This window comes from Candidatus Margulisiibacteriota bacterium, from assembly GCA_041650635.1.
GTDB lineage: Bacteria > Margulisbacteria > WOR-1 > JAKLHX01 > JBAZKV01 > JBAZKV01.
The window spans coordinates 1-55,348 of the sequence record JBAZKV010000009.1; the positions used below are offsets into that span (position 1 = coordinate 1).

General features: G+C 48.8%; 63 protein-coding genes and 1 tRNA gene. 10 read left to right on the forward strand and 54 right to left on the reverse strand.

The window, feature by feature from the left end; translation table 11 throughout:
• The 3 genes from WC490_03575 to WC490_03585 all read left to right on the forward strand — a co-directional run.
• On the forward strand, positions 1-578 hold a 578-nt coding region (locus WC490_03575), incomplete at its 5' end, for a DNA gyrase C-terminal beta-propeller domain-containing protein (GenBank protein MFA5097689.1).
• Complete coding sequence (locus tag WC490_03580; GenBank protein MFA5097690.1) at positions 575-1,072, forward strand: GerMN domain-containing protein; 498 nt, start codon at positions 575-577, stop codon at positions 1,070-1,072. The genes WC490_03575 and WC490_03580, both read left to right, overlap by 4 nt.
• A gap of 34 nt (positions 1,073-1,106) precedes the next feature.
• On the forward strand, positions 1,107-1,448 hold the full coding sequence (locus WC490_03585) for a VanZ family protein (protein MFA5097691.1): 342 nt from the start codon (positions 1,107-1,109) through the stop codon (positions 1,446-1,448).
• On the opposite strand, the gene nadA is transcribed toward WC490_03585, so the two are convergent.
• The 5 genes from nadA to WC490_03610 are packed head-to-tail and all read right to left on the reverse strand — an operon-like array spanning position 1,445 to position 5,481.
• The gene (nadA, locus tag WC490_03590) at positions 1,445-2,365 is read right to left on the reverse strand and encodes a quinolinate synthase NadA (protein ID MFA5097692.1); all 921 of its coding nucleotides are present in this window, start codon (positions 2,363-2,365) and stop codon (positions 1,445-1,447) included. The two genes, WC490_03585 and nadA, sit on opposite strands and share 4 nt — an antisense overlap.
• Positions 2,362-3,471 (reverse strand): tRNA 2-thiouridine(34) synthase MnmA, encoded by a 1,110-nt coding sequence (gene mnmA, locus WC490_03595; GenBank protein MFA5097693.1) that lies wholly within the window; start codon positions 3,469-3,471, stop codon positions 2,362-2,364. Before mnmA ends, nadA begins: the two co-directional genes overlap by 4 nt.
• Positions 3,452-3,874, reverse strand: a complete 423-nt coding sequence (nifU, locus tag WC490_03600) for a Fe-S cluster assembly scaffold protein NifU (protein ID MFA5097694.1) — start codon at positions 3,872-3,874, stop codon at positions 3,452-3,454. Before nifU ends, mnmA begins: the two co-directional genes overlap by 20 nt.
• Positions 3,875-3,933: 59 nt before the next feature.
• Positions 3,934-5,091, reverse strand: a complete 1,158-nt coding sequence (gene nifS, locus WC490_03605; protein ID MFA5097695.1) for a cysteine desulfurase NifS — start codon at positions 5,089-5,091, stop codon at positions 3,934-3,936.
• Positions 5,092-5,481, reverse strand: coding sequence for an Rrf2 family transcriptional regulator (locus WC490_03610; GenBank protein MFA5097696.1), 390 nt, complete (start codon positions 5,479-5,481; stop codon positions 5,092-5,094).
• Positions 5,482-5,554: 73 nt separating this feature from the next.
• Between WC490_03610 and gpmI the strand changes: the two genes are divergently transcribed.
• The 3 genes from gpmI (at position 5,555) to WC490_03625 (ending at position 10,158) form a co-directional block, all read left to right on the forward strand.
• Positions 5,555-7,195, forward strand: a complete 1,641-nt coding sequence (gene gpmI / locus WC490_03615) for a 2,3-bisphosphoglycerate-independent phosphoglycerate mutase (protein MFA5097697.1) — start codon at positions 5,555-5,557, stop codon at positions 7,193-7,195.
• Positions 7,196-7,252: 57 nt separating this feature from the next.
• Positions 7,253-8,662 carry a hypothetical protein gene (locus tag WC490_03620; protein MFA5097698.1) on the forward strand — a complete coding sequence of 470 codons (1,410 nt, stop codon included), beginning with the start codon at positions 7,253-7,255 and terminating at the stop codon, positions 8,660-8,662.
• A gap of 77 nt (positions 8,663-8,739) precedes the next feature.
• Positions 8,740-10,158, forward strand: coding sequence for a hypothetical protein (locus WC490_03625; GenBank protein ID MFA5097699.1), 1,419 nt, complete (start codon positions 8,740-8,742; stop codon positions 10,156-10,158).
• Between the two features lie 5 nt (positions 10,159-10,163).
• On the opposite strand, the gene WC490_03630 is transcribed toward WC490_03625, so the two are convergent.
• A complete protein-coding gene (locus tag WC490_03630; protein MFA5097700.1) occupies positions 10,164-11,345 on the reverse strand; it encodes a hypothetical protein in 1,182 nt (393 codons plus the stop codon).
• Between the two features lie 33 nt (positions 11,346-11,378).
• Here WC490_03630 and typA point away from each other — a divergent pair, with 33 nt between their 5' ends.
• Positions 11,379-13,181 (forward strand): translational GTPase TypA, encoded by a 1,803-nt coding sequence (typA, locus tag WC490_03635; protein ID MFA5097701.1) that lies wholly within the window; start codon positions 11,379-11,381, stop codon positions 13,179-13,181.
• Here typA and WC490_03640 read toward each other — a convergent pair.
• The 11 genes from WC490_03640 to WC490_03690 form a co-directional block, all read right to left on the reverse strand.
• Complete coding sequence (locus WC490_03640) at positions 13,178-14,953, reverse strand: phosphoenolpyruvate carboxykinase (GTP) (GenBank protein MFA5097702.1); 1,776 nt, start codon at positions 14,951-14,953, stop codon at positions 13,178-13,180. The two genes, typA and WC490_03640, sit on opposite strands and share 4 nt — an antisense overlap.
• A gap of 32 nt (positions 14,954-14,985) precedes the next feature.
• Positions 14,986-15,396, reverse strand: a complete 411-nt coding sequence (locus WC490_03645) for an NIL domain-containing protein (protein MFA5097703.1) — start codon at positions 15,394-15,396, stop codon at positions 14,986-14,988.
• Between the two features lies 1 nt (position 15,397).
• Positions 15,398-16,618: a homocysteine biosynthesis protein gene (locus WC490_03650; protein ID MFA5097704.1), complete on the reverse strand. Its 1,221-nt coding sequence runs from the start codon at positions 16,616-16,618 to the stop codon at positions 15,398-15,400.
• A 33-nt stretch (positions 16,619-16,651) separates the two neighbouring features.
• On the reverse strand, positions 16,652-17,731 hold the full coding sequence (gene ychF, locus WC490_03655) for a redox-regulated ATPase YchF (protein ID MFA5097705.1): 1,080 nt from the start codon (positions 17,729-17,731) through the stop codon (positions 16,652-16,654).
• 1 nt (position 17,732) lies between these two features.
• The gene (nadC, locus tag WC490_03660; protein MFA5097706.1) at positions 17,733-18,572 is read right to left on the reverse strand and encodes a carboxylating nicotinate-nucleotide diphosphorylase; all 840 of its coding nucleotides are present in this window, start codon (positions 18,570-18,572) and stop codon (positions 17,733-17,735) included.
• 3 nt (positions 18,573-18,575) lie between these two features.
• The gene (locus WC490_03665; GenBank protein MFA5097707.1) at positions 18,576-19,394 is read right to left on the reverse strand and encodes a phosphatidate cytidylyltransferase; all 819 of its coding nucleotides are present in this window, start codon (positions 19,392-19,394) and stop codon (positions 18,576-18,578) included.
• Between the two features lie 20 nt (positions 19,395-19,414).
• On the reverse strand, positions 19,415-20,158 hold the full coding sequence (locus tag WC490_03670; protein ID MFA5097708.1) for an isoprenyl transferase: 744 nt from the start codon (positions 20,156-20,158) through the stop codon (positions 19,415-19,417).
• Positions 20,159-20,161: 3 nt separating this feature from the next.
• Positions 20,162-20,326, reverse strand: a complete 165-nt coding sequence (locus WC490_03675; GenBank protein ID MFA5097709.1) for a 4Fe-4S binding protein — start codon at positions 20,324-20,326, stop codon at positions 20,162-20,164.
• A gap of 4 nt (positions 20,327-20,330) precedes the next feature.
• On the reverse strand, positions 20,331-20,888 hold the full coding sequence (frr, locus tag WC490_03680) for a ribosome recycling factor (GenBank protein MFA5097710.1): 558 nt from the start codon (positions 20,886-20,888) through the stop codon (positions 20,331-20,333).
• Entirely contained in the window at positions 20,888-21,607 is a 720-nt protein-coding gene (gene pyrH, locus WC490_03685; GenBank protein ID MFA5097711.1) for a UMP kinase, read from the reverse strand. The genes frr and pyrH overlap by 1 nt, the downstream gene beginning before the upstream one ends.
• Positions 21,608-21,859: 252 nt before the next feature.
• Positions 21,860-21,942: transfer RNA gene (locus WC490_03690), tRNA-Tyr, on the reverse strand.
• Between the two features lie 145 nt (positions 21,943-22,087).
• On the opposite strand from WC490_03690, the gene WC490_03695 reads away from it, so the two are divergent.
• Entirely contained in the window at positions 22,088-22,345 is a 258-nt protein-coding gene (locus tag WC490_03695) for a SemiSWEET family transporter (GenBank protein ID MFA5097712.1), read from the forward strand.
• Between the two features lie 4 nt (positions 22,346-22,349).
• On the opposite strand, the gene rlmB is transcribed toward WC490_03695, so the two are convergent.
• The 7 genes from rlmB to WC490_03730 all read right to left on the reverse strand — a co-directional run bounded on the left by rlmB (position 22,350) and on the right by WC490_03730 (position 27,637).
• Positions 22,350-23,090 carry a 23S rRNA (guanosine(2251)-2'-O)-methyltransferase RlmB gene (gene rlmB, locus WC490_03700; GenBank protein ID MFA5097713.1) on the reverse strand — a complete coding sequence of 247 codons (741 nt, stop codon included), beginning with the start codon at positions 23,088-23,090 and terminating at the stop codon, positions 22,350-22,352.
• 4 nt (positions 23,091-23,094) lie between these two features.
• Positions 23,095-24,378 carry an aminotransferase class III-fold pyridoxal phosphate-dependent enzyme gene (locus WC490_03705; protein MFA5097714.1) on the reverse strand — a complete coding sequence of 428 codons (1,284 nt, stop codon included), beginning with the start codon at positions 24,376-24,378 and terminating at the stop codon, positions 23,095-23,097.
• A 34-nt stretch (positions 24,379-24,412) separates the two neighbouring features.
• Positions 24,413-24,631, reverse strand: a complete 219-nt coding sequence (locus WC490_03710; GenBank protein ID MFA5097715.1) for a NifU family protein — start codon at positions 24,629-24,631, stop codon at positions 24,413-24,415.
• The gene (gene larE, locus WC490_03715) at positions 24,616-25,440 is read right to left on the reverse strand and encodes an ATP-dependent sacrificial sulfur transferase LarE (GenBank protein ID MFA5097716.1); all 825 of its coding nucleotides are present in this window, start codon (positions 25,438-25,440) and stop codon (positions 24,616-24,618) included. Before larE ends, WC490_03710 begins: the two co-directional genes overlap by 16 nt.
• A 112-nt stretch (positions 25,441-25,552) precedes the next feature.
• Positions 25,553-26,725, reverse strand: a complete 1,173-nt coding sequence (locus tag WC490_03720) for an aminotransferase class V-fold PLP-dependent enzyme (protein MFA5097717.1) — start codon at positions 26,723-26,725, stop codon at positions 25,553-25,555.
• The gene (gene trxA, locus WC490_03725; protein MFA5097718.1) at positions 26,703-27,035 is read right to left on the reverse strand and encodes a thioredoxin; all 333 of its coding nucleotides are present in this window, start codon (positions 27,033-27,035) and stop codon (positions 26,703-26,705) included. The genes WC490_03720 and trxA overlap by 23 nt, the downstream gene beginning before the upstream one ends.
• 77 nt (positions 27,036-27,112) lie before the next feature.
• The gene (locus WC490_03730; protein ID MFA5097719.1) at positions 27,113-27,637 is read right to left on the reverse strand and encodes a Fe-S-containing hydro-lyase; all 525 of its coding nucleotides are present in this window, start codon (positions 27,635-27,637) and stop codon (positions 27,113-27,115) included.
• 91 nt (positions 27,638-27,728) lie between these two features.
• Here WC490_03730 and WC490_03735 point away from each other — a divergent pair, with 91 nt between their 5' ends.
• Complete coding sequence (locus WC490_03735) at positions 27,729-28,520, forward strand: hypothetical protein (protein MFA5097720.1); 792 nt, start codon at positions 27,729-27,731, stop codon at positions 28,518-28,520.
• Between the two features lie 165 nt (positions 28,521-28,685).
• On the opposite strand, the gene WC490_03740 is transcribed toward WC490_03735, so the two are convergent.
• From WC490_03740 to WC490_03750, 3 genes are read right to left on the reverse strand one after another with little or no spacing between them, the layout of a single operon-like run.
• A complete protein-coding gene (locus WC490_03740) occupies positions 28,686-29,522 on the reverse strand; it encodes a fumarate hydratase (protein ID MFA5097721.1) in 837 nt (278 codons plus the stop codon).
• On the reverse strand, positions 29,510-30,433 hold the full coding sequence (gene mdh, locus WC490_03745; GenBank protein ID MFA5097722.1) for a malate dehydrogenase: 924 nt from the start codon (positions 30,431-30,433) through the stop codon (positions 29,510-29,512). The genes WC490_03740 and mdh overlap by 13 nt, the downstream gene beginning before the upstream one ends.
• Complete coding sequence (locus tag WC490_03750; GenBank protein MFA5097723.1) at positions 30,430-31,509, reverse strand: isocitrate/isopropylmalate dehydrogenase family protein; 1,080 nt, start codon at positions 31,507-31,509, stop codon at positions 30,430-30,432. The genes mdh and WC490_03750 overlap by 4 nt, the downstream gene beginning before the upstream one ends.
• A 61-nt stretch (positions 31,510-31,570) precedes the next feature.
• Between WC490_03750 and WC490_03755 the strand changes: the two genes are divergently transcribed.
• Complete coding sequence (locus tag WC490_03755) at positions 31,571-32,173, forward strand: transposase (GenBank protein MFA5097724.1); 603 nt, start codon at positions 31,571-31,573, stop codon at positions 32,171-32,173.
• 5 nt (positions 32,174-32,178) lie between these two features.
• Here WC490_03755 and hypE read toward each other — a convergent pair whose 3' ends face one another.
• The 27 genes from hypE to thiS all read right to left on the reverse strand — a co-directional run bounded on the left by hypE (position 32,179) and on the right by thiS (position 55,308).
• Positions 32,179-33,177 (reverse strand): hydrogenase expression/formation protein HypE, encoded by a 999-nt coding sequence (gene hypE / locus WC490_03760; protein MFA5097725.1) that lies wholly within the window; start codon positions 33,175-33,177, stop codon positions 32,179-32,181.
• The gene (hypD, locus tag WC490_03765; GenBank protein MFA5097726.1) at positions 33,164-34,207 is read right to left on the reverse strand and encodes a hydrogenase formation protein HypD; all 1,044 of its coding nucleotides are present in this window, start codon (positions 34,205-34,207) and stop codon (positions 33,164-33,166) included. The genes hypE and hypD overlap by 14 nt, the downstream gene beginning before the upstream one ends.
• Positions 34,167-34,373, reverse strand: coding sequence for a HypC/HybG/HupF family hydrogenase formation chaperone (locus WC490_03770; GenBank protein MFA5097727.1), 207 nt, complete (start codon positions 34,371-34,373; stop codon positions 34,167-34,169). The genes hypD and WC490_03770 overlap by 41 nt, the downstream gene beginning before the upstream one ends.
• Positions 34,345-36,627, reverse strand: coding sequence for a carbamoyltransferase HypF (gene hypF / locus WC490_03775; GenBank protein ID MFA5097728.1), 2,283 nt, complete (start codon positions 36,625-36,627; stop codon positions 34,345-34,347). The genes WC490_03770 and hypF overlap by 29 nt, the downstream gene beginning before the upstream one ends.
• 159 nt (positions 36,628-36,786) lie before the next feature.
• Positions 36,787-37,395 (reverse strand): sugar transferase, encoded by a 609-nt coding sequence (locus tag WC490_03780; GenBank protein ID MFA5097729.1) that lies wholly within the window; start codon positions 37,393-37,395, stop codon positions 36,787-36,789.
• Between the two features lie 8 nt (positions 37,396-37,403).
• A complete protein-coding gene (locus WC490_03785) occupies positions 37,404-38,456 on the reverse strand; it encodes a glycosyltransferase family 2 protein (GenBank protein MFA5097730.1) in 1,053 nt (350 codons plus the stop codon).
• Positions 38,446-39,552, reverse strand: a complete 1,107-nt coding sequence (locus tag WC490_03790; protein MFA5097731.1) for a glycosyltransferase family 4 protein — start codon at positions 39,550-39,552, stop codon at positions 38,446-38,448. The genes WC490_03785 and WC490_03790 overlap by 11 nt, the downstream gene beginning before the upstream one ends.
• Complete coding sequence (locus WC490_03795; GenBank protein MFA5097732.1) at positions 39,549-40,787, reverse strand: glycosyltransferase family 4 protein; 1,239 nt, start codon at positions 40,785-40,787, stop codon at positions 39,549-39,551. Before WC490_03795 ends, WC490_03790 begins: the two co-directional genes overlap by 4 nt.
• A 6-nt stretch (positions 40,788-40,793) precedes the next feature.
• Positions 40,794-41,948, reverse strand: coding sequence for an O-antigen ligase family protein (locus WC490_03800; GenBank protein MFA5097733.1), 1,155 nt, complete (start codon positions 41,946-41,948; stop codon positions 40,794-40,796).
• A complete protein-coding gene (locus WC490_03805; GenBank protein MFA5097734.1) occupies positions 41,942-43,273 on the reverse strand; it encodes an oligosaccharide flippase family protein in 1,332 nt (443 codons plus the stop codon). The genes WC490_03800 and WC490_03805 overlap by 7 nt, the downstream gene beginning before the upstream one ends.
• A 1-nt stretch (position 43,274) precedes the next feature.
• Positions 43,275-44,411, reverse strand: coding sequence for a DegT/DnrJ/EryC1/StrS family aminotransferase (locus WC490_03810; GenBank protein MFA5097735.1), 1,137 nt, complete (start codon positions 44,409-44,411; stop codon positions 43,275-43,277).
• The gene (locus WC490_03815; protein ID MFA5097736.1) at positions 44,411-44,998 is read right to left on the reverse strand and encodes an acyltransferase; all 588 of its coding nucleotides are present in this window, start codon (positions 44,996-44,998) and stop codon (positions 44,411-44,413) included. The genes WC490_03810 and WC490_03815 overlap by 1 nt, the downstream gene beginning before the upstream one ends.
• Before the next feature lie 2 nt (positions 44,999-45,000).
• The gene (locus WC490_03820; GenBank protein ID MFA5097737.1) at positions 45,001-45,993 is read right to left on the reverse strand and encodes a Gfo/Idh/MocA family oxidoreductase; all 993 of its coding nucleotides are present in this window, start codon (positions 45,991-45,993) and stop codon (positions 45,001-45,003) included.
• Entirely contained in the window at positions 45,990-47,084 is a 1,095-nt protein-coding gene (wecB, locus tag WC490_03825; protein MFA5097738.1) for a UDP-N-acetylglucosamine 2-epimerase (non-hydrolyzing), read from the reverse strand. Before wecB ends, WC490_03820 begins: the two co-directional genes overlap by 4 nt.
• A gap of 10 nt (positions 47,085-47,094) precedes the next feature.
• A complete protein-coding gene (locus WC490_03830; GenBank protein MFA5097739.1) occupies positions 47,095-47,862 on the reverse strand; it encodes a hypothetical protein in 768 nt (255 codons plus the stop codon).
• 25 nt (positions 47,863-47,887) lie between these two features.
• The gene (locus WC490_03835) at positions 47,888-48,712 is read right to left on the reverse strand and encodes a hypothetical protein (protein MFA5097740.1); all 825 of its coding nucleotides are present in this window, start codon (positions 48,710-48,712) and stop codon (positions 47,888-47,890) included.
• Between the two features lie 12 nt (positions 48,713-48,724).
• Complete coding sequence (locus WC490_03840; GenBank protein ID MFA5097741.1) at positions 48,725-49,369, reverse strand: hypothetical protein; 645 nt, start codon at positions 49,367-49,369, stop codon at positions 48,725-48,727.
• A 28-nt stretch (positions 49,370-49,397) separates the two neighbouring features.
• Positions 49,398-50,663: an excinuclease ABC subunit UvrC gene (locus WC490_03845; GenBank protein MFA5097742.1), complete on the reverse strand. Its 1,266-nt coding sequence runs from the start codon at positions 50,661-50,663 to the stop codon at positions 49,398-49,400.
• 2 nt (positions 50,664-50,665) lie between these two features.
• Positions 50,666-51,112 carry a 50S ribosomal protein L9 gene (rplI, locus tag WC490_03850; GenBank protein MFA5097743.1) on the reverse strand — a complete coding sequence of 149 codons (447 nt, stop codon included), beginning with the start codon at positions 51,110-51,112 and terminating at the stop codon, positions 50,666-50,668.
• Between the two features lie 4 nt (positions 51,113-51,116).
• The gene (gene rpsR / locus WC490_03855) at positions 51,117-51,389 is read right to left on the reverse strand and encodes a 30S ribosomal protein S18 (protein MFA5097744.1); all 273 of its coding nucleotides are present in this window, start codon (positions 51,387-51,389) and stop codon (positions 51,117-51,119) included.
• The gene (ssb, locus tag WC490_03860; protein ID MFA5097745.1) at positions 51,389-51,805 is read right to left on the reverse strand and encodes a single-stranded DNA-binding protein; all 417 of its coding nucleotides are present in this window, start codon (positions 51,803-51,805) and stop codon (positions 51,389-51,391) included. The genes rpsR and ssb (WC490_03860) overlap by 1 nt, the downstream gene beginning before the upstream one ends.
• Before the next feature lie 10 nt (positions 51,806-51,815).
• Positions 51,816-52,220: a single-stranded DNA-binding protein gene (ssb, locus tag WC490_03865; GenBank protein ID MFA5097746.1), complete on the reverse strand. Its 405-nt coding sequence runs from the start codon at positions 52,218-52,220 to the stop codon at positions 51,816-51,818.
• On the reverse strand, positions 52,204-52,581 hold the full coding sequence (gene rpsF, locus WC490_03870; GenBank protein ID MFA5097747.1) for a 30S ribosomal protein S6: 378 nt from the start codon (positions 52,579-52,581) through the stop codon (positions 52,204-52,206). Before rpsF ends, ssb (WC490_03865) begins: the two co-directional genes overlap by 17 nt.
• Before the next feature lie 45 nt (positions 52,582-52,626).
• Positions 52,627-53,325, reverse strand: coding sequence for a cytochrome c biogenesis protein CcdA (locus WC490_03875; GenBank protein MFA5097748.1), 699 nt, complete (start codon positions 53,323-53,325; stop codon positions 52,627-52,629).
• Positions 53,326-53,348: 23 nt separating this feature from the next.
• Positions 53,349-54,281, reverse strand: coding sequence for a cysteine synthase A (gene cysK, locus WC490_03880; GenBank protein MFA5097749.1), 933 nt, complete (start codon positions 54,279-54,281; stop codon positions 53,349-53,351).
• Between the two features lie 89 nt (positions 54,282-54,370).
• The gene (locus WC490_03885) at positions 54,371-55,108 is read right to left on the reverse strand and encodes a HesA/MoeB/ThiF family protein (protein ID MFA5097750.1); all 738 of its coding nucleotides are present in this window, start codon (positions 55,106-55,108) and stop codon (positions 54,371-54,373) included.
• Positions 55,108-55,308: a sulfur carrier protein ThiS gene (gene thiS, locus WC490_03890; protein ID MFA5097751.1), complete on the reverse strand. Its 201-nt coding sequence runs from the start codon at positions 55,306-55,308 to the stop codon at positions 55,108-55,110. The genes WC490_03885 and thiS overlap by 1 nt, the downstream gene beginning before the upstream one ends.
• Positions 55,309-55,348 lie beyond the last annotated feature (40 nt).

Genomic DNA, 55,348 nt, shown 5'->3' on the forward strand with positions numbered 1-55,348 from the left:
AGACCGAGGGTTCCAGTCAGATAGTGCTTGCCACCATTCAGGGTAAGGCTATCAGGTTCAAAGAAAAGGATGTTAGGCCGATGGGCCGCTCCGCCGCCGGAGTAAGGGGCATGAACCTTTCAAAGGGCGACAGCGTGGTGTCAATGGGGGACATCGAGGAGAACTCAAGCCTTCTTGCCATTACAGAGAACGGGTTCGGGAAAAGATGCCTCGAAAAACACTTCAGGACCCAGAAAAGGGGAGGCAAAGGCATCAAACTGATAAAACTGCGCAAAGAGGATGCAGTTACAAGGCTACTTATTGTTAAGCCCGGGGACGAGATATTGATAATGACAAAGAGCGGGACCTTAAGCCGCCAGAAAACGGATGCAATCTCCTGCCAGGGGAGGGGCGCTAGCGGAGTAAGGGTCCAAAGGCTGGACGAAAAGGATAAGGTGGTTGATGTGGCAAGGGTCATAAAGCAGGAGGATATAGAAGAACAAAAAGCCGAAATTCAGGAAAAAGGCGACAAAACAAAAGAACAAAAACAAAAAGAGAAAAAAAAGGCAGGAAAAAATAAAGGAGCGCAGAAGAAATGAGAAAACTCATTTACTTCCTTTTGCTGATAACGGCGATAATTCTGCTGGGCTTTTGGGCAGCCGACAGAAAAGAAGAGCAGCCGGGGAAGATATCGGTGTTTTTTCCTAAGAACGGGCAGATACTTCCTGTTGAACGGGCGCTTCCCGCAGACAAACTCCCCGAAGAGCAGGCGCTTGAAAGCCTCTTGAAGGGGCCCAGCGCGCAGGAAAAGGCGGAAGGCTTTTTTACGGAGATACCGTCCGGGACCAGGGGGAAAGTAGTGTTAAATGAAGGAGGGGTCATTACAATAGATTTTTCCAAAGAACTGGGCCAGTATGGCGGCGGGACCGCCAGGGTCCAGGCGCTTCTTTCACAGATAGTGTTAACCTTTAGCGACATAAAAGGGATAGACAGCGTCAAGCTTTTGATCTCCGGGAAAGAAGGTCCTGCTCTTGGCAGCGAGGGATTTGTAATTGAAAAACCGCTTTCAAAAAGGGATGTCCAGGGCAATTAGCAGAGCTTTGTACTGGATGCCGGCAGTCCTTTACATGGCGCTAATATTTTATCTGTCCTCGGCGCCGCCTCCCCAGGCGGCAAGACTTGCCCCGCAGCTGCTGGACATAAAGTTCACCCACATAGTAGAGTACTTTGTCCTTGCCAGTCTTATTTACTATGCCATGGCAAATACCGCGGAGATCCCTTTCAAATGGAAGGCCGCTTATACGGTGATGCTGACATATGTCTATGGCCTGACGGACGAGCTTCATCAGGCTTTTGTGCAGGGCAGGGGAGCCTCGCTCATCGATCCTTTTACAAATCTGGCGGCAGCCTGCCTGGCGGTTGGGGCGGTATACTATTTCAAAAAGAGGGCCGAAAGTGAGAAGCCCTAGGCTTTTGAGCCGAGATCGAGCATCTTTCTTATGCAAACAACGGCTTTTTCTGCTGTCCCTGGATCCACCTTTATCTCCCCGTTTTCTTCCTCAAGGCACCAGAGCACCTTTTCAAGCGTTGTCAGCTTCATATTGGGGCAGATAGAGTTCTCGTAGGCGGGGTAGAAACTTAGTCCGGGGTAATTTTTCTTCAACTGATGCAGGATCCCGACTTCCGTTCCGACGATATATTGTAAGGGCAAACGGACGTTTGCCCTTACTGAATCCCCAGGATACTCGATCATCTTTGATGTGCTGGCAACTACATCCGCAAGCGCTCTGACGGCAGGAGTGCATTCGGGATGGCACATTACAAGCGCTTCGGGGTGACTCCTTTTGGCCTCATTTATGTGTTCGGGAAGTATCTTCACATGTATATTGCAAAACCCTGGCCAGAGCACCATCTTTGTCCCCAGTTTTTCCTTTACCCAGCTGCCGAGATACTGGTCCGGGACAAAAAGGACCTCTTCATTCCCCAGCGAACGCACTACTTCGACCGCATTTCCGGAGGTGCAGCAGATATCGGACAGCGCCTTTACTTTTGCGGTCGAATTTATGTAGCAGACTATCTTTGCTTTTGGATGTTTCAGCGCCGCAGCCTTAAGGGCCGCTGCATCTGCCATATTGGCCATAGGACAGCCGGCAAGCGGTTCAGGCATCAGCACTTTTTTTAGCGGGTTAAGAAGCTTGGCGGTCTCTGCCATAAAATGAACCCCGCAAAATACTATGATATCCGCTTTTGTCTTTGATGCTTCAATGCTCAATCCAAGAGAATCGCCCACAAAATCCGCAATGTCCTGTACCTCGGGGAGCTGGTAGTTGTGCGCAAGGATAACCGCATTCTTTTTTTTCTTAAGGTCCAGGATCTTGGATATCATTTTCTTTCCTTTATTATAGCCCCGCCAAGAACAACATTGTTCTTATAGAATACGACCGACTGGCCGGGAGTAATGGCTTTTACCGGAGACTTGAAGACAACCCGGCATTCATTGTTTGGCAGAGGAACCACTTTTGCCTCGGTTTCTTCGCTATTGTATCTGATCTTTGCTTTTACCTGCAGATCGTCTTTTGGAGCGGGGATAGACAGCCATTTTACATTATCAGCGATCAGTTCTTTCCCCATCAGATATTTTTCTTCGCCCACAACTATGGAATTAGAGTCCGGGTCGATATGCAGAACATAGCAGGGTTTTCCGAACTGTACCCCCAGACCCTTTCGCTGTCCGATCGTGTAAAATATGATACCTTTGTGCATCCCAACGCGAACGCCTTCGGTATTGTAAATTGGCCCGGGGGAAATGGCCCCGGGGATATTATCGGACAAAAAGCGTCCGTAGTTATTATCTTCAATAAAGCAAATTTCCTGGCTGTCCTTCTTGTCATGTATGGAAAGGCCGAGCTGTTTTGCGATCTGCCGGGTCTTTGTCTTGGTTGTATCCCCAACAGGGAAGAGCACTCTTGGCAGCGCTTCCTTTCCCATCGAATACAGAAAGTAGGACTGATCCTTTTTCTTGTCAGAGCCTTTTTTCAGCTCAAAGCTTTTTCCGTTCTTTACGATCGAAGCGTAATGCCCTGTTGCCACATGATCCGCGCCCAGTTCGTCAGCTTTGTTGATCAGCAGGTCGAATTTAATTTTTTGATTGCAGATAACACAGGGGTTAGGCGTCCTGCCGCGGCGGTACTCGGATATAAAGTCATCGACAACCTCTTTTTTGAATTCTTCCCTGAAATTCAGGACATAGTGAGGGATCTTCAATGATTTCGCCACTTTTTTCGCGTCTTCAACGGCAGATATCCCGCAGCAACCGCCAAAATTAGGGGCTAGACCCGAGCCCCTCGACTCCGCTCGGGATCTAAGGGGCCAGATCTGCATGGTTATGCCTATAACGTCATAACCCTTCTTTTTTAGCAGAGCAGCCGCTACGGAGGAATCCACCCCGCCGCTCATTGCGGCAAGGACTTTTTTACGCCGGCGGGTGGTCATCATGTGGCTTAAAACCCGGAAGGCCCTTTCCTGTGGTTTTCTTAAGATAATCGTCCACGGCCGACTTGAAAGCTTCTTCGGCAAGTACGGAGCAATGAAGTTTTACCGGAGGAAGGCCGCCAAGGGCGTCTACCACTGCTTTATTTGAAATGTTTAAGGCCTCCTCGATCGACTTTCCCTTTACTAGTTCGGTCATTATAGAGCTTGTAGCGATCGCCGCCCCGCAGCCAAAGGTCTTGAACTTAGCGTCCTGTATGATGTTGTCCTTTACTTTTATATAAAGCTCCATTATATCCCCGCAGACGGGGTTCCCCACATGTCCTATTCCATCAGCACTCTCAATTACTCCGACATTTCTCGGGTTCTTAAAATGGTCCATCACTTTTTCGGAATAATTCGGCATTGCGTTTCTCCTTTCGATTTGTTTCCCAGAGGGCGCGTCGCGACGCGCCCCTACAACAATTACCCCTTGTACAACGGGGACATTTTTCGTAATTTTGCAACAATTTTCGGGAACACATCCAATACATAATCGATATCTTCTGCCGTTGTTAATCTCCCCAATGTGAACCTAATAGACCCATGTGCTATCTCATGCGGACGTCCAATCGCTAAAAGGACGTGTGAGGGCTCAAGCGTAGCCGAAGAACAGGCCGAGCCTGTTGAGGCGGCGATGCCTTCCATGTCAAGATTAAGCAGCATAGATTCGCCCTCGACATATTCAAAACAAAAACTGACATTGTTAGGTAGTCTCTTTTCCGGGTGCCCGTTAAAATAGATATGGTCTATCTTTGAAAGCCCTTTGATCAATTTGTCCCTCAAAGGTATAAGATGAGCAGTCCTTTGCGGCATTTCAGCTACGGCCAGCTCCGCGGCTTTTCCAAAGCCGACTATCCCTGGGACATTCTCTGTTGAACCTCTGCGGTTCTTTTCCTGGCCGCCTCCGTGCATGAACGGGACCATTTTTGTGCCTTTTCTAATGTACAGGGCGCCAACACCTTTTGGCCCGTACAATTTGTGCGCTGACATGGAAAGCAGGTCAACATTCAATTTATTCACATCAATGGGAAGGGCCCCTGCGGTCTGGACAGCGTCGGTGTGAAAATAAATGTTTTTTTCTTTTGCGATCCTTCCGATCTCTTCAATAGGCTGTATAGTTCCTATTTCATTGTTCGCGTGCATGACAGATATCAGAATAGTCTTAGGCGTGATAGCTTTTCTGACATCCTCGCAAGAGACCAGGCCTTCCCCGTCTACGGGAAGGATTGTTACTCCAAAACCTCTTTTCTTTAAGAATTCACAAGGGGCTTCGACGGCATGATGCTCTATAGCTGTGGTTATTATGTGATCGCCTTTACTTTCGTTTGCGAAGGCAACACCCTTTACGGCAAAATTGTCGGATTCTGTACCTCCGGAGGTAAAAACGACCTCGCCGGTATCGGCCTTTATTAATTCAGCAACCCTTTCACGAGCGGCCTCTACGGCCCCCTTGGCTTCCTGGCCGAATGAATGAATGGATGACGGGTTGCCGAATATCTCACTGTAATAAGGCTTCATTGCCGCAACAACATCTGGATGGGCAGGGGTGGTTGCAGCGTAATCAAGATATATTTGTCTCATTTACAGATCCCCCAATTTGACCGAATCAAGCACGGCCTCTATCTTTTTATTGATCTTCTTCCAGACCGGGTAAGACCTGCAGCCGGACATGCGGGAGCAGGGCTTTCCCGATGAGCAAAGTGCCAAATGGACAGGGCCTTCAACACATCTGATAATATCCCCGATAGATATTTTTTTTGGGCTTCTGGCAAAAACATAGCCACCGGACGGGCCCCTCAAGCTCTTCAATATGCCACCTTTGCGCAGGCCCATGAAAATCTGTTCAATATAATTCTTTGATATGCCTTCATTTACGGATATATTCCTTATCTGCACCGGACCGGCCGCCGAATTGTGCAACAGGTATATGAGAGTCCTGACCGCATATTCTCCCTTTGTTGTCAGCTTCATGAATACATGATAGTATACTTGAGCAAATTTGTCAAGTATGATGAGGCCCTCGGCCATAAGGTATAATGGCTTCGTGGAAAACAAAAAAGTCTATCTCTGCATCCTTGACGGCTTTGCCATCGGCAAAGAAGACGATTCAAATGCGATTTACCGCGCCATCAAACTTGGCAAAGCTCCTTTTATAGCGGACCTTTTCAAAAAGCCATATGCAAAACTTGAGTGTTCAGGTCTTGCTGTAGGCCTTCCCGCGGGAACGATGGGGAATTCCGAGGTCAACCATCTTAACATGGGAGCGGGAAGGGTTGTTTATCAGTCAATTGAACGGATCAATGTTGCAATCGAGGACGGAAGCTTTTTCAAGAACGAAGCCCTTCTTAAAGCTGTAGAAAAAGCCAAAAATAATTATTCCGCTATCCATCTTATGGGAATATTGCAGGGTCACGGAGGCACGGTCCACGGAAGCATAAAACATCTTTTTGCGCTCCTTGAGCTGATAAAGAAGAACTCCCTGACAAGATGCTTTATACATTTGTTCACTGACGGCAGGGATACGAACCCAAAGGCCGCCGGCGAGATCTATCTTAAAATGTTTGAGGACAAAATAAACGAACTCGGCCTTGAAAAAATTGTGCAAATAGCAACTGTCATGGGGCGGGAACTTGCAATGGACAGGGATACTGCCTGGGACAAAACGCTTAAAGCTCTGAAAGCGGTAGCGCTTGGGATAGGTGAGCACAAAGCGCAAAACGCAAGACAGGCGATAGAGGAATCGTACAAAAGAGGGGATACGGATGAATTCATAAGACCGACGATAATCGCCAACTATCAGGGAATGAAGCCCGAGGATTCCGTAATATACTTTAATTTTCGCCAGGACCGCACCATTCAGCTGACAACGGCGTTCTGCGAAAAGGACGAAAAATTTTTCAATTACAAAAAGGGGACAAAACCCATTCAACCGGCGCTCTTTAAGGAAATACTGGAGCTGCAAAAGATCATTAACGGCATAACCTTTGTCGCCATGACAGAATATTACCCGGGGCTGCACTGCCTGACAGCTTTTCCGGAAAAAGAGATCCCGGATACAGTGGGGGAGGTCGTATCAAAAGCCGGCTTGAAGCAGCTGCGGCTTGCCGGGCCCGAAAAATTTGCCCATGTTACCGCCTGGTTCTCCGGCAGAAGGGCTGAACCTTTCCCCGGAGAGGACCGGCATCTGGCACAGGACCTGACGCTAAAAGAAAGGACCCAGGAGGGCAAGCATTATGACTGGGTCCCGGAAATGACCTGTTACCTCGAAACGGATTATTCCCTTAAAGCGATAGAAAGCGGCGAGTATTCACTTGTTGTCCATAATTTTCAGAACGGGGATATGGTCGGGCACACAGGAAATCTTGATGCGGCCACAGAAGCAATAGGGCATGTTTCAAAATGCCTCGAAAAGCTTGTTCCCGCATGGACCTCAAAGGGCGGCGTTTTCATAATCACCGCAGATCACGGCAACGCGGACGAAATGGCCTTCCATTCAAAAAAAGAAGACATAGTCAGCACCCAGCATTCTTTGAACAAAGTGCCTTTCTGGGCAGTAGGGCTTGCCGCTGGGCTGAATCTTAAGGATAAAGGCATCATTCCCGACATAGGCCCCACTGTCACAGAACTGATGGGTCTAAAGAAACCGCAGGATATGAAGGCATCTTCTCTTATTTCTAACGGTTAGATATTCCCCGGCCTGAAATTGTGCGGCGGATTTTTCGAAACACCTTTGTAGACTGATATGACAGCAGGAATAATAGATATTGTTGCCCACAACAACAAGCCCCACATGCTCCTTAGCGGGACAGGCTATCGCCCGTTAGGAGAGATCCTCGATGTGAGGAACAAGGTGTTTTACGGTTTGCCGAGAAATGCTCTGCCTTTCGAAACAACGGATTCGAGAGATCTCCTAACGATCTCTGCTGATGCCGGAAGGTTTTACCAGAGGATATCGGGTCCGGATGGCCCCTTTTTGGGCCAGGAGGGAATAACGGCCCATTTTTGGGGGATAGGTTATGCCGGCGCCCACAGGCATTTTTGGGAGCTATTGGCCGCAAAAGATCGGTCCCTTGGAGCCGATCATCTTTCGAGGACATCTATTATAGCGGGAGATTTTTCTCGGGAGGTTCTAAGCACCGACCTTGAAAGGAACCCTTTTGCACTGCAAGTGCTTTTTGATGCGGCAAAGCGGCTGCCTTTTGCATCAGAAAGCGCCGACTATATTAGATTCAACGAACTCTACGACGACCTTCCGGGTTCCGAATTCATTGTCAAAATGGGCCGGCATTATTATATGCTCATGGGCCGCCTATTGCTTGATCCTGAATATCCTATAGAGACGCTGTATGGAACTCCTGTTGGTCCGCATGAGTTCATTATTAAGCGATGGCCGAAAGGTCTCGAAGGCTTAATTGACCTGGACCCGTCCTTTCTTAATGCAATAACTCATCAAGCTGCTCCCGCAAAGATAGGCAGCATCGGCGAACATCCGGCTTTTGAATTCATCCGCGATGCATATAAAGACTGGGAAGAGATCGCGTTCCCCCTGAATTGGGGAGCGAAAATTAATCTTGAAGAAGCGCTTCGCATCTTGAAGCCGGGAGGCTGTATTGACTTCTTTGACTACGGATTCTTCGACCCGCAGTTCATAATCGACTATCGGTCAAGCATAGTGAGAACGATAACGGGACAGCCTACGGTTCTGGTGAATTATCCGTTCCTGTTTTGTGATCTGGACGAAAACTGCTTTGTTGTTACTGCGGAGCCCCAGGCGCACTATCTTAGCAGGAATTACGGCTTAAGGTTCTTGTCTAACGTATTTTTGAAAGAGAACGAGGAAGCCGTAAAGGCCATGCTGCCAAAACTTGATGAGCTTGAAGGTTATCCCCATATAAGCGGCCTGGCGCAGGAGCTCTGCGGCAGCGCCCAGGATACCGGCAGCAGAGAAGAAAAGCTGCATTCACATGTAATAGGCATTCTGAGCTCTCTAGCCAAAGACAGATACTGGCTTTCAAGCCAAGACATTGTATCGGCCCTCTGTGCCGCGGGCTTTTGTCTGCCGGCAGCCCAAAAGGCGGCCCACAACATCGCTTTTGCTTCTTACAGTGTGCCGGATGGAGGGCTTTATCACATTTTTATAGAAAAAAGATAAAGAGCCTTTTATGTTTGAAATCCGGCAAATAAATCACCGATGTATCCCTGTAACAATCTTATCAGAGGAGAAACATAATGCCGTTCCAATCCGGGCTTGATCATGTGCGGCTGGCCAGAGGCTTTTTCCCCAACCCGGACAGTTACAGGGCTGCGCGGCCTTACCTTGAAAGGATGATGAGAGATAGCCACTGGGAAAGGATCAGTGCGGTAGCTCAGGCCAGAGATGCCCTGGCCCGGGGAGAGTTCGGACCCGCTCCCTCAGTGCAAACCATGGGGAACCACTATCACGGTCCGGATTCCTGGAGCATGAAAGGCTTCCGGGTGTTCCCGGCCGCTTCAGCTTTTATATCCAAGCTGAACGGCGAGGTTGTAACAGGAAAGGTCGACCACTATACGATGAATGGCACGAGAGAATTCCAGTATGCCTGCCGGGCTTTTTCTCTCCCATGCACCTGCGGATTCGAGATCAGGGCGTGGATAAGAGAACCCCTGGTGATCAACGGCCAGGACCTTTCGGGTGGGATAATAAATGCTCCCGGATTTCCCGGGATGGTGTACAACGTTTTCCACGGAGAAACAAGAACAGCCGTTCCTTTTCTTATGGAGGCAGCCCACGCAAAACTGGAAAGATATGAGAGGACAACGGAGCTCATAAACAGTGCCTTTGTGCCAAAAGGAGCCGGCCCGCTTAATTTTGAAAGGATAAGAGAAAGCGCGTCTTTGCGTTCCAATGTCCTTGACAAGCATGTGCTTGGGGAAGCCTTTGATGTTCTGTATGATGCGTTCGGTCCCCGGGCCTCTTTTGACGGTAGGATAGACAGGATGCTGAGCTTTGTCGAGGATGTATCGGATAGGCCCATAGACAGGAAAAAGCTGGACAAGCCCAGGAGCATTGCTGATGACCGGGACAGGGAATATGCGGTCTTTTCAACGGTCATTGATATTATGCGCGCCAATCTGCTTTCTTCCGGAGCTTTAGGGTTCATAATGCCCTCAATAGAAGAATGCCCGCCCTTGGAGGCTCTGGCAGGGATAAAGGAGAACAGCCTGCTTACATATGCGATACTGCTTAAATCTGCAGGGGGAGGGGAAGACCCGTATTTTGAGCCTTTTCTGGAAATTCTGTTTGATGAATACGGTTTTGACGCGGCATCCTGGATGCCCAACAGGAACCCCGCTGAAGAGTCGGACATGGTAAGGGTAACGGTGTCTGCCAGAGAAAGGCTGCCGATAAGCGGAATGGATGTGAACAAATACCTCCAAAACTGGGTCGAAGCAGCATCTTCGGACCCGGTCCTTATCAGGAATACTTTTATACTTGTTGGTCACGAAGCCGCAATTAGGAGCGGTCTTCCCGGATTAACTTCCGAAAAATCCGCGGGAATGCCTTTTGGAGAAAGAAGCGAGATATATTATAGGATAGGGATCATGAGTGACCCTGCCACAGGACTCATTAGCCCGGAGAATTACGAAAGAGCCCGTATGCTGGACTGAAAGGCCTAGAATTTCCAGGTCACGCCAAGCATTTGAGTTTTGTTGAATACCCCGCCCAAATAGGCGTAATCGGCTATAAGATTTCCAAGGCCGATAGATGCCCCCGCCGTCTTATTGCCGTCAAAAAGGCCGGCTCTTAAGGCAAGACCCCTAACCGGTCGGAACTCGGCACCATAGTGAAGCGTCTGCTTTTCCCCGGCCGCAGCGCTTTGCGAAAAGATGTTCTGAACATCAGCAGCCAGTGTCAATTCCTCTATAGGATCTATAGCTATCCCCCCATTGACCAACATGGGATATCTGGTTCGTACCCCGTTCTGCCAGTTGATGTCCGTAGTAAGGATCTCTTTTACCGCAAGGCCCACCGCTACATTGGGAAGAGGTTTTGCAATCGCTCCAAGATCAATGCCGGCGCCAAACCCTTTCACTCCTGTGCTCAGCACCTTAAGATCATAAAGATTGACGCTTCCTCCTACCGCGACCCTTTCTTCCCAGGCAGAAGCCAGGGACAGCATATACCAGTTGCGCTGTTCGTCCAGTGGGAAATTGGTGTCGTTTAGCCAGGTTATGCCTCCGGCAAACTGGGCCTTGTTCCTCGGAGAATAGTCTGAATATCCCCATCTGTTGTCCCAGTAGGTGGTCCGTTGCGGAGCAAAGTTAAAAGTAAGGTTTTGTATCGGGCCGAACAGGCTGGTCTTTTTCTGCGCTCCAGGTTTGGGAACGGCCGTTTTAATAGGATTTCTTGAGTGGTCGGTACTGTCCCCGCCGGCTTTTACCTGTGAGGCCATGGAATCCTGGCGGCTTGTCTTGGGCACATCCCTTCCCCAGTTCTTTTTTAGGATGCCCTGGTCTCCCAGATACTGCGCTGTATCAATGGCCATAGCCGACAAAAACCCCACTCCGAAGATCCAATCAAAAGGAGAGTTCATTTCGGCTTCGTAGCAGAACTTGGCAGCGGCCATGTTATCGCCCATTATCTGGTTGCGGTTGGTTAGGCGGGTGGAGCCGGTCACATCGACCCCCGGATTAAGAGCAAAGCCCGCAGGGTTCCAGTAAGCCGCGTTGGCGTCATCGGCTATTGCGGTAAAAGCCCCTCCCATTCCCATAGGCCTGGTCCCGTAATAAGCAAAAGAAGATGCGGACAGTGCCAGCATGAGCCCCAGACATAAAAGAACGGCTTTTAACCTCATTTTTGGCTCTCCTCTCCTGATATAATAAAATATATGACAAGAATAATCAATATAGCAATAATTGCGCATGTTGACCATGGGAAAACCACCCTTACCGATCACATCCTTCGCCAGGGCGGAGCTTTTTCCGAAAGGGAAGAAGTTCCGGAGTTGGTCATGGACAGCAATGACCTTGAGAGGGAAAGAGGCATAACCATCTTTTCCAAGAACTGCTCTATCAGATACAAAGACCACAAGATAAACATTGTGGACACACCGGGACATGCTGACTTTGGCTCCGAGGTCGAACGAGTACTTAAAATGGTGGACAGCGTGCTTTTGCTGGTAGATGCAAAAGAAGGCCCGATGCCACAGACCAAATTCGTCCTTTCAAAATCGCTTAAGCTCGGATTAAAGCCGATAGTTGTCATAAACAAGATAGACAAAAAAGGTCAGAGGGCAAATAAGGTCATGGACATGATCTTTGATCTGTTCGTCAAGCTCGACGCAACTGATGAGCAGCTCGATTTTCCGGTGGTGTATACGATCTCGAAGCTGGGCGTGGCCAAGTATGGTCTGGAAGATGACAATAAAGACCTTACGCCCCTGTTCGAGACCATTCTAAAGCACATAAAACCTTATCCGGACAAAAGCCAAAGCCCCCTCCAGCTCCAGGTGGCCAATCTTTCCTATAACGAGTACCTTGGCAGGGTCGCCATAGGCAGGATAAGCAGCGGCAAACTTGAAAAAGCCGCGAACATAGCCGTCAGCAGAAGGAACGGCTCTCTTGAGAATGCGAAAATAACCAAGATCTCCGTCTTTGAGGGATTGCACGAAGTTGAGGTGGAAAGCGCGGAATGCGGGGATATTGTTGCGGTTGCCGGTATCCCGGAAATAACCATTGGGGAAACCATCTGCAATATCGAGGACCCAAGGCCTCTTCCTCTGCTGCAAATAGACGAGCCCACCCTTACCATGGAGTTTTTGGTCAATGATTCTCCCTTTTCGGGAAAAGAAGGCAAATATGTCACGACCAGACACCTAAAGGAAAGGCTGGAGAGGGAGCTTCAGACAAATGTCGGACTTAAGGTAGAAGATATCGGAGGAGCCGACGGCTTTAAGGTGTCCGGAAGGGGAGAGCTGCACCTTTCCATCCTTCTGGAGCAGATGAGGAGAGAAGGCTATGAGATAGCGGTTTCCCAGCCGGAAGTCATCTTTAAGACTGTTCACGGCGAAAAAATGGAGCCTATAGAGCAGGCGGTCATAAGCGTTCCCGAAGAATTTGCGGGGGTTGTAATAGAAAAGCTCGGGAAGAGAAAAGGCGAAATGCAGGACATGAACGTCAGGAATTCGGTGACGACCATGACCTATCTTGTCCCAACAAGGGGACTGCTGGGGTTCAGGGCCGAATTTATTATGGATACAAAAGGAGAGGGGATACTGAACCACGCCTTTTTTCGGTACGAACGATTTAAGGGAGAGATATCCCGCAGGCAGAATGGGGTCCTGATATCCGGAGAGAACGGGCGTTCCGTTGCCTATGCCCTGGACAACCTGCAGGACAGAGGAAGGCTTTTTATCGGAGCCGGGGTAAATGTATACGAAGGAATGATAATCGGGGAGAACTCGAGGTCTCAGGACATGTCGGTAAATCCCTGCAAAGAAAAGAAACTGACCAATATGAGAGCGGCGGGTTCCGACGATCTTGTAAAACTGACCCCTCCGATCAAACTGACGCTGGAGCAGGCGCTGGAATTTATCAACAATGATGAGCTGGTGGAGATAACCCCGGCAAGCATCAGGCTTAGGAAAAAACTTCTGAAAGAGAACGAAAGAAAAAGAGGCAAGAAGGATTAAGCTTTGGCAAGCCTCTTTTTGAGCCCCTCGTGTTCTCTCCACAATTCTTTAGGCAGGCCTCTTCCAAACGATCTGAGGAATTCCTTCTGGCTTTCCAACTCGACAGCCCATTCGCTCTTGTCTATGGAAAGAAGCTTTTTCATCTTTTCCAGCGAAATATCCAGTCCGGTAAGGTCAATATCTTCTGGGTCCGGGAGATAACCTATAGGAGATTCCACTGCTTTTACTTTTTGTCTGCACCTGTCGATTATCCACTCAAGCACCCGCAGATTTTCGCCGAAACCGGGCCACATAAAATCGCCGTTCTCATCCTGTCTGAACCAGTTCACATGGAAGATCTTGGGGCTGGATACCATTTTCTTTCCCATTTTCAGCCAGTGGGAAAAATATTTGTCCATGTTGTATCCGCAAAACGGAAGCATAGCCATGGGGTCGCGCCTTACCTCCCCCTGCTTGCCGTACTGTGCCGCTGTGCGCTCTGATGCCATGGTCGCCCCAACATAAACACCGTGCTGCCAGTGAAAGGCCTCATACACAAGCGGCGCTACCCGGGCCCTTCTTCCCCCGAACACTATGGCAGAGATCGGGACCCCGTGATGCTGCTCAAGCCGGTTGGTTATGGACGGACACTGGCTTGCCGGCACCGTGAATCTTGCGTTAGGATGAGCCCCGAACACTTTCTTTCCGTTCCCGTCCGTCATCCCGGGTTTCCAGGTCTTTCCTTCCCAGTTGATGCCTTCGTCGGGCACCGGAGGGTCCCCGTCCTCCCACCAGACCGTGAGATCCGGCTTAAGAAGAACATTTGTGAAAATAGTATTCTTCCTTATAGTTGCCATCGCATTGGGATTTGTTTTTGTGTTGGTTCCCGGGGCAACCCCAAAAAATCCGGCTTCCGGGTTCACTGCCCAGAGAGTGCCGTCGGAATCAATTCTCATCCAGGCTATATCATCTCCCACGGTCCAGATCCTGTACCCTTTGCAGCGCAGTCCCTCGGGAGGAACAAGCATGGCCAGATTGGTCTTTCCGCAGGCGCTGGGGAAAGCGGCGGCAATATAGGTAATATAACCGTCCGGAGATTCTACTCCCATTATCAGCATATGCTCGGCCATCCAGCCTTCTTTTTGGGCAAGATAGCTGCCGATCCTAAGAGAGAGACATTTTTTGCCCAGCAAAACATTGCCGCCATAACCTGAGCCAACGCTCCAGATGGTATTGTCCTGTGGAAAGTGAAGTATCAGCCTGCGGTCGATATTCAGATCGGCCTTGCTGTGAAGACACTTAGTAAAACTCCCTCTGGCGCCGAGTTTCTCGAGCACCTTCTTGCCTATTCTTGTCATTATCCTCATGTTAAGGACAACATAGATACTGTCTGTTATCTCCACCCCTATCTTGGAAAACTCCGAACCGACCGGACCCATGCTGAAAGGTATCACATACATGGTACGGCCTTTCATTGAGCCTTTGAATATTTCGGAAGCTTTTTTATAGGCCTTTTTAGGCGCCATCCAGTTATTGTTGGGGCCGGCCTCGCCTCTGGTTTTTGTGCAGATATAAGTAAGATGTTCTGTCCTGGCCACATCGTTAACTGCCGTCCTGTGATAGACGCAGCCCGGAAGCTTTTCCTGGTCAAGCATAAGCAGTTCCCCGGTCTTAAAAGCCTCGGCTTCGAGCCGGGCTTTTTCTTCTTCGCCGCCGTCAATCCAGACTATCTTGTCCGGAGAGCACATGGCAGCCATCTGTTTTATCCAGGCCTGGAGTTTTTTGTGCTTCATATGATAACGGGCGCACTCTTGCGCACCTATAACTACAATATTACCTCAAACGCCCTTACGGGACAAGGCTTGACGCAGAGTTCGCAGGAGATGCATTTTTCCTTGTCAAAGGACACTTTCATCATGACGCGGTCAATTGTTATGGCGCCGGCCGGGCATATGGTCACACAGGCGCCGCAATGCGTGCACCTGTTCTCCTCCCACCTTATCTCTGTCTTGAGCGGTTTTACGCTTACGCCGTTCTCTTTTAAGAAAGCCAGCCCTTTGTTGATAAGGTCCTGTTTCCCGGAAACTTCAAGGGTCATGAGGCCTTCTTCTTCCGGCGTGATATCAGCATCAAGTATATTAAAGACCAGATCAAAATCCTTTATAAGCCTGTATACTATCGGCTTGTTGACCTGTTCCCGCGGAAAGGTCAGCACTATTCTTTTTGTCAAATCCATTTTATTTGTCCCCGTTCCTAAAAGGCCTCTCGTTGAGGGCCTTGAATTTTATTCCGGAGCTTTCTCCCGGAAGGGGCTCTACCGGTTTGCCAAGGGTGAACCGTCCTTTTTGTATCCAGGATTTGAGTATTTGGGAGATCTCGGCCGCTTTGGAATAACTTGATAAGGAGGCAGCGGCTATTTCTCTGCCTCGCACTTTTATCTTCCCGCTTTTAAGCTCGGCATAAGACACCTCTCCGATGACATCAGGCTTTGCGGCCGGGTATACTTCAGAATAATCCACCACGGGGGCAAGAATCTCGCTGTCCTTGACCGCAGCCCACCTTAAGATGTCCTCATCAAGCACCGGGATGGGGACGCCTATTCCAACATACATGGAAACCCCGTAGCCAAGAAAACTGGCGCCTTTTATCCAATCGGCGCTCATCTGTTTCAGATCGCCTATCAGGGAAAGAGTGCCACCGCCCCTTTTTGGCACGCCTTTTTCGGTCCTGGGAGGGCAGGGGCTGTGCTGTGTACCGTTCCAGGCCACATAGCCCGTGCCTCCGCCTAAAAATATCCTGGTCCCGATCCCTATGGTCCTAAAATATGGATCCTTGAGCAGAGGGCTTAATTGTCCCGCGCTACAGTAATTGGCATTGGCAAGATTAGGCCTCAGGACGCCCATATAAGTGTATATGGTCCTGTCCGAAAGGTTCACCCCAACATTGTAGTTCTGATAAGCGTTCCTGGGATTGAACAGGAAAGCCTCGTTAAGGTCTTTTATGTTGAGCAGGGTGGAAACCTTTTTTCTGGGGTAGCAGTCCGTGCCATAGCCGGATGCTTCGAACTTAATGTCTTTTCCCCTGAGCAGGTCCTCTATAACATGTCCTCCGCCGTATTTGAACTCCCCCGGGTAGACTTTGTTAGCAGGGTCGTCCTCCGGGATCTCGGTGGCGCCAAGATATAGGTCTACCGCGGCAAGCCCTGCATAGGCGCTGACGCCGTTAAGTGTGGCCTTATGTATCTTGATCTTAGGTTTTGTATGGCCCACATTCAAAAATACGCCGGAAGAGCACATCGGGCCGAAGGTCGCCGTTGTTACCACATCCACTTTTTGAGCGGCCTTTTCCGCGCCCTCTTTTTCAACAAGATCGATCAGTTCATCCGCCGAGACCACTACAGCCTGGCCTTTTTTTATCTTTTCGTTTATTTCCTCGTATGTTCTCAGCTGTTTTGCCACGCCTCATCCCTCCAATAGTATAATAATAGCACTTTATGGCTGGAATCTGATATGCAAAATATCGCCGTCCCTTACCTCATAATTTTTCCCCTCGAGCCGCAAAAGGCCCAACTCTCTTGCCTTTGACAGCGAAGAGGCCCTTTCAAGGTCTTCAAAAGAGATCACCTCGGCGCTGATAAAACCTTTCTCCATGTCAGAGTGCACTTTTGCCGCGGCAGCGGGCGCTTTGGCGCCCTTTTTGACCGTCCAGGCCCTGGCCTCTTTCTCGTTGGCGGTAAAAAAAGTGATCAGGTCAAGAAGCCTGTAGCAGGCGCTTATAAAACAGGGCAGGGCGGGCTCTTTTTGCCCAGCGGCTTCAAGGTACTGCTTTGCATCTTCCAAAGAAAGCTCTTTTACATCCGCCTCTAATTTTGCGCACATGTATATAAGGCGGCAGCCGGTTTTTTCGCTGTAGGCATCCAGAGCGTTGTTTCTCGGCAGAGTTTCGTCGCAGTTGGCAAGGAGCAGCCGTGGCTTAGAGGTCAGAAGGGAAAGGCCTTTTACGGCTTCGAGCTCATCTTCCCTCAACGACAAGCTTCTTGCGGGGATCCCCTTTGAAAGGCCATCCCCCAGCTTCTCTAGTGCCGACAGCTCTTCAAGGACTTTTTTGTCCCGGCTTTTGGCCGATGTACGGACCGCCGAGGTCCTTTTTTCTACGGAGGCAAGGTCAGCCAGCAGAAGCTCGGCATCTATTATTTCTATATCCCTTACGCTGTCAAGGCTGCCGTCAACATGGGCGATGCTGCCGTCTGTGAACACCCGAACGACATGGACCACTGCGTCCACTTCCCTGATATTAGAGAGGAATTTATTTCCCAGCCCTTCTCCGCGGCTGGCGCCTTTTACAAGCCCGGCAATATCCACGAACTCGATTATCGTTCCGACAGCCTTTAAAGAGCCGACGATCCGGGCGATAGTCCCGGTCCTTTTATCGGGGACCTCAACTATCCCTATATTGGGGTCTATAGTGGTAAAAGGATAATTTGAAACATCCGCTTTTGCTCCTGATAAAGCGTTAAAAACGGTCGATTTCCCCACATTGGGAAGGCCAATTATACCGAGTTTAAAGCCCACTTTACCGCCTCTTTGAGATCTTTAAGCAGATGTCAAGCGATCTTGGGGAGTGTGTCAGAGCTCCTGCCGAAATAAAATCAACTCCGGTCTTTGCGACTGAACGGATATTCTTAAGAGTGATGCCGCCGGAAGCCTCGGTCTTTACAGCCCTTTTGTTCTTTTTGTCCCATTCCCTTACTATTTTTACCGCTCTTTTAAGCATTGGAGGGACCATATTGTCCAGCAGTATCCTGTCCGCTCCCGAGGACAGACAGCTCTTAACTTCCGACAGGTTTTTTGCTTCTATTTCCACCTTGCCGAATTTTTTTGCCTTTGCAACCGCTGATTTTAGGTCTTTAATAAAGGGCAAATGGTTGTCCTTTATAAGGATAGAATCGTAAAGCCCCATCCTGTGGTTTGTACCGCCGCCCACAGCAACAGCCTCTTTTTCCAGCTCCCTCAAAAGCGGTGTGGTTTTTCTGGTGTCAAGAAGCACGGCCTTAGTGCCTTTAAGTTCTTTTTTGTAAAGGGCGGAAAGGGTGGCTATCCCCGACAGCCTTTGCAGAAAATTCAGCGCGAGCCTTTCTCCGGAAAGGACCTTCGACGCCGGCCCGCTCACTTCGGCTATCAGAGCCCCTTTTGTTAACTTATGCCCGTTCTTCATCCTCGGGATAAAGCGAATGGACCTGTCCAGCTGTTCGAACACTTCCTTGGCAATGTTGAGACCGGAAAGAATGCCGTAATCCTTACTGATGATCTTGGCCAGGCATTTTGATCCCGGAGCAATTACCGATGCTGAAGTGATGTCGCCTTTCCCAAGGTCTTCCTTAAGTGCCAGTCTTACCAGTTTTTTGCGGTCCATATGCTATTTTAGGATGAACCAGGTCAAATAGTAATAAACTATGGGAGCAGTAAATATAAAGCTGTCCATTCTGTCGAGAATCCCCCCGTGCCCCGGGACAAGCCGGCTCGAATCCTTGGCGCCAGCGTCCCTTTTTATGAGCGATTCGGAAAGGTCGCTCAGCTGTGAAAAAACACCTATCAGGGAGCCCAGAATAAGATAATGCGCCCAGTTTACAGGGACAAGCATCCCTTCTGCAAGCACCCCAAAAATATAGGCGCCTGCCAGAGCAAAGGTAAAGCCGGCCGCAGAACCGACAACGGTCTTTTTGGGGCTTATATAAGGGCTCAGTTGTTTAACTCCAAACCTTCCGCCTATAAAATATGATGCAGTATCTCCGGCCCAGACAGTGAGAAGAAGAAAGAAAAGACAGGCCCCGTGCGGCGTGAGGTCCCTAAGAAGGACAAGATAACTGAAAAGCCACCCCACATAGAGTGTGCCGAGCAGGGTTATCGCGATGTTAACAGAGGCCATAGCGGTCCTTCTGATGAAGATAGCCGCGCAGAAGATCGAGATTATGGAAGCGGTCAAAATAACGGAAAAAGCGGATTCCCAGGAGGGATGCTTAAGCGTCAGCTGAATGAACACGATGAAGAACAGCGTGAACAGGTTCCCCAGAGTGTAATAAGGACTCAGTCCCTTGGAGCGCATCAAATTGAAGAATTCGTTCAGGGAGATCACGGCAAGGGAGGTTACCATAAAAAAGAACCACAGGCCACCAAAATAAGTGCAAAAAACAACGATCGGAACGCCTATCAAGACAGTCAAGATCCTTTGAAGCATAACTACCTCCCGCTTATTATTTACAGGCCGCCGAACCTGCGGCTCCTTGAGGAATAGTCCTCAAGAGCTTTTTGCATTTCCTTTTCTCTAAAATCGGGCCAAAGGGTTTTTGTAACATAGATCTCGCTGTAGGCTATCTGCCACAGCATAAAATTGCTAACCCTTAGGTCCCCTCCGGTCCTGATCAGAAGGTCGGGGTCCGGGACGCCATCCGTATACAGATGGCTGCCGATATCGGTTTCGCTAACCTTTTGCAGGGGCTGCTTTTCGCTGATAAGACGGTTTATCGCATCTGTTATCTCGGCCCTGCCGCCGTAATTGAGCATTATCTGAAGGCACAGGCCATCATTCTTCCCGGTCTTTTTCATCGCCGCATGTACCTTTTCCCTGATCTTGGCGTCCATCTCAGATATCCTGCCTAAAAACCTTATCCTAACGCCCTTTGCCGAAAGCTCTTCGATCTCTCTGTCGAGGGATTCCAGTACCAGGTTCATTAAAAAGGAGACCTCTTCCTTGGGCCTTGACCAGTTCTCTGTAGAGAACGCGTAGACGGTCAGATATTTTATGCCAAGACAAGCGCAGGTCTTTATTGCTGACCTGATAGACTCCAGCCCGACCCTGTGGCCCGCTATCCTGGGCAGCCCTCTTTTTTGCGCCCAGCGGCCGTTCCCGTCCATGATGATGGCAATATGCCCAGGCAAATTGGGAAGAGTTTTGGGCTTAATACCGGGGCCGAAAAGGCGTTTTATGAGCCGCTGTATCATCAATTATTCTTCACTTATGGCGTCAACAGGGCAGGCCTCAACGCATTCCTCGCAGTCGGTGCACTCAGGGCCTATTACATAGACATCTCCCTGGGGGTGGATGGCCTTGTAAGTGCAGACCTCTACGCAGGCGCCGCAGCCTGTGCAGTCGGAAGAGATCTTATGCATGATATCAAACCTCCATTACTTCCTTTTCTTTTGAGACAACCAGCCGGTCGATCTCCTGGGAATGCCTTTCGACCGTCTTTTGTATCTCGGTCTCAATATGTTTTTCCTGGTCCTCCGTCAGTTCCTTCTTTGCTTTTTTTGCCTTGGCCTCTTCTATCGCGTCCCGCCTGATGTTCCTTATGGAGATCTTGGAATCTTCCGAATGCTTTTTTATCAGTTTTACCAGGTCCCTTCTTCTTTCTTCCGTCAGCGGGGGAAGTATTATCCTTATGATGCCCCCGTCAACCTTTGGCATTGCTCCAAGGTCGGCCTTCTGCAGCGCTTTATCTATCTCTGCCACCGAACCCTTATCGTAAGGCTGTATCGCGATCTGTTTTGGGTCCGGGGTGGACAGATTGGCCAGCTGCTTTATAGGGGTTTGTGTGCCGTAATACTCAACAAGTATATTTTCCACAAGGGCCGCAGAAGCCCTGCCGGTCCTGATAGAAGAGAGCTCTTTTCTGAAAGCCTCTATGGTCTTTTTCATCCTGTCGTCCGCTTTTTTCAGTATTTCAGCCGCCATTATTCTTTGACCACCAGTGTCCCCGCCGGTTTTCCGGAAAGGGCCCTTTCTATATTTCCGCGTTTTGTAAGGTCAAGGACTATGATGGGGATCTCATTGTCCATGCAAAGCGAGACCGCGGTAGAATCCATGACCTTAAGCCTTTTGTTGAGTATCTGCAGGTATTTGACCTTTTTGTACCTGCGCGCCTTGGAGTTCTTTACCGGGTCTTCCGTGTATATCCCGTCAACTTTTGTGGCTTTTAGCACCAGGTCGGCATTTATCTCGGCAGCCCTTAGTGCTGCTGTGGTGTCTGTGGTGAAATAGGGATTTCCGGTGCCTCCGGCAAAAACAACGACCCTTCCTTTTTCCATATGGCGGATCGCCCTTCGTCTGATATATGGCTCCGCAATGGCGAACATCTCTATTGCAGACAGCACCCTGCAGAACAGGCCGGCTTTTTCCAGCGCGTCCTGAATGGCAAGAGCGTTAATGACGGTGGCAAGCATTCCCATATAGTCCCCGGTCGAGCGGTCCATACCGCCCTGACTGGCAGGGACGCCCCTGAATATGTTCCCTCCCCCCACAACAATAGCAAGTTCGACCTTGTGTTTTTTTATCCCTTTAATTTCCTCGGCCAGCGAGGTCAAAACATCGTGGTCTATGCCGTATCTTTGCTTTCCGCCGATAAATTCGCCGCTCAACTTGAGGAGGACCCGTTTATATTTCAGCTTCATTATTTTAGGGAATTATAACAAAGAATGAGAGAGAGTGTCAAACTAGCAGGCCCACCGCCAGTGCCATGGCTCGAACGAAAAGCCGTTAGGATTGTCCTTTGGATAAGAAAGGTAAAAGTCGAACTTTATTTTTCATGGGATATTTGGAATTCCTCGTCCTGGTCCTTGTCCTACGAGCAGATGAAAGGACGAGAACAAGGACAACTCGGAAAATTGAGGAAGATAGTTATAATTACAGAACAGCTTTGCGAGTTCTGGAGAGGGGAGGATTCGAACCTCCGAAGACTTGCGTCGACAGATTTACAGTCTGTTGCCATTAGCCGCTCGGCCACCTCTCCGCTACAGTCTTGAGCGATAGTTTGAGTCTTGAGTACTGAGCGCTCAAGACTAAAGACTCACACTCAAACTCACACTAAGCCACAAGACTAATCTTACCAAAAACGGGCCGGCATATCAAACACACTCTCATGCTATAATCTGCGTATGCTGATAAAAATAATCGCGCTTTTGGCGGCTCTGCTGACCTCCACGGGATTTGTTCCTCAAATAATCAAAGGATTTAAAACCGGGCATGTAAAAGATGTGTCGCTGATGACGCTTATTTTTACGGCAGCCGGGACATTCTGCTGGGCGATCTACGGATTTTCACTGGGGGATACCATAATAGTGCTCGCCAATATTTTTACATGCTCGACGGTTATAATTTTGATGATAATGAAAGTCGTATACAGGCAGGCATGACCTCTCAGAACTTCCCCGGTTTTCTCTTTCTGTAGGCCTCATACATGATAAGCGCGGCGGCAACAGAGGCGTTCAAGGAAGGGATCTTTCCTCGCATCGGGATCCTGACCATATAATCGCACCTGGAGCGCACCAGAGGCGTTATGCCTTTATTTTCTCCTCCGATCACGATGGCCAGCGGCATGGTGTAATCAACCTCGCTTAATTTACAGCCGCCAAGGGCGTCTATCCCCACTATCCAGAGCCCGTTCTCCTTCAGTTCGTTTATGGTAGAGCTCAGATTGGCCACGCGCGCAACTTTAACATGTTCTATGGCCCCGGCCGAGGTCTTGCTGATGGTGGTGGTTACTCCCACCGCTCTGTTCTTGGGGATTATTATCCCGTGGACCCCTGAGGCATCCGCCGTCCTTATTATGGCGCCAAAATTCTGGGGGTCTTCAAGGCTGTCCAGTATCAGGATAAAAGGGGGCTCGTTTTTGGACTTCGCGTCCTCGAGAAATTCCCAAAAGTCGCTGTAGCCTTTTGCCGATGCTATTGCCACTACCCCCTGATTGAACTTGGCGTATTTTTGAAGGGTGTAATTGTCCGCCCAGCTGTAAGGGATACCGGCAGACTTTGCCAGCTCGATAATTCTGTCGATGGCCGCGTCCTTGCCCTTATATTTGCCTATAAAGATCTTGTTAATGGGCCTCTTGGCCTTTAACGCTTCTTTTACGGGGTTTTTGCCGCAGATGACTTCCTGCATTTTACTAAAGGGCCTTTTCGAATATTGCCAGAGCCTCGTCTATCTGGGCTTTCTTGATCGTTAATGGCGGGATGAACCGTATGACCTGGTCGTGGCTGCCGCAGCTGATCAAAAGAAGCCCGTTCTCAAGACAGGCCGAGATGACTTTTTTTGTCTTTTCCGGGTCCGGATCCCCGTTCTCTTTTATGAATTCAACGCCGACCATCAATCCCATCCCCCTCACATCTCCGATCTCTTTATTCGTTTTTTGAAGAGCTTTCAGCTTTTTAACAAGATACTTGCCGGTTTTTTCGGCCTTCTCGGCAAGTTTTCCGCTCTCTATCACTGCGATCGTGGCAAGTGAAGCCGCGCAGCAGACCGGATTTCCTCCGAACGTGCCACCGTGAGCACTGACAGTCCATGACTGCATCAGTTCTTTTCGCGCGATTATCCCGCCAAGCGGGAGCCCGTTCGCAATTGCTTTTGCCATTACCATAATGTCGGGAGTTACTCCCAAAGACTGGCAGGCGAACATCTTTCCCGTCCGGCCAAAGCCGCTTTGGACTTCGTCAAATATTAGAAGTATCCCGTTCTCTTTGCAGATGCGCGAGAGCTCTTTCAGATACCAATCGGGAGGAACAACATATCCCCCCTCTCCAAGTATCGGCTCGATTATCATTGCGGCAACCTTATCCGCGCCCTCATTCACTATAATATTTTCAACTGCTTTGAGGCAGTGTTTTGAACAACCCTTCGGATCCTGAGGACGGCCGTTCTCATCTTTGCACCGGTAGCAGTAAGGGTAGGGGGCCTCAAAGACATTGGCCATCAAAGGCTCATACCCCTTTTTATATTTTTCCTTGGAGTTAGTGACCGTCATTGCCGCAAAGGTCCGTCCGTGGAAGCTGCCTGAAAAAGAGATTATTCCCTGTTTTTTAGAAGTGTATTTTGCAAGCTTAATGGCAGCCTCAACTGCACCGGAGCCGTCCTGGCAGAAAAAGCACATATCAAGACCGTCCGGAGTGATCTCCTTTATCTTTTCGGCCAGCTGCACATATTTTTCGTAGTATGCAACGCCTATGCAGATATGCATTAGGTTTTTGGCCTGCTCTTTTATGGCCGAAACCACCTTCGGATGGCAGTGCCCCAGCGCTGTTACTGCTATGCCGCAGGAAAAATCAAGGACCTTTTTGCCGTCATGGGCAAATAGATAAGGTCCCTTTCCTTGTGTTATAACCAGGTCATTGTAATGGCCAAGGACAGGGGAAACGACCTCTTTGTACCGCGAGATTAATTTTTGTTTATCCATTTGTTTCCTGTGCGCGTCACGCCGCGCACCTACATCACACCGATTCGACCCCGGTCACTTCCGGGACATCCTCTTTTATCATCTGCTCAACAACATTTTTTAATGTCATCGTCGCCATCGGGCAACCCCCGCAGGCTCCCGTCAACCTGACTTCTACGATGCCGTCTTTATACGAAACAAATTCAACATCGCCTCCATCGCCTTGCAGCGACGGGCGGACCTTGTCCAACGAAGCCTTTATTTTTTCTTCCATTTTTTTATCCCTTCGTTCATGCTTCCCGACCTGAATCCTTGCAAATCCAATGTAACATATGCAAACCCCAAATCCTTCAATTTTCGGGCTATTTTACTCATTATATCACCTTTGAAAATCCTTTGAATTTGAGAGGGATCTATCTCTATGCGGGCGATATTGTTGTGTGCGCGAACGCGTATGGGCAAACGGCCGTTTGCCCATATTATTCTCTTCAATATTTTCTCCGCTTCCTCGATCCTGCGCAATTTCTCTTTGGATAATTTTTCCCCATACGGTATCCTTGATGCCAAACACGCGCAGGCGGGCTTGTTCCAGGTCGTAAGGTTCAATTGCCTGCTGAATTTTCTGATGTCGGCCTTTGTCATCTTTGATTCCTGCAGAGGACTGCGGACCCCCAATTCTTTTTTTGCCCTTGAACCAGGCCTAAAATCCTTCAGATCATCATAGTTTGATGCATCAAGAACGGTTTTGACCCCCTGTTCCTTTGCGACCGCCTTTAACTGTTCAAACAGTTCCTTTTTGCAGAAATAGCACCTTTGCGGAGGGTTTGATATGAACTTTTTATCATCGAATTCCTTTGTCTTGATGATCTTATGTCTTATCTTCAGAAGTTTTGCGAGCTTTTTGGCGTCTTTGAGCTCGCTTTTTGGGTAGGTTTCTGATACAGCGGTCACCGCAATAACATTGTCCCCAAGGACCTCTTTTGCTACCGCGCAAAGGAACGAGCTGTCCACTCCTCCGGAAAAGGCGATCAGAGAAGGCCCCATCTTCTTAAGGGTCTTTTTTAGTGCAAGAAGTTTGTTCATTTTTATAAATGTGACCCGACCTTAATAGGACCACCTGCCAAAGCATGGCGGGCAGGTCGGCTCCGAGGTTGAGCCCATAAGGAGCCGACGCTTCAGCGTCGGGACTATAAACTCATTTAAAAACTATTTCTTTCACCGCTTTTATGGCGGCTTCTATGTCTTTTTCCGTATTGTAATAGCCGGCAGATATTCTGACAGTGCCTTTTGGAAAAGTCCCGATGGTCCTGTGGCACAGGGGGGAACAGTGAAGCCCGGTCCGGACTATGATGCCGAACTTCTTTTCCAGAATCTCTCCCACTGCAGAAGGGTCCATCCCCTTTATGTTAAAAGACACAACGGCAGCCTGTTTTTCGGGATCATTTGGCCCATAGACTTCAACGCCTTTGATCTTGCTCAGCCCTTCAATCAGTTTTGCTGTCAGCTGTTTTGTATGGTTTCTTATGTTCTTAGTCCCATTTTTCAGTATGAACTTTGTTGATGCCAGCAGTCCGGCTATCCCGGGGGTGTTGGGGGTGCCTGTTTCAAACCTGTCCGGCAAAGAATCAGGCTGTGTCTCTGATTCTGATATGGTCCCGGTGCCACCATGTCTCAGCGGCTCTATACCCTTGACCCTTGCCCCTATGTACAGTCCCCCTGTTCCCATGGGCCCCATAAGACCCTTGTGGCCCGCAAATGCCAGAAGGTCAATGTTCATCTTTTGCACATCAATATCATAGATCCCCGCTGTCTGTGCTGCATCAACAAGAAAGGCAAGACCCTTCTCTTTTGCAAGCAAACCTATCTCTTTAAGCGGCTGGAGGGACCCGATGACATTGGAAGCGTGCAATACTGCTATCATCCGTGTGTTGTTTTTTATTCGTTCTCTTAGAGCTTCGGCTGTGATAGCATAGTCTGGGGTCATTACCGGCACTGTTTCCGTCTCAACTCCTATCCGCTCAAGAAAGCGAAGAGGCCTTGCTATTGAATTATGTTCTATGGAAGAGATCAGAACATGGTCCCCGTCCTTAAGAAACCCTTTTAAGGCCGTATTGATGGCATCCGAGCAGTTGAGCGTGAAAACAATGTTGTCAGCAGGCTTAGCATTGAAAAGTTCTGAAAGAGAGGTCCTGCACTGCGTAAGGATCTCGTCTGCTTCAAGGGATAAGGCGTCCGCACCGCGTCCGGGGCTAACATCGTTCTCTTTAAGAAAGCTGTGGACTGCCTCAAGGACTTCCGGCGGCTTGGCTTTGGAAGTAGCCGCGTTATTAAGATAGATCAGAAGATCACTTCCTTGCCAGGATAGAATTTATCTTTTGAGCAAGAGCCTCTTTTGTCAAAAAGCCAACTACCCGGTCAACTTCTTTTCCGGCCGAAAAGAAAATAAGGCAGGGGATGCCCATTATCTGGAATTTCCCGGCCAGGTCCGGGCTTTGATCGGTATTGAGTTTGACGAACTTCATTTTTCCCTTGAATTCTTCCGCGGCCGCCTCAACAACGGGGGCTACCATCCTGCAGGGACCGCACCACGGCGCCCAAAAGTCCACCAAGACAGGCACATTTGCTTTTACGACCTCGGCTTCAAAATTTGCTGTGCTAACCTCAGGTAATGTTGACATTCATGATCTCCTTTTCTGTGTTGTACGGGCAGGACTTCGGCGAGCTCAGTCGATTCGCGGCCGCCTGCCCCTGCATTTCAAAAATTTGGAATTGATTTTCCCCGGGAATCAATTGCGACCACCACGGGAAAATCCTCAACCTTTATCCGCCTTATTGCCTCTGTCCCCAGCTCAGGATACGCGACCACTTTTGAGGCTTTGATCCTTTTTGACAGATAGGCTCCGGCCCCGCCAATAGCGGCAAAATAAACCGCCTTCTTCTTAATTATAGCATCAACAACTTCTTTGCTGCGTTTGCCTTTGCCTATCATTCCAATTAATCCGGCACTTAAAAGCGCCGGAGTATAACGGTCCATTCTTGCGGAGGTTGTAGGTCCCGCAGAGCCGATTGCTTTGCCGGGGCGGGCAGGGGTGGGGCCGACATAGTATACTATTTGCCCTTTAAGCTCTGCCGGCAGCTTTTTGCCTTTCTGCAAAAGCTCGAACAGTATTTTGTGCGCGGCATCGCGGGCGGTCAGTAATATCCCGGATAAAAGCACCCTATCGCCGGCTTTTAAAGCGGTGAGCGAGCCTTTTTCCGCAGGCAGGCCTATTTTTTTCATTTTGATAGTACAATTATACAATCATTTGTAGAAAATACATACAGTGAAATTATTAAAAAACCGTATCGACATATCATCAAGAGGATCGATAATGCCAACAATTATTAATGCTGCGCAACAAGTAAAGAATCCGAATCTTGTTCCCGTAAAAAGTCCGATAGCCAGATCTTCTTATGACAGGATAATTGGGGTAGAGGCCTGCCTTATGAGACCCTTTGCCCATGGATATCTTAAAGCAGCTCTGAATTCACCGGAGTTTAGAAACAGCTGTTATCCCGCTTGGCATAGGGCTGAACCTCTGACGATTGCTCAAAATATAGAGCCCGCAGAAGGCTTGATCCGCCAATCAGGGCACTATATCGAGCACAAATCACCTTTTTCGGAATTTAATTTTGTGCTTAATCTGGCAAGCTTATTGCCTGTCTTTAAAGACCATGAAGCCGAAGTCCAGGCATTTTTTGATGAGGGCGTCCCAAGAGCTCTTGATACCATGTCGTTGACGCTTTCTGATGACGGACCTTTTTGGGGGATAGATCCGTCAACGGTACGGCAAACAGGTCTGCCCAGTTATCAGATAACAGAATCTATAAAAAGGACAGGGCCTTCTCTGGACCTTCTGTTCAACAGGTTAAGCGCCCTTATGGGAAAAGCGGTAAAGACCGGAGAATATGAGTTCACTCCATGGTCTTTTGAGATGCACCTGCCGATCGTGCCGGAGAGAAGAGTTAAGGTGAATCTGTACGACATATTTGAAAGGGAAGACGGGGGAGAGGTTGAGCTTGCTAGCGAGGGATTTGTTGATGCCAGAATAGCCGTATATGATCAGATCAGGGACGGGCTTTGGAAGACGGGTTTCCATATGAAGAATTCCCGGCCTATATAGAAATGCTGCCGGTATCAAAGCAAAGCAGGGACGGGCGTTGGAATGTTTATCCCCAGAACACCGACTGCCTATATTTCCCTTCCTATTTTTCTTCCGGAGGGGAAATGATCTCCATCAGCAATCTTGGGATAAGAAAGAACTTTATTCACATCAATCCAAGCAGGACTAGATAATTGCTTCCCCGTGTCTGTGCGCGTGGCATTCGATATTAACGGCGACCGGCAGACTGGCAATATGACATGGGGCTGATTCAATGTTTACCGCAAGACAGGTTGTTTTTCCTCCGAATCCCGAAGGCCCGATACCCAATTTGTTGATACGGTGTAATAGATCAATTTCCAAATTACCTAGATGCGCAACGCGACGCGCATCTACACGCAATAACGCCTTTTTTGCCAGATAGGCGCATTTTTCAAAATTGCCGCCTATACCAACCCCCACGATCATCGGGGGACAGGCGCTGGGGCCGGCCTTTTTTACTGTCTCGATCACAAAGGCCTTTACCCCTTCTATGCCGTCGGACGGCTTCAGCATCTTAAGCGCGCTCATGTTTTCTGCTCCGCCGCCTTTCGCAAGCAAATAAAGCTTTATTTTATTGCCGGGAACGATCTCTGTGTGAAGTATCGCGGGAGCGTTGTCCCCGGTGTTCTTTCTTATTAACGGGTCATTAACCACCGACGCTCTCAAATACCCTTTCTTAACAGCCTGCTTGACCCCTTGGTCCACCGAACTTTTGAGGTCGCCGCCGGAAATGTGAACATCCTGTCCTATTTGCGCAAATACTACCGCAAGGCCGGTATCCTGGCAAATCGGAATTCTTTCTTTTTTTGCGATCGAGGCGTTCTCAAGAAGGACCTTAAGCACGGACCTTGCGGAGCTGTTTTTTTCTGTTTTATTGGCCTTTTTTAGGGAGGATAACACATCCGGGGCAAGTTCAAGATTGATCTTGATAAATAGATCTTCCACTGCCTTTGTTATTAAAGCGGCCTTTATTTGCCGCATAGCTTAAAAGTATCCTTTACGACCTGTGCAGAGGCGTTAAGAGCGTTCTCTTCCGCTTCAGAAAGCTCAAGCTCAATGATCTCTTCGATGCCTTTCTTGCCCAGCCTAACAGGAACTCCGATATAAACGCCCGAAATGCAGTATTGCCCCTCAAGATATGCGGAGCAGGGTACCACCTTTTTTGTGTCTTTAACAATGGCCTCTACCATAGATGCTGCCGAAGCCGAAGGCGCATAATATGCGCTTCCTGTCTTAAGAAGTTTGACTATTTCGGCCCCTCCGTCCCTGGTCCTTTGAATAAGAGCGGCGACCTTTTCAGCGGGCAGGACTTTTTCGACTGGTTTTCCGTCGACCAGCGTATACTTTGGCAGTGGGACCATCGCGTCTCCGTGGCCTCCAAGGACCATGGCCTCTATCCTGTTCGGTGATATACCTGTCTCGAGCCAGATAAAAGAAGCAAGGCGGGCGCTGTCAAGAATGCCGGCCATACCGACCACTTTTCTGCTGTCAAATCCGGTCTCTTCCTTCATCAGTTGGGTCATTACATCAAGCGGATTGGTAACCACGATCACAATGGAGTTTGGTGCAAAAGCCTTGATATTTCCGGCAACAGCCTTTATTATGGCCGCATTCTTTATAACCAGGTCTTCGCGCGTCATGCCGGGTTTCCTTGCAAGGCCGGCAGTTACAACAACAATATCAGAACCTTTTATTCGGGAATAATCGTTTGTGCCTGTGACCTTGCAGGCAAATCCCTCCACCGGGGCTGATTCAAGTATATCAAGCGCTTTTCCCTGAGGCACCCCGTCGATTATGTCAACGAGGATAACCTCTCCGAGCCCCTTTTCAGCGCACCTGCGGGCGGTCTCGGCCCCGACATTGCCCGCTCCTATTACGGATATCTTTGTCATAAAGCCCCGATTATGGCATCCGCCATCTGTGATGTGCCGACGGCCGTGGGATCATCGGGACGGGGTTTCATGTCGTATGTGACATTCTTGCCGTCATCTATCACTCTTGAAACAGCCGCTTCAAGTTTATCCGCCGCCTCTTTTTCCCCGATGTGCCGCAGCATCAGGACGGCGGAAAGTATCATTGCAACAGGATTGACCTTGTTCTTGCCCTTGTATTTAGGAGCGCTTCCGTGGGTGGGCTCAAAAAGCGCGGTGTCTTTGCCGATATTAGCCCCGGGGGCCATTCCCAGACCTCCCACAAGACCGGCGCACAGATCGGACAGGATATCCCCGTAAAGATTTGGCAGTACCAGAACATCATAGAGCTCCGGCTTTTGGACCAATTGCATGCACATATTGTCGACCAAGCGCTCCTCGTACTCGACCTTACCCTCGTATTTTTTTGACACTTCTTTTGCAACGGCAAGAAACAGCCCGTCGGTGTGCTTCATTATGTTGGCTTTTGAGACCGCCGTCACTTTCCTCCTCTTGTTCTTTACCGCGTAGTCAAAAGCATATTTAACTATCCTTTTTGTCCCCATAACGGAGATGGGCTTTATAGAGACCCCTGAGTCTTTGTTGATATGTTTTCCTGATAGTGTTTCTATTTGTTCGATCAGGTCTTTCGTTTCCTTTTTGCCTTCTTCAAACTCTATGCCGGCGTACAGGTCTTCCGTGTTCTCCCTGACAATAACCAGGTCTATGTTCTCGTATCTTGAGCGGACCCCCCTGTAGGATTTACAGGGCCTTACGCAAGCGTACAGGTCCAGTTCCTTGCGGAGAGCAACATTGACGCTGCGAAAACCTTTGCCGATCGGCGTGGTTATGGGGCCTTTGAGGGCTACTTTGTTCTTTCTTATGGAATCAAGGACCTCTTTTGGAAGAGGGGTGCCGTATTTGTCCATCACATCGGAGCCGGCCTCAACCACTTCCCATTTGATCTTAACCCCTGTGGCATCAACGCACCTGCGGGTCGCCTCCGTTATTTCCGGGCCGATGCCGTCACCCGGGATGAGGGATATTGTGTATGGCAATTTATTCTCCTTTTCAAACAAATTATAACATAGGCAAACAAAAGAGGATGTGGCGCCGAAATTGCTGGCAATTGACCATATGACTCTATTTGTTGGAAAATACCGCGTGGAATCCGCGAGATTAAAAGGATGGGATTATTCATCAAAAGGATATTATTTTGTTACCATTTGCACAGGAAACCGCAGGCATTATTTTGGGAAAATCGTGAACGGGAAAATGGCATTATCGGAAATGGGACAAATAATCCAAGACGAATGGCAAAAAACAGGGATGATCCGAAAAAATGTTAAATTGGATGAATTCGTAGTTATGCCAAATCATATTCACGGGATATTGGTTATTGAATCGATTGTGGTAGAGACGCCCCGCCGGGGCGTCTCTACAAACGACCTCCCCCGGTCTACAAACGACCTACCCCCGTCCGCAAACAACCCTGTATTCCCACGCGACAATAACAATTGGGGTCCCAATACATTGGGTTCAATAATTAATCAGTTTAAATCAGTTTCAACCAAACGCATCCGGGCGATGGGGGGCAATAATTTTGAATGGCAGGGGCGATATCATGACCATATAATCAGGAATCAATGGTCGTTGGATCGAATAAGACGGTACATAGAAAACAATCCTAGAAATTGGCAAAATGATAGAATGAATAATTGATTCTTTTAGCAGATCCTCGGCAGCTGCTCTCCTTCAAGCATTCCAAGCGGCCGCAAAGAGCCGACCCGGGTCTTTATTGATACTCCGGTTGCACCTTTTTCCACAAAACCCAGGATAGATGCGTTTTTGCCTAGTTTATGGGTTTTTATCTTTTTTAGGGCCTTGTCTGCGCTACTCTGTCTGACGAATGCGACAAATTTTCCTTCGTTTGCCACATGCAGGGGATCAAGCCCCAGGAGGTCGCAGGCGGCTTTGACCTGCGGCAGTACGGGGATCTTATCTTCCTCGATCACTATACTGACCTTGGAAGTTTTGGCTATCTCGTTCAAAGACGCGGCCAGGCCGCCCCTTGTCGGGTCCCGCAGAACGCGCACATCCTTGGAAAGGAATGCTTCAACTATGCCGTTGAGGCTGGCGCAGTCGCTTTTAAGGTCCCCTTTAAATCCGAAATCGTTCCTGGCGTTCATTATAGAGACCCCATGGTCTGCGATGGTCCCGCTAAGGATGATCGCATCGCCCGGCGTGGCGTTTTTTGATGAAACATCAATATCCTTTGGGATCTTTCCTATGCCGGCTGTGGTTATGTAAATTTGAGGGGCCGGTTTTAACCCGCCTCTACGGTCAACAACCTTTGTATCGCCGGTAACGATCAAAACCCCGGCTTCTTTGGCCGTTTTTGCCATTGAGGAAGCTATCTTTCCCAGGTCATCCATTTCAAAACCTTCTTCTATTATGAAGGAGGCGGAAAGATAGAGGGGCTTTGCGCCTTTCATGGCAAGGTCATTGACAGTTCCGCACACCGACAGCTTTCCTATATCGCCACCGGGGAAGAACACGGGCTCCACAACAAATGAATCCGTTGTAAAGGCCAGATCGCCCTCGACACACGCCGAATCATCAAGGATATTAAGGATGGGATTGGAGAACCTGGAGATAAAAATATCTTTTATGATATTGCGTGCTTTATTTCCGCCGCTGCCGTGAGAGAGCTCAATTATTGCCATATTTGTAATAGGCCGAACAGGCCCCCTCGCTTGAGACCATGCACGGCCCCACAGGATATTCGGGAGTGCATTTTTTGCCGAACAGTTTGCATTCCGGAGGGGTTTTGACCCCTTTCAGGATACTGCCGCAGGAACAGCCCGCGGGCTCCTTTGCGCTCCTCATCTTTACATCGAACTTTTTAAGAGCATCAAAATCCCTGTATTTGTCCCTAAAAACAAGGCCCGAACCTTTTATCGTGCCGATGCCTCTCCAATTTGAATCCGAGGGCTCAAAGACCTCGTAGAGCACCTTTAAGGCCGCAGGATTGCCTTCTGGTTTGACAACGGATTTATATTGGATCTGTACGGGCGGGCGGTTGCGTGCCCCTATCAGCTTTGCTATCATCCTTATCGCCTCCAGTATATCCTCTGCCTCAAACCCGGCAATTACCCCCGGTATCTCAAGAAAACCGTAAGCGTCCGCTCCAATTATTGTGCTAACATGTCCCGGCAGAATAAAGCCGTCGACCCTTACATCTTTTGCTCCGGTTAAGGCCTGTAGGGCAGGGGGAATAAGCTTGAAGGCCGGAATGACCGAAAAATTATGGGCCTTTTCCTCCTTTGCTTTAAGGACGGTTGCTGCTATAGCAGGGGATGTTGTTTCAAATCCCACTCCAATAAATACGATCTCCTTTTCCGGTTCTTTTTTTGCGATGTCAAGGCAGTCCAGCGGGCTGTATACGACCCTGACATCGGAACCCTCGGCCTTTTCTTTTTCTAGAGAAGTCCTTGTCCCAGGCACTCTGATCATGTCCCCGAAGGTGGTGATTATTGTTTTGGGCCTTTTGGCAAGCTCAATTGAGGCATCTATCTCTGCCTGGGGTGTCACGCAGACCGGGCAGCCCGGTCCGGAGAACAGCCTGATATTTGGCGGAAGCAGAGAGCGCAGGCCGTTTTTTGAGATCGCCACGGTGTGGGTCCCGCACACCTCCATAAGTATGAGGCTGTGCTTACAATCCTTTAAAAAGTTTAAGAGTTTTTTTTGCGGCATGTTTGTCAACGGTCTGGATGGCAAAACCGGCGTGCACCAGCACATAATCCCCGGTCTTGACGCCCGGAAGCAGCTTTAGCGACACTGTTCTTTTTAAACCGGAAAAGTTGACCTCCGAGGAGTCCCCGGATATTGATTCAACTTTGCCCGGGATTGCCAAGCACATCTTTTGCGAACCTCGCCTGTCCCAGCGAAATACCGCCGTCATTGGTAGGGACTTTTTCGTTTATATAGGCCTCGAGCCGAAGTTTTTTCAGCTCCCTGAGCGTGGACTCAAGCAGCAGGTTGTTCTGGAACACGCCGCCTGACAGGCACACCTTCTTTAACTTGGTCTCTTTTGAGAGAGCCTTGCAGATCCTGCCGGTTGCCTTGGCTATAGTATTGTGGAATTTGTAAGAGATGGACTCGGCAGGAACCAGCGCCTTGATGTCCTCGACAATGCCTTTTATTATCGGGGCAGGGTCAAGCATGAGGGATTCGTCCAGCTCGAACTCATAGGACTTATAGCCTTTTCCCTGGGCGATCGATTCCAGCTCTATCGCAGCCTGGCCTTCGTAGGAAATGACCTGTCTAAGGCCTATGAGAGCGGCTACCGCATCAAAAAAGCGCCCCATGCTGGAGGTCATCGGGGAATTTGTCGCGGACTTGATCATCTTTTTAAGGAGCTTGAACTGGGACCTATGGTTCTTGACGAAGTCGATCTTTAATTTTTCCGCTTCATCGCCATAGGCGTCATAAAGGTAGGAATAAGCCATCCTGTACGGTTCTTTAGCCGCGGCATCCCCGCCCGGCATGGCGGCATATTTTAAATGAGCCTTTCTTTCAAAAGTCCCGGGCCTGCCCGCAAAGAACTCGCCTCCCCAAACAGAGCCGTCGCTGCCGTACCCTGTTCCGTCAAAGGCCACTCCAATGACATCGCAGTTGATGTTATGTTCTGCCATTACAGAGGAAATATGGGCTTGATGGTGTTGAACTGGGATCATCTTTAGCCCCTTTATGGAGCCGGCGAGTTTTGTAGAAAGATAATCCGGGTGCAAGTCGTGCGCGATAGCCTTTGGCTGGACTCGGAACAATCCCTGGTATCTTGTGATGGCTTCTTTCAAAAATTCAAGCGTCTCGGAGTTGTTAAGGTCTCCTATGTACTGGGAAGGATATGCCGCCCTTCCCCTTGTCATGGTAAAGGTGTTCTTTAGTTCCGCTCCCAGGGCCAGTATCTCGGGGAACGGTTCGTTTGAGATCCTTATTGGGTCGGGACTGTACCCGCGCGAGCGCCTTAGCATGGTCGGCTTGTTCTTGAGGACCCTGACTATAGAGTCGTCGCACCTGTTCCAGATCTTTCTGTCGTAGATCAGCAGGTAATCGGCAAGCTTTCTCAGTTTTAATGGGGCCTTTTCGTCATCTTTAACTATGGGTTCGCCGCTGATATTGCCCGAGGTCATGATAAGGTTGACAAAATTATCCTTCAGGATAAGGAACTGGACCGGGTTATACGGCAGCATCACTCCTATCGAGGAATTTCCGGGAGCGATCGACTCCGGGATAAGGGCCCCCTTGCGTTTTTTTAGCAGGACTATCGGCCTGGCGGCTGATTGAAGCAGCTCGGCTTCTTTGTCGCTCACTTTTGCATAAGACTTGACCTCTCTTAGACTGTATGACATTACGGCAAAGGGTTTTTCGGGCCGGTCTTTTCTTCTCCTCAGCTCTGCTATAGCTTCGGGGTTTGAAGCGTCGCAGGCCAGATTGTACCCGCCAAGGCTCTTGATCGCCACTATTTTTCCATCTTTTAGCAGCTGTACAGTTTTAAGAATTGGATCAAGCGTCTCTATCCTCCGGCCGTAGTTATCATAGAGAAAAATATGTGGGCCGCAGTCCTCGCAGGCGTTGGGCTCGGCATGGAATCGTCTGTTTTCCGGGTCGCTGTACTCAAACTCGCAAAGGCTGCACATATGAAAGGGCTGCATGGTCGTCTTTACCCTGTCATAAGGGATGTCCCTCATTATAGTGAACCTGGGGCCGCAGTTGGTGCAGTTGATAAAAGGATACCCAAACCTTCTGTCCTTTGGATTGAACAGCTCTTTTTCACATTCTTTGCAGGTGGCAATATCAGGGGACACAAGAACGGTCTTTTCTCCTGCCTGGGCAGAGGGAAGGATGCGGAAGGACATGTAGCCGATCGTTGGAAGCACGGAGGATTCTATTTTTGATATTCTGGCCTGAGGCGGTTGTTTTTGTTTTAAATACTGCAAAAATTTATCAATAAGAGCTTCGCTCCCCTCAACTTCAACAATGACCCCGTCTGGAGAGTTCAAAACGGTCCCGGCAAGGCCGAATTTTTTTGCAAGATTATAAACAGTAGGACGGAATCCGACTCCCTGAACCCTGCCTTTGAACACGAATTTCTTTCTTATGACCGCACTCATGGCGTATTTACTCCTTTTCCCTAACAGTTTGAGGTTTATGCCTTCAACCGGGGCCCTCTTTAAGCAGATAGGACAGAGGGATTTGCAGAATTATTGGAACTATTCTAGCATGCTGAAAGAGACGCTGTCAAGATTTATTTTTGGCGTAATTTAGACAAATTATTTAGAAAAAGGGATTTTGGCAATAGCAATAATTGTCTCTATTATAATCCAAATGTCATACAGGAAAGACCTTTCCCTTAAGTATTTAAGGTCACACTCCAGTTTTTGGGGAATAACGCTTCCATAATATGTCCTGTAAAGCTGTCTGGAAGAACTTGGCAACAGTTTTTCTTCCTGGATAAACTTTATTGAAGCGGGGCTTGTCAATCCAGGTTTTACTGAAAGCAAAGTTCTTTCTTTTTCTGTGTATTTTTCAACGGTTTTTGGTATTTCGGGTCTTGGCCCCACCATACTCATGTCCCCCTTTAAAACATTCACTAGTTGAGGCAGTTCGTCAAGTTTATAATGTCTCAAAAAATGTCCAAGTCCGGTTATTCTGGGATCATGCCTCAGTGTTACCAACAGCCCTCTTTTACTAGAGCGGTTGACCATGGTCCTGAATTTATAGACCTTAAAAGGCTCGAAATCCTTGCCGATCCGGTCCTGAACAAAGAGTACTGGTCCGGGGCTGTCGACTTTTATCAAAAGGGCAATAATGGCCAGCAAAGGGGACAAAACTACAAGCAGTAATGAGCTGAAAATCATATCAAAAACCCTTTTTGCCATGATCTTTCCTATCTTGAAAGAGGCTTGTCCGCGATCTTTGCCCTGAGACCGTATCTTATAAGCAGGTAATCAAACAACCCGACAAAATAGCCCAGCCCGTAGGAAAAATGGATGGTCGCAAATACGACCGGCAGAAATAACAGGTGCTTCAATCCTTTCCTGAGAGAGATAAGGACGGAAAAAAGGATATCGGCTGTAAGATAGGCCAATAATATCCCTGCAAAAACATATGCGCCCAAGGGGATAAAGAAAGCCGAGATGCCGGAAACTAGAAGTGCGGCTACCAAAGCCAACGGTATTTGTCTTCTCCACGGTATCATTGTGCCTATGTTCTCAAACACATAGGGATTAAAATATCCGTACTGAAAATGCTGCTTCCAGAGCCTCTTTAAGGATGTCCGGGCTTCATAGTAGGACTTGATCTTAGGCGAAAAATAGAGTTTCCCCCCATTTCTAAGTATCCTGTAGTTATATTCCCCGTCCTGCCCTCTTATCAGCTTTTCTTCGAACATGCCGAATTTTTCAAATGTTTCCCTTTTATAAAGGCAGTAAGGGAGCGTGTCCGTTATAAAGCCCTCTTTTTTTCCGTGCAGATATTTCTTTTCTCCGCCGCCGAACGGCGATCTTACAGCAAGGATTATTGCCTCGGCCATTGGGCTTTTATTTGTTATCAAGGGTTTCAAAAGCCCTCCGGCTCCGTCAGCCCCGGATTCTGCAAGGCACCTAACTGCATTTGACAGAAAAGAGCCGTCGAGCTTGGCATGGGCAATGATCACTGCCACCAGTTCTCCTTTAGAATTTATCACGCCCAGGTTCATGGCTGCGGGAGTTATTTTTTTGAAGTTGTCTATTATCCTGATGTCCGGCCCTTTGCCCATATATTTTTGGGCTTCTGCCCGGGTGGCATCGCTGCTCATTCCGTCAACCACAAGGACCTCTATTCTATCCTTTGGATAATCCTGCGCGATTATAGAACAGATACATCTGCCTATATGTCCCTCTTCGTTTCGGCAGGGGACCACAAGAGAAACAAACGGAGCATTACTCCGGTTAAAGTCCATCATATATCTCCAGAAGCTTTTTACTCTCTTTATTCCAATTGTATCTTTCTTCCGCGGCTTTTCTGCCGTTCTTACCCATCATAATTGCTTCCTCCGGATGGTCTATTAAATATTCTATTGCAGACGCTATCTCTTTTGGTTTCATTGGGTTTACGCTTAGCCCGCAATTGCAACCCTTTACAATTTTCTCCCAGCACCTGAAATCCGAGGCAATGATCGGAAGACCAGAAGCCATATATTCAAAGAGCTTGTTCGGGGACGAGATTAAATGATTTGGCTCGGGCCATAAACAGATCAGTCCGGCATCCGCGCTCATACAGTGCTCCGGGGTTTTAGAATAAGGGATATGACCGATATAGTCCACTTTTTCCCAGCCGGGCAGGGACATGACCTCCTTCTTAAAAGACTCCGATTCAAAACCGCCGATCAATTTTAGGCGAAAACCTTTCCGGGATCTCAAGAGCCCGGCAGCTTCAACTATTTCCCGGATGCCCCGTATTCTGGTCAGTCCGCCGCAATAAAGAGCGGTGAACGCCCCGTTTTTTGGTGCATCTTCCTTGCTTTTTTTATACAACTCAAGTCTCGGATAATTGTTCAGCACTATTATTCTATTGTCAGTGAGAATTGTTGGTTCTTCCCATGCATAGATGATGCGGTCGAACACAGGCATGGAAGACCATTGGATAAGATTGACCAGGAAAGAAATAATGCTTCGGAGCGGCTTTGGTATCCACGGTTTTGACAGGATCTGTTTAGGAATGTTTTCGTGAATATCGTAGATGATCTTTGCTCCCGTAAGCGCTTTCAGCAGCAGACAGGCAGGGATCAGTTCCGGGTCATGAAAATGGTAGATTCCGGCTTTTTGCCGCATGGCTTTAGGCAATACCGTTGTAAATGACGACAAAAACCTAAAGAAGCGGTTTTTGCTGCCGTTCAGATGTATTATTTTGATGCCGTTTATTGTTTCATCTTTTTTATGTCTGGCTATCAGGGCGACATCATACCCGGCTTCTGCAAGTGTTGAAGCCTCTCTGAAGAAGATCCTGGTGTCAAGGGCAGGATGAACGGAAGTTAATATGCAGACTTTTTTTGTCATTGTTTGCTCAAGTCCATTGTTTCAATATAGGCATTGTAAAGATTGTTCGCGCTCCTTTCCAAGGAAAACCTCTTTTCAACTATGGCTCGACCTGCAGATCCGAACTGTTTCATGAGGCCCGGATCTTTTAATAGTTTTTCAATTGCTTTCGTGAGCAACCCGACATTCTTAACATCAGTTATGATGCCAGAAACACCATTGGTTACTATTTCAGATATGCCCCCAACATTTGTCGAGATCACAGGAAGAGCACAGGCCATCGCCTCTATTATAGACACAGGAAGGCCCTCATTATAGCTTGGCAGGACAAATATATCAGATGCGCTCAAATAAAGGGGCATTTCGTTATGCGCTATCTGTCCTACCAGATATACCCTTGCCCGGGAATTTAATCGGAGGACCTCTTTTTCCAATTTCATATGACTCGGGCCTTCTCCAATAATCATCAAATGCAGCCCCTCAAATTTTTCAGACAACTGTTCAAACGATCCCAGCAGTTCAAAAATCCCTTTCTCCTTTATCAGATGTCCGGCAAAACACATAACGCTTGCATCCTGCGGGATGCCAAGGTCTTTTCTTTTTTGAGACCTATTTTCCCCGTCGTATTTGAATACAGATGTGTCGCATCCATTATATATGGGCAGGACCGGATTTTTTGGTTTTGCCAATTGTTCGGCCCTTTTTTTTAATGCCCCGCTGACCGCAAATATCCTGTCGGTCCCGGATATTACATATCTTACCAACTCCATGCAAAGCCGGTTGTAATAAGGATAACGGTTGATGTCGCTTCCGTGAAAGGTGCAGACACAGGGAATTCCAAGCGCTTCAGCTGTTTTTACGCCGGCAAAACCGTCAGGGACAGCCGCATGTGAATGCAGTATGTCGGGCCCGAATTCTAACGACAGATTTGTCAAAAGTTTCCTTAGCCAGAGATGCATAGAAAAGGGGGACAAAGCGCTGAATGCCTTTCCCGGCAGGACCGGGTATCTGGGATATAACACCGGGACACCGTCTATTACATCGGAAAACGGGGTCCGGGCATATTTTTCCCATTTGTTTTTGAATATTCCAAGTGCGGCCGGACAAAACGGCCTTGGGGACACCACTCTTATTTCGCAGCCTTTTATAGCGGTAAGTGTCCTCAACTGTTCATGCACCCAGATACCTGAAAGCGGGTCCGAGCTTGAAGGGTACATATGGGACAGGACAAGGACCCGGATTTTTTTTGAGCCCATTGCTTGTTATGCCGTCCTTTTCTTTGATATCTCGACCAATATGAGAGCAAGCCAAAAATAATTGAAGTTCATGGTGTACAAGGTCGCGCTCAACACAAGAACCCCCAGAGCTCCGGAAAAGGCGCTCTTTTGAGTTTCATCGGACGGTTTAAAAAGTAAAAGACTTGCCAGAGACGAAACGATAAGGAAAAAGCCAATGATCCCCAATTCCAGCAGTGCGCCCAGATATATGTTGTGTGAAGACATATTTGTCCCTGAAACAACAATGTAATTTGCATACCCGTATCCTATCAACGGGCTGTTCATCCATGTCTCAAAGCCTTTGCTCCATATATCGATCCTGTTGGCTGAGAATCTGTTAAGGTCTCCCGAAAAAACGAACCTTTCGGAAAGCTTGGCAACTCTTTCGCTGACTTCTAGGAACAGCCAGTAGCAGAAACCAGATATTACCGAAAGCAGCGCAGCCCCTCTGCGGCTTACGCCCCAAAAGACCAGGAGCGATAGAAAAGCGGTAAAAAGCCCCAGCAATCCGCCGCGCGAACCTGTAAAGAGCACCGCGGAAAAGATAGAGAAAGCAAATATTACATTCAGCCTGCTCAGCCTGCTCTTTTGCGCAAGTACGCTTCCTATAAGCAGGCTGAAAGGCAGTATAAGCATTCCGGCAACGCTGTTGGGCCCGGTCATGGTTTCTCCCGAAGAGATGACGGACCTGGTGTAATTCTCCAGTATCTGGTTGGTCATTATTGAGGTGTAAATTATGTACAGAGAGGCGATAATGCCTGAGACGATCACTGCCTTTACGGCCAGAGAAACCTCTTTTTTGCTGAAGGGGAACGCAGTGGCGGCCAGGAACATCAGGAAATAACGGATCTCGTACATGAACCTGCCGAACGCATGTTCCGGATCGGCCGACCAGAAAACAGAGGCCCCGGCCCATAAAAAAAACACCAAAAGCAATTTTGCCGAGTTCGGGAAACATATTTTTTCTCTTTTAATGATCATATAAAAAGCCATTGAGCAGATGGTGATCATTCCGATGTACCTTATCAGAGTACCTCCCAGCACTTCAAGGTGCAGGAAAGCCTCGAACGGTATGGCAAAGCAGTAAAGAGAAAAAAGCCACGCTGGGACCCTGACCTCATTTTCCAGTGTCTTTAACATGAACGGCTTAGCCTCTTTACGATCATCCTGAAAGATCCACTGTATGCGGCAAGATCTTCCGGCTGGACCAATAAAACCTTCCGCATTTTGTTGCCGCTAAGCCTGCAATAAACGCCAAGGGCGCAGAAACTGGCCGTAACGCAGGAAAAAAACGAGGCCAGGGCAGCCCCCTGAATTCCGACCGAGGGGATCAATACGATATTCAAGGATATATTGATCAATACCGCCATGAGGTTTATTGCTATATTGTACTCCGGAAAACCCCTTGCTGCTATGTCATTGGATAATATCCGCCAGACCGAGAGAGCGGACACCGAAAAAACCAGTATTTTTAGGGGCGCCACGGACCCGTAAAAACTTTGAGAGAACAAAAAGACGACCAGGTGCTCGGATACGGCAAAGACCGCCCCGGCACCCAGGAGAGTGAACAGCAGCACACTGCGGCAGATCCTGGGAGTTAATATCTTTTTCCTGTCATCGTCCTCTTGAGAAGCCACTTTTGGGAATAACAGAAGTCCTATGGCGTAAGGCACCAGGTCCAGCTGGTTGGATATGGCGGCCGCCGTTCCGTATAGACCGACGGCTGCGGGGTTAAGGAACCAGTTCACTAACACAAGATCAAACCTCATGAACAGGAACACTAGTATGTTGGAAATATGCGTCCTGAAACCATAATTTATGGCTTTGCGAAGATAAGCCGGATCGGGTTTCATGGAAATGCCTTTTGTTATTGACAGATAGGTCCAGGCAAAGACCATAGAGCAAACCACGGCTGCGGACAAAACATGTCCGAACAGAGCCCCCTGCACCCCGAGCCGCAGCAAATAAACGAACAGCACCACAAAGGCCAGGTCTGACAAGGCTCTCAATGCGGAGAATGCATTGTAGTGTTTTATGCGGTTCAGTCCAAGAAAGATATTGTTGAGGTTGGAAACCGTCAAGTGGAATGGGATCGCCAGAAGGGCAAGGGCCAAAAACAAGGGAGGCACTCCCGGCACGATGTATCGAGGAAGAAGAAAAGCGATCAATGCCCCGGCAATTACGGAGATCAAAGAAGTAAAAAGGCTCAAAAACACCGTATTGCCCAGCACTTCCGGAAGCCCAAAGGCTTTTTTTGCGATCAGGTAGCTTGTTGAAGCGGTTATCCCAAGATTGGTAAAGGTAAGGACAAGTCCCGCAAAAGTTATGGAAAGAGAATACAGCCCTTTTCCAGAAGGCCCGAGAAGCCTTGCGGTCACTACCGCGCCTGCCAGGGCCAAAAACAGTATGCAGATATTTGTGGCAACGGTCCTGACCGAATTTTCAAAAAAACTTGTTCGGGTCATTTTATGCCGACAAACATGATGTTACCCTGCCGACCTCTTCTTTTTCCATCAGGGGATCTATCGGCAGGCTCAACACCTCGCCGCAGGCCCTTTCCGCCTCCTCAAGGGCTCCATGAAGAATGCTTCTGCCGGCAAAGACCCTCATTTTGTGCAGAGCCACGGGATAATAGACCATTGTGGATATGCCGTTCTCTCTTAGCCTGTCCTGTACCTGCTGCCTTTTTCCGTTCGGGACCCTTACCGTGTATTGATGGTAAACATGTTTGATGTTCCCTGTTTCTTTTGGGATCACCACAGGATCTTGTCCGGCAAGGCGTGTATTATACACAGATGCAATGGCCCTTCTTTTGTCGTTGAATTCATTTATGTAACCGAACTTGGCCAGCAGTATAGCCGCCTGCAAAGTATCGAGCCTGGCGTTGTATCCTATGTGATCGACATTGTATTTGTCTTTCCCCCCGTGTTTTAGAAGCTGCCGCACCAGTTCGGCAAGGCTGCTGTCATTGGTGGATACCATCCCGCCGTCCCCAAAGCCTCCCAGATTCTTTGACGGGAAAAAGCTTAGAGCCCCGGCATCTCCTATGGATGCGGCTTTTTTTTCTCCGTATTCCGCGCCAAACGCCTGCGCTGTGTCCTCAAGAACAAAAAGACCGTATTTTTTTGCGATCTCCTGTATCTTGTCCATCTTGCACGGTTGGCCGTATAGGTGAACAGGGATTATGCCTACAACATTTGATGATGTGCAATTAAGATATTCCTCGATCTTTTTTGTGTCGATATTGAAAGTGTCCGGTTCTATATCAACAAAAACAGGCGTTGCCCCTGATCTAAGAATGGCGTCTCCCGTAGCGGTAAAAGTAAAGGGAGTAGTTATTATCTTATCGCTTTTATCAAAATACTCCTCATTCTTTCTGGTTAAGGCAAAAGCCCTCAGGCATAAAACCAGGGCATCGGTGCCGCTTGAGGTCCCTATGCAGTGTTTTACTCCAAGATATCCGGCCAATGTTTCTTCAAATCGTTTAACCTGCGGGCCAAGTATCCATTTTTGTTCTTTCAGGCAGTCGGCGACAGCAAGGTCTATGTCCCTTTTCATATATTCATACTGAGCCGGCAGATCAAGCATCTCTATTTGTTTCATCAATTCTCCTTAACGGGCTTGAGCATGCCGCATGTGAGCATGTATTCATTTTTGCAGGCGGGGCAGACCGCTCTTTGGTCCTTATCAAAGTCCTTGAGAGTAACACCGCATTTGCATACCCAGCCGATCTGTTTGGCCGGAACTCCCGCGACAAGCCCGTGATCAGGAACATCTTTTGTGACCACGGCCCCCGCGGCCACAAGGGCATACCTCCCCACCGTATGTCCGCAGATCACGGTGGCGTTCGCTCCTATGGTTGCACCTTTTTTAACAAGCGTCTTTCTGAACTCATTTTTTCTCTCTATAAAAGCCCTGGGATTTATGACGTTAGTAAAGACCATTGAGGGGGCGCAAAAAACGTCGTCCTCGATCTCAACCCCCTTATAGATGCTTACATTGTTCTGCACCTTAACGCGGTTGCCGATCTTTACACCGGGTCCGGCCATCACATTCTGCCCAAGGACGCAGTTCTCGCCTATGACGGTGTCTGAAAGAATATGCGAAAAATGCCAGATCTTTGTTCCTTTCCCTATCTTGACGTCTTTGTCAATGTAAACGCTGTCATGCGCAAAATAATCTTTGGCCATGGTCAGACCTCCTTTTCATGCTCATGAAGCGACCTGTGAGCCGATTCTATGACCTTAAGCACCCTGAGCCCTTCGGAGCCGTCGGTCAGCGGCGGCTTCCTGTCTTTAAGGCGCTCGAGAAAATGAGTTAACTCGAGCTTTAACGGTTCCCCTTCTTCCAAAGCAACTTTTTCAAAATCGGCCTTGTGGGCTATAGGTTCTTTCCCGTTAGCCCATTCAATGGTGTGCCGGTAGATCTTAAGCTTGTCCGCTGCAAGGTCGTCAAATACAGCCATTGCCCGGGAGCCAACTATCACAAGTTTTTGTTCTTTGAAAGGATGAAGCCAGCTTACAAAAACATGGGACCTTATCCCCTCCTTAAAAGACATGGAAGTAAGGGTCGTGTCGTAAATGCCGCGGTTGAGATAATCACCTCCGGAAGCGCTGATGTCTAATGGTTCTTCCCCCACAAGGGAAAGGATAACCGAGATGTCGTGCGGCGCAAAGCTCAAAAGTATATCCTCCTCGGTCCTTAGTTTACCTATATTGAGCCGGTTGGAATAAATATATTGGATCTTGCCTATTTGACCGTCCTGGATCAGCTCCTTTAATTTCTTTACAGCGGGATGGTATTGGAGTATGTGTCCGACCATCAGGACCTTTTTGCTCCTGCGGGCCAGTTCCACCAGTTCGCGGCCTTCTAAGGCTTTCAGCGCCAGAGGTTTTTCCACATAAACATCTTTACCTTGCTCAAGGGCCATTTTTGTAAGTTCGTAGTGCTTGGCCGCGGGCGCCGCTATCACCACGGCGGATATGGCTTTTGATCCCAGCAGCGCTTTTAAAGAGCTGCAGCATTCGATGTCGGGATATTCCCGCTTGTATTTGGAGAGGACATCGTTATCGGTTTCGCACAGAGCGGAAAGGACCTTCAGTTCATTGAGCACCCTGAAAAGATTCTTTCCCCAGTAGCCGGCCCCGATAAGGGCTATCGACGCACTTTTGTCAGACAAAGTCATAGTTTTTCTGCCGTCTCCATTGTGGCGCGGACGATGCGCTTTGCCGCGTCCCCTCTGCCGTATGCGTTCCTGGACCCGTATTTCAACTTGTCAAATCCCCTGAAGTCTTTATACAACACATTGCCGCCGCTTTCAACGGTTTCAACAAGTTCGGTCTCGCTGCGCAGCGTGACGCAGGGAATGCCCAGCCAGTAGGATTCTTGCTGAAGCCCCCCTGAATCGGTCAGAACGGCACGGGAGTTCTTGATAAGGGATATCATGTCAAGATGTCCCAGAGGAGGAACTGCCCTAAGTTTTGAAGGCAGATCTTTCATTTTGGAAAGGGGCTTTTTTGTTCTGGGGTGGACAGGGAATATCAAAGGTTCATTAAGATCCAGAGAGTCCAAAAACTCAAAAATGCCCTTGAGAGCGTTAGGATCGTCCGTATTTTCTGCCCGGTGTATCGTCAGGACATAGTATCTCTTTTTTTCTATGCCCAGGTTCTTAAAAATGTGTCCGGCCTTTAGAAGCGGCAGCCCCCTCAAAAGCGTGTCATACATGACATTTCCGGTGTTTATGACCGCAGGGCGATCGATCGAAAGCCTTAAAGAGCTCTTGCTGTGGTCAAAGATCCCTTCTTTTCTGAGGTTGTTTATGCAGGTCTTACTGGGGCAGAACAGAATACTTGAAACATGGTCCGTGAGCAGCCGGTTGACTTCTTCCGGCATGTTCTTGTTATAGCTTCTAAAGCCGGCCTCAACGTGCGCGATGGAAATGCTCAGCTTGGCGGCCGAAAGGGCGCCCGCCAGAGTGGTTGTCATATCACCGTAGACAAAGATAATGTCCGGCCGTTCCAAGGCAAGAACGCTCTCAAGTCTTTCAATGATTTTTGCCGTTTGGGCTGCCGGAGACCCTTTCTTAACGCCGAGATAATGGTCAGGGCGGTCAAGGCCCAACTCATCAAAAAATTCGTCGGACATCATAAAGTCATAATGCTGACCGGAATGCACGACCCTGTTCTTAACGGAACCGCGGAGTTCTTTGAAGGCTTGCAGGACCGGGAACAGCTTAAGGACCTGCGGCCTGCCCCCTACAATATGCAATACTTTCATTTGCCGTTTATTATTGTCCGGTACCCATAAGGTTTATCAGGATTATGCTGTCAAACATGGGGTTTCTGAGCACTTTCTCGGCTTTTTCCACTCCTGCCAGAACACAGTGGCCCCCTATCTTGCCTTTTGGAGGATAAAGCTGGGGCTCAACAAATTGCGTAAGTCCGACCTTTTTATGCCCGGAGTTGTACATGTCTATGAACCTGGTCACGACTTCCCCGTAGTCCAGATTAAGCTTGTCGCACATCTGTTTTGCGTAGCGGGACATCTCAATGTTCACCGCGAACCGGCACAGGGAGAGGAGTTTTGCGGTTTCAGTCGTAGAAGTCCCTTTAAAAAAGGCAAGATCAAAAACACCTTTCAGGAATCTTTCCGCCAGAAGTTTCGCTTTTTCGTCGTCATATCCGACCGCCTTTGCAAAGGTCTTTATATGCCTATAAAGGTCATTGTGCTGCCCAAGCACCGGAGAATGTACCACATTATCCTGGCCGATCTGGCTGGTTGTTCCGGGCATAGAAGTGGAATGATTTACGACAAGGGCCGGCTTAAACCTGGCTATGTATTCCTTTGCCGCGGAGACAAAAGAGTCAAAATAAGGGATGCATAAATGGAGCACATCGATCTTCTTGTTTTCGGGAGGCAGGATACTTTTTACTTTTGGATCTTCATCCGTCCAGTAGACATCAGACACCTTTTCTTTCAGGATCTTTATTATGGCGCTTCCGACTTCTCCGCAGCCTATCACCAGATGTGCGGCCCTTTGTTTTCTGTTAAGCATTATTTCAAGTCCTTTCTTTTTCGGCCTATTTTGTCTCTGCTCCCGGTATCCACTCCCAGTCGTGAAGCTTGCGGACCCTGAGGTTTTCGGTCCATACTTTTTCCAGGAAGCCGGCATCAACACCAAGTTCCTTGGCCCTGTTGGCGAGCTCGTTCAGGTCTTTTGGGAGACATTTGCCGCCAAATCCCCGTTCGTTTGAAACGGTAAAATAATCCGCTTTCTGATACCTTTTGTCTAGGGATACAATCCGGGCGACCTCGCTGTAATCTATTCCAAGCGCCAGACAAAGTTCGCACATCACATTGTTAAAGATGACTATTGTTGCGAGCAGGCTGTTGGACATTCCTTTTGCCAGTTCAGCGCTGGTCGGATGTGTGATCACTATAGGACAGTTAGGGAATCTTCCCCTGTAAAGCTGTTCTATTCTTTTTGCAACTTCCTCGTTACTGGCTCCTATCACTATCCTATCCGGGTTAAGAAAATCTTCAATATATGTTTTTTCTCTCAAAAATTCAGGATTGAATGCAAAATTAGTGCGCGGATATTTTTTTTGATAAGCATCGGTCGTTCCGGGGACGACGGTCGATTTAATTATGACTATCTTATCTGTGCCATCCGTATATTTAACTATTTGTGCTATGTCCTCGTCCATTATTGACAGGTCTATCCTGCCTTTTTTCATCGGGGTAGGAACGCAGATAAAGATAAAATCGCTCTTTTTTGCCACTTCTTCCAGAGATTCCGTGTCCTTATATTTGTCATATTCGTGTATTTCGTGGTCTTTGAACCCTTCGGAAAGCGCGTGGCCCACAATACCCCAGCCTATTATGCCGATCTTTTCTTTCTTCACCTGATCTCTCCCTTAAAATGAATATCCGTAGCCGACCATCGCCTCAACTCCGCGCAGCGCGGATTCTTTGGGATCATATTTGATGCCGGAATAAGCTATTTCCCCGTAAATTGAGGTGTCCTTTTGCAGGGCGTATTTGCCTCCCAGATAAGCATGTGCGCCCCAGGCCCCTCCGCCGCTGACCTGGCTCACTTTCCAGGGATAGATAAGTCCGCCTCCCATATAAAGGTTCAAGGGGTTGCTTTCTCTCTTAACAATGTCAATTATCCCGTCCAGGTTCACGGTAGCCATTTTAAGCCTGTCCTGGTTGGCTATGTTTGTGCCGGTCAGATAGCCTATGCTTCCCCTGACAGCGGCGCCGGGAACAAGATTGGAAATGGAATATGTCACATCCCCCATGGCCCCTGTAAGCCCAGCGCTTCCCCCGGCCTTGATGCCAACAGAAAGACCGATCTTTTCCTTTTCTGCGGAAGGATATAGAGGGATAGGCTTTTGTTCGGGCTTGTTGAATTTAAAAGGCTTGCCGCCAAATGGGGCGGTCAGAGGCGATTTTGATTTCAAAGGATAATTTGCCGTACCCTTGGCTGCCTGCGCAGCCGTCAGGAAAACGCAAAAAACACCTATTGCCGCAACAGCGGCTATCTCTTTATTTTTCATGGAACGACCTCAGTCCAAGTCTAACATTTTAGAGCGGATTGTCAAAGGCTTGGTCCGCAAGGACTTTTTTTCTGCGGAGCCGGTGGTATTTTACCGCAAATCTGTGAGCCTCGTCCCTTATATTCTGCAGAAGCCGCAGCCCGGCGGAGTCCTTTGGAAGCGCTATGGGGTCCGCAGAACCTTTAACATAGATCTCCTCATAACGCTTCGCCAAGCCTATTGCCGGGATATCGGCTTTTGCTTCTTTCAAGGCTTTGAGGGCGCTGCTTAACTGGCCCCTGCCTCCGTCTATCAATATCAGGTCCGGCAGCGGAAGCATCCTTGAAAGGCTGCCCGAATATCTTCTAAATACAACTTCATTCATTGACAGAGTATCATCCGCCACCCCGCGGGATGAGATCTTGAAGCGCCTGTAATGCGATTTATACGGAAGCCCCTCCTTAAAGACCACCATTGATGCCGATATTTTGGAACCTCCCAGATTTGAAATGTCGAACGCTTCTATCCTCTGCGGGGTCCTTTCGAGCCCAAGGGCTTCTTTGAGCTCTAAAAGAGCGGTCCTTTTTTCTTTTGGAGAAGATACAAAATACCTGGAGCCCGAATATGAGCCGCTTTCCGTCCTCAACAGCCAGGAGATCCTGTTCCTGAGCTCTGCGGCTGCCTCAAAATCCTGTTTGTTTGCGGCCTTTTCCATTTGCCGGTTCATCTTTTCTATGGCCTTAGTAAGGCCGTTTTTGAGGAGTTCAGAGAATTCCAAAACCCTTGACGCGTACTCTTTTTTTGAGACCTTTGCCGCGCAGGGGCCCGCGCACCTTTTTATGTGGTAATCCAGGCAGGGTTGGTTCCTTTTTTTTAGAGGTGTCTGGCGGCACCTTCTGATGCCGAACACCCTGCTTGCCAGGGCTATCAGATTTCTTGCGGACCCTCCCATAAATGGCCCGAAATACTTTCCTTTGTCGCTTAAGGTCTCTCTTACCAGAAGGACCCTGGGGAAAGGTTCGCCGGTGAGTTTGATGTAAGGATACTGTTTATCGTCCCGAAGGCTTATGTTATACCTGGGCTGGTGTTTTTTTATCAGTTTTGCCTCAAGTATCAGAGCGTCAAGCTCAGAAGAGGTCCTGATAAAGTCGATCTTGGATACCTTGGAAGCCAGAGGGCTTCTGGAATGTGTTGAAAGCCTTTTGCGGAGGCTGACGGCCTTTCCGATATAGATTATTTTTCTGTCTTTGTCCCTTAGCAGGTATACCCCGGTGGCATCCGGGATGCGGGGCAGTTGTTCCTTTAGAGAGGCCATGTTCAGGACGGGATAACGGACACCTTGATCTTTGCCTCTATCTGCTTATAGATCTTGACCTGCGCCTCGTGGCTGCCGGAGGTCTTGATGGGCTCATGCAGAAAGATCTTCTTTTTGTCGACTTCAAGCGAGCAGGACATCTTGATGGCCTGGCTTATGTCCAGGTTGGTGACGGCCCCGAACAATTTTCCGCCCTCGCCGCACGGCGCTTTTATCTCAAGCGAGAGCCCGTCAAGATTTTTTGCAAGGTCCTTATACTCGTCGATGCGCAGAGCTTCTTTTGCCTCATGTCTCTTCATCTTTTTGTCGAGTTCTTTAAGGGCTTCTGCTGTGGCCTGCTCGGCCAGTTTTCTCGGGAAAAGAAAATTCCTGGCATAGCCTTCTTTTACCTCTATCACCGAAAATTTGTCGCCGACATTTTCGATATCCTTGTTAAGTATTACTTTCATTTTGTCATTCCGCCTTGTACGGGAGCATCCCTATCTGCCGGGCCCTCTTTATCTCTTTGGCCACCATCCTCTGGTGCCTGGCGCAGCAGCCCGAGCCCCTTCTTGTCATTATCTTTCCCCTATCGTTTATGAACCTTCTTATGAGGTCAAGGTTCTTAAAGTCCGCGATAGTTTTTTTTGCGCAGAAAAAGCAGACCTTTCTTTTCCTTTTCTTAAAATCCCTGTCGCCTCTTCTTTCTCCGCCTCTTTTTTCTTTTCTGTCCTTTGGCTTGTACATCAGAACGGGACCTCCTCGCTGTTTGTTTTTCCGTCTTCCCGGAATTCTTCCGCCACTGCCTTTCCAAAAGTCTCGGGGCCGTCAAAATCGCCCCTTTTGCCCAGCATCTGCATGTTGTCCGCAACAACTTCCGAAAAAGACCTCTTCTGGCCGTCTTTTTCGTATTCCCTTATTTGGAGCCGGCCTTCTATAGCCACCGGACGGCCTTTTTTAAGATACTCTTTGCAGATCTCCGCAAGTCTTCTCCAGGCTACAATGTTGATAAAATCAACCTCTCCCTTTTCGTCCGCGGAACTCTTTTTGCTCTTTGGCCTGTTGACCGCGATCGCGAACTTTGCCACCGGGAGGCCGGAAGTCGTATATCTTACTTCGGGGTCCCTCGTCAGATTGCCTATCAAAAAAACCCTGTTATACATTTTATTGCGCCTAGAACGGCAGATCATCGTCGATCAGATCATCATCGGGTTCGGACATCGCAGTGGCGGGAGCGGCTGCCCCGGTCCTGCCTTTGCCTTTTTCGAGCATTTTCATGTTCCTGGCTATTATCTCCGTAGCGTATCTTTTGGCGCCTTCTTTTGTTTCGTAGGTCCTGTTCTGTATCTTTCCCTCAACCAGCACCAGCTGCCCTTTTGACAGATAACTTCCGCAGACTTCAGCCAGCTTTCCCCAGGCCACTATGTCAAAAAGATCGCTCTCTTTTTTGCCCGAAGCTCCGGACAGCCTTTCCACCGACAGCACAAACCGGCACATCGGCAAGCCGTCAAGCGTGGAGCGGGTTTCGGTTTCTGCTGCAAGGCGCCCTACAAGGATTATCCTATTGAGGTTTGCCAATTAACATCTCCGGGTTGATCTCAACTTTTTCTTCCGAAGGTTTTTCCTGGACCGGCTGTGGCACTTCTTTTGCTTTTACAAGCAGGTGCCTCATGAGATCTTCCGTCACATGGAGTATGTTCTCTATTTCAGAAGGGCACTTTGAAGGGCCGGAAAAGGAGCAGTCCACAAAAAGGCCGTCGCGGGTCGTCTTGAACTTTCTCATTCTGGTCTGCACCCGCCTGATGCCGGTCTTTGACACTTTCAGCAATTCTCCGCCCAGGGATTTAAGCTTCTTCTCTATTTTTGCAAAGACAGCATCGACCTTTTCCTCGGCCGTGTTGGGCTTAAAAACACAGATCAGATCGTATTTCTCATTCATATAAAGAAATTATACCACGGAAAAAGACCTGCGGGCAACGGCGTGTCAGTTTAGCGGCGATGTCAGAAAGATCAACCCCTGCAGCGCCACGACAGCTCCCGTAGCCAGAAGGAGGGCTCCGGCGGCCAAATTAATATATTTGATCCAGCCGCCCAGCCTTTTGTAACCGGCAATGAAAGAATTTACCGAAAGAGAGGCAAGAAAGAAAGGGATGCCCAGTCCCAGTGAATAAATAACCAGCAGGGCCGTTCCCCTGTACACCGAAGCATCGCTTGCCGCCAATACAAGTATGGAGCCCAGAATAGGTCCGACGCAAGGACTCCAGCCCGCGGAAAAAACGACCCCGGCAGCAAAGGAGCCAAAATAACCGGCGGGTTTGCTTTTGAGCCGGAATCTTGCCTCATAGTTCAAGAATGGTATCTTTGCGGCCCCAAGGATGAAAAGAGCAAAGAGCATTATAAGCAGTCCTCCAAAGAGTTTTATAAGGCTTAGATGCCGCATGAGCAGCTGGCCTGCCGAGCTTGCGGCCGCTCCAAGCGCCACGAACAAAAGGGAGAAGCCGAGTATGAAGAACACAGAATTGACCGCTGTATTAAGAGGCCGCTGCGCCGAAGAGCCGTCTCCCGAAGAAAATGTTATCCCGGTGATAAAGGATAGATACGCGGGCAGCAGCGGCAGGACGCACGGGGAAAAGAACGACAAAATCCCGGCGGTAAAAGCGGCAAGAACAGAGAGCTGGTCCATTTTTTACAGGTATTTCCGCGTCATTATTCTAGCTCTTCCCCGAAGAGCCGGGTGGAAAGATATCTTTCCCCCGTGTCCGGAAGTATGACCGCTATCTTCTTTTTGTTGAACGACGGACTTTTGGCCGTCTCAAGAGCGGCCCACATTGCAGCCCCCGATGATATCCCGGCCAGGATGCCCTCTTTTTTTGCAAGCTCCCTGGCTGTTTTTTCAGCGTTGTCGTCCGATACCTTTACTATTTCATCTATCAGCGATCTGTCCAGCACTTTTGGGATAAAGCCGGCGCCTATGCCTTGTATCCTGTGGGGACCGGGCTCGCCGCCGGACAAAACAGGAGATCCTTCGGGTTCGACAGCGATGACCCTGATAGCGCGGCACTTCTGTTTTAAAAACCCGCCCACTCCCGTTATGGTCCCTCCCGTGCCGACCCCGCAAACAAAAGCATCGATCCGCCCTCCCATGTCATCCCACAGCTCTACTGCGGTGGTTCTTCTGTGAACTTGGGGATTGACCGGGTTATCAAACTGCCCGGCCATGAAGCTGTTTGGGGTTTGCGCGGCAAGTTCCCCGGCTTTTTCAACGGCTCCTCTCATCCCCTTTGAGCCTTCGGTTAATACTATCTCGGCGCCCAGCATCTTTAGCAGGCGGCGCCTTTCTGTGCTCATTGTTTCCGGCATGGTGAGTATAAGCCTGTAGCCCTTTGTGGCGGCTGCAAAGGCCAGTGCGATGCCGGTGTTGCCGCTCGTGGGTTCGATAATGACAGATCCTTTGCGCAATTTTCCCTGTTGCTCAGCCTCTTCTATCATTGCCGTGCCTATGCGGTCTTTTATGCTGGAAAGCGGATTAAAGGACTCCAGTTTGGCATAGATCTCGGCCCCAAGCCCTTTGGACAGTCTGTTTATCTTTACGAGGGGAGTTTTGCCTGCCGTTTTTGTAATGTCTTCGTACCGGGCCATCTTGATCCTCCGTTATGTACTAGCAGTATACCAGAAGGCGTTATTGAGCGCACCTGCAGCCGCATCTTTGCGAGCGGCAGCTCGCGCTTTTAGCAGATACAGCCACTTTGTCTTTTGAACGGTACGGCCCTAATATGCATGTCAAGAGCTTCTACGACCAAAAGCCGGCCTGCAAGCAGTTCCCCTTTTTCGAGAACGCATTTTACCGCTTCCGTTGCCTGCAGGCTTCCGATTGTGCCGGCAACTGAGCCTAGGATGCCCGCTCCGTGACAGGCGGGCTCAACATCTTTGGGCGGAGGCTCCTTAAAGATGCACCTTAAACAGGGGCCTTTCCCGTCCTTGACAGTGAACAATTGGCCAGTAAAGCGGCTTACTGCTCCATGTATAAAGGTTTTTCTAAGGTCTACGCAGGTGTCGTTGATCAGGTATTTGGTGTCAAAGTTGTCGCTGCAGTCCAGAACGACGTCATAGCCAATAATAATGTTCCCGATATTGTTCTTGTCCATCCTTTTTTCGTGTTTTATGACCTTTATCCCCGCATCAAGAAGCCCGATCTTTTCTTCTGCCGAAAGCACTTTTGGCTTGCCGAGGTCATTAGTGTTATGCAGAAATTGGCGGTTTAAATTGTTCAACTCCACAACGTCAAAATCCGCTATGCCGATGGTCCCTATCCCCGCGCAAGCCAGTTCAAAGATAGCGGGGCTTCCAAGACCTCCGGCGCCTACAACAAGGGCTTTTGCATTTTTTAGTTTTTTCTGGCCAGAGGGGCCGAGCTCTTTGAGGATCAGCTGTCTGGAATATCTTTCTTTTTCTTCTTTAGAAAGCATTAGCCTCCGCCTATGAAATGAAGGATCTCAAGGACGTCATTTTCCTTGACCGCGGTGTCTTTATAAAGTGTTTTGTCAATAATTTCTTTGTTCAATTCTATTGCCACGATCTCTGGTCTGATGTTCTTTTTCTGAAGATAATCCAACAGGGTCATTTCCCCCTCCAGCGTTTCTTCCCTGCCGTTAACTACGACCTTCATATGGGACAAATTATACACTAAAGAGAACTTGGAATTAGAG

Bases quoted from the DNA above. Each gene is read 5' to 3' on its own strand.
- WC490_03580 (MFA5097690.1), top strand. From the start codon at position 575: ATGAGAAAACTCATTTACTTCCTTTTGCTGATAACGGCGATAATTCTG.
- WC490_03585 (MFA5097691.1), top strand. From the start codon at position 1,107: ATGGCGCTAATATTTTATCTGTCCTCGGCGCCGCCTCCCCAGGCGGCA.
- nadA (MFA5097692.1), bottom strand. From the start codon at position 2,365: ATGATATCCAAGATCCTGGACCTTAAGAAAAAAAAGAATGCGGTTATC.
- mnmA (MFA5097693.1), bottom strand. From the start codon at position 3,471: ATGACCACCCGCCGGCGTAAAAAAGTCCTTGCCGCAATGAGCGGCGGG.
- nifU (MFA5097694.1), bottom strand. From the start codon at position 3,874: ATGCCGAATTATTCCGAAAAAGTGATGGACCATTTTAAGAACCCGAGA.
- nifS (MFA5097695.1), bottom strand. From the start codon at position 5,091: ATGAGACAAATATATCTTGATTACGCTGCAACCACCCCTGCCCATCCA.
- WC490_03610 (MFA5097696.1), bottom strand. From the start codon at position 5,481: ATGAAGCTGACAACAAAGGGAGAATATGCGGTCAGGACTCTCATATAC.
- WC490_03620 (MFA5097698.1), top strand. From the start codon at position 7,253: ATGACAGCAGGAATAATAGATATTGTTGCCCACAACAACAAGCCCCAC.
- WC490_03625 (MFA5097699.1), top strand. From the start codon at position 8,740: ATGCCGTTCCAATCCGGGCTTGATCATGTGCGGCTGGCCAGAGGCTTT.
- WC490_03630 (MFA5097700.1), bottom strand. From the start codon at position 11,345: ATGAGGTTAAAAGCCGTTCTTTTATGTCTGGGGCTCATGCTGGCACTG.
- typA (MFA5097701.1), top strand. From the start codon at position 11,379: ATGACAAGAATAATCAATATAGCAATAATTGCGCATGTTGACCATGGG.
- WC490_03640 (MFA5097702.1), bottom strand. From the start codon at position 14,953: ATGAAGCACAAAAAACTCCAGGCCTGGATAAAACAGATGGCTGCCATG.
- WC490_03645 (MFA5097703.1), bottom strand. From the start codon at position 15,396: ATGGATTTGACAAAAAGAATAGTGCTGACCTTTCCGCGGGAACAGGTC.
- nadC (MFA5097706.1), bottom strand. From the start codon at position 18,572: ATGGACCGCAAAAAACTGGTAAGACTGGCACTTAAGGAAGACCTTGGG.
- WC490_03665 (MFA5097707.1), bottom strand. From the start codon at position 19,394: ATGCTTCAAAGGATCTTGACTGTCTTGATAGGCGTTCCGATCGTTGTT.
- WC490_03670 (MFA5097708.1), bottom strand. From the start codon at position 20,158: ATGATACAGCGGCTCATAAAACGCCTTTTCGGCCCCGGTATTAAGCCC.
- WC490_03675 (MFA5097709.1), bottom strand. From the start codon at position 20,326: ATGCATAAGATCTCTTCCGACTGCACAGGCTGCGGCGCCTGCGTAGAG.
- frr (MFA5097710.1), bottom strand. From the start codon at position 20,888: ATGGCGGCTGAAATACTGAAAAAAGCGGACGACAGGATGAAAAAGACC.
- WC490_03695 (MFA5097712.1), top strand. From the start codon at position 22,088: ATGCTGATAAAAATAATCGCGCTTTTGGCGGCTCTGCTGACCTCCACG.
- rlmB (MFA5097713.1), bottom strand. From the start codon at position 23,090: ATGCAGGAAGTCATCTGCGGCAAAAACCCCGTAAAAGAAGCGTTAAAG.
- WC490_03705 (MFA5097714.1), bottom strand. From the start codon at position 24,378: ATGGATAAACAAAAATTAATCTCGCGGTACAAAGAGGTCGTTTCCCCT.
- WC490_03710 (MFA5097715.1), bottom strand. From the start codon at position 24,631: ATGGAAGAAAAAATAAAGGCTTCGTTGGACAAGGTCCGCCCGTCGCTG.
- larE (MFA5097716.1), bottom strand. From the start codon at position 25,440: ATGAACAAACTTCTTGCACTAAAAAAGACCCTTAAGAAGATGGGGCCT.
- trxA (MFA5097718.1), bottom strand. From the start codon at position 27,035: ATGTCAACATTACCTGAGGTTAGCACAGCAAATTTTGAAGCCGAGGTC.
- WC490_03730 (MFA5097719.1), bottom strand. From the start codon at position 27,637: ATGAAAAAAATAGGCCTGCCTGCGGAAAAAGGCTCGCTCACCGCTTTA.
- WC490_03735 (MFA5097720.1), top strand. From the start codon at position 27,729: ATGCCAACAATTATTAATGCTGCGCAACAAGTAAAGAATCCGAATCTT.
- WC490_03740 (MFA5097721.1), bottom strand. From the start codon at position 29,522: ATGCGGCAAATAAAGGCCGCTTTAATAACAAAGGCAGTGGAAGATCTA.
- mdh (MFA5097722.1), bottom strand. From the start codon at position 30,433: ATGACAAAGATATCCGTAATAGGAGCGGGCAATGTCGGGGCCGAGACC.
- hypE (MFA5097725.1), bottom strand. From the start codon at position 33,177: ATGGCAATAATTGAGCTCTCTCACGGCAGCGGCGGAAATAAAGCACGC.
- hypD (MFA5097726.1), bottom strand. From the start codon at position 34,207: ATGCCGCAAAAAAAACTCTTAAACTTTTTAAAGGATTGTAAGCACAGC.
- WC490_03770 (MFA5097727.1), bottom strand. From the start codon at position 34,373: ATGTGCTTGGCAATCCCGGGCAAAGTTGAATCAATATCCGGGGACTCC.
- hypF (MFA5097728.1), bottom strand. From the start codon at position 36,627: ATGAGTGCGGTCATAAGAAAGAAATTCGTGTTCAAAGGCAGGGTTCAG.
- WC490_03780 (MFA5097729.1), bottom strand. From the start codon at position 37,395: ATGGCAAAAAGGGTTTTTGATATGATTTTCAGCTCATTACTGCTTGTA.
- WC490_03785 (MFA5097730.1), bottom strand. From the start codon at position 38,456: ATGGACTTTAACCGGAGTAATGCTCCGTTTGTTTCTCTTGTGGTCCCC.
- WC490_03790 (MFA5097731.1), bottom strand. From the start codon at position 39,552: ATGACAAAAAAAGTCTGCATATTAACTTCCGTTCATCCTGCCCTTGAC.
- WC490_03795 (MFA5097732.1), bottom strand. From the start codon at position 40,787: ATGGGCTCAAAAAAAATCCGGGTCCTTGTCCTGTCCCATATGTACCCT.
- WC490_03800 (MFA5097733.1), bottom strand. From the start codon at position 41,948: ATGTTAAAGACACTGGAAAATGAGGTCAGGGTCCCAGCGTGGCTTTTT.
- WC490_03805 (MFA5097734.1), bottom strand. From the start codon at position 43,273: ATGACCCGAACAAGTTTTTTTGAAAATTCGGTCAGGACCGTTGCCACA.
- WC490_03810 (MFA5097735.1), bottom strand. From the start codon at position 44,411: ATGAAACAAATAGAGATGCTTGATCTGCCGGCTCAGTATGAATATATG.
- WC490_03815 (MFA5097736.1), bottom strand. From the start codon at position 44,998: ATGGCCAAAGATTATTTTGCGCATGACAGCGTTTACATTGACAAAGAC.
- WC490_03820 (MFA5097737.1), bottom strand. From the start codon at position 45,993: ATGACTTTGTCTGACAAAAGTGCGTCGATAGCCCTTATCGGGGCCGGC.
- wecB (MFA5097738.1), bottom strand. From the start codon at position 47,084: ATGAAAGTATTGCATATTGTAGGGGGCAGGCCGCAGGTCCTTAAGCTG.
- WC490_03830 (MFA5097739.1), bottom strand. From the start codon at position 47,862: ATGCTTAACAGAAAACAAAGGGCCGCACATCTGGTGATAGGCTGCGGA.
- WC490_03840 (MFA5097741.1), bottom strand. From the start codon at position 49,369: ATGAAAAATAAAGAGATAGCCGCTGTTGCGGCAATAGGTGTTTTTTGC.
- WC490_03845 (MFA5097742.1), bottom strand. From the start codon at position 50,663: ATGGCCTCTCTAAAGGAACAACTGCCCCGCATCCCGGATGCCACCGGG.
- rplI (MFA5097743.1), bottom strand. From the start codon at position 51,112: ATGAAAGTAATACTTAACAAGGATATCGAAAATGTCGGCGACAAATTT.
- rpsR (MFA5097744.1), bottom strand. From the start codon at position 51,389: ATGTACAAGCCAAAGGACAGAAAAGAAAAAAGAGGCGGAGAAAGAAGA.
- ssb (MFA5097745.1), bottom strand. From the start codon at position 51,805: ATGTATAACAGGGTTTTTTTGATAGGCAATCTGACGAGGGACCCCGAA.
- rpsF (MFA5097747.1), bottom strand. From the start codon at position 52,581: ATGAATGAGAAATACGATCTGATCTGTGTTTTTAAGCCCAACACGGCC.
- WC490_03875 (MFA5097748.1), bottom strand. From the start codon at position 53,325: ATGGACCAGCTCTCTGTTCTTGCCGCTTTTACCGCCGGGATTTTGTCG.
- cysK (MFA5097749.1), bottom strand. From the start codon at position 54,281: ATGGCCCGGTACGAAGACATTACAAAAACGGCAGGCAAAACTCCCCTC.
- WC490_03885 (MFA5097750.1), bottom strand. From the start codon at position 55,108: ATGCTTTCTAAAGAAGAAAAAGAAAGATATTCCAGACAGCTGATCCTC.
- thiS (MFA5097751.1), bottom strand. From the start codon at position 55,308: ATGAAGGTCGTAGTTAACGGCAGGGAAGAAACGCTGGAGGGGGAAATG.